Annotated in this window: 57 protein-coding genes, 1 tRNA gene and 1 rRNA gene (1 of these 59 running past the window's edge); 36 read left to right on the plus strand and 23 right to left on the minus strand. The window is 68.7% G+C overall.

Annotated features, from left to right (window positions below):
- A 5S ribosomal RNA gene (gene rrf / locus M8009_RS19305) occupies positions 1–80 on the plus strand; the annotation flags it as partial.
- Positions 81–247: 167 nt separating this feature from the next.
- Positions 248–448 (plus strand): hypothetical protein, encoded by a 201-nt coding sequence (locus tag M8009_RS04045; RefSeq protein WP_250059492.1) that lies wholly within the window; start codon positions 248–250, stop codon positions 446–448.
- 112 nt (positions 449–560) lie between these two features.
- Here M8009_RS04045 and M8009_RS04050 read toward each other — a convergent pair whose 3' ends face one another.
- Complete coding sequence (locus M8009_RS04050; protein WP_250059493.1) at positions 561–1,370, minus strand: Tim44 domain-containing protein; 810 nt, start codon at positions 1,368–1,370, stop codon at positions 561–563.
- 106 nt (positions 1,371–1,476) lie between these two features.
- Here M8009_RS04050 and M8009_RS04055 point away from each other — a divergent pair, with 106 nt between their 5' ends.
- Positions 1,477–2,055, plus strand: coding sequence for an isochorismatase family protein (locus M8009_RS04055; protein WP_250059494.1), 579 nt, complete (start codon positions 1,477–1,479; stop codon positions 2,053–2,055).
- A 4-nt stretch (positions 2,056–2,059) separates the two neighbouring features.
- On the opposite strand, the gene yaaA is transcribed toward M8009_RS04055, so the two are convergent.
- Both yaaA and M8009_RS04065 read right to left on the minus strand, forming a co-directional pair.
- Entirely contained in the window at positions 2,060–2,839 is a 780-nt protein-coding gene (gene yaaA / locus M8009_RS04060) for a peroxide stress protein YaaA (RefSeq protein ID WP_250059495.1), read from the minus strand.
- A gap of 115 nt (positions 2,840–2,954) precedes the next feature.
- A complete protein-coding gene (locus M8009_RS04065) occupies positions 2,955–3,986 on the minus strand; it encodes an NADP(H)-dependent aldo-keto reductase (protein WP_250059496.1) in 1,032 nt (343 codons plus the stop codon).
- Between the two features lie 222 nt (positions 3,987–4,208).
- Here M8009_RS04065 and M8009_RS04070 point away from each other — a divergent pair, with 222 nt between their 5' ends.
- On the plus strand, positions 4,209–4,772 hold the full coding sequence (locus M8009_RS04070; protein WP_250059497.1) for a tetratricopeptide repeat protein: 564 nt from the start codon (positions 4,209–4,211) through the stop codon (positions 4,770–4,772).
- 223 nt (positions 4,773–4,995) lie between these two features.
- Positions 4,996–5,496 carry a hypothetical protein gene (locus M8009_RS04075; protein WP_250059498.1) on the plus strand — a complete coding sequence of 167 codons (501 nt, stop codon included), beginning with the start codon at positions 4,996–4,998 and terminating at the stop codon, positions 5,494–5,496.
- 12 nt (positions 5,497–5,508) lie between these two features.
- Here the strand turns inward: M8009_RS04075 and M8009_RS04080 are convergent, their stop codons facing one another.
- The 7 genes from M8009_RS04080 to M8009_RS04105 form a co-directional block, all read right to left on the minus strand.
- Positions 5,509–6,063 (minus strand): LOG family protein, encoded by a 555-nt coding sequence (locus tag M8009_RS04080; RefSeq protein WP_250059499.1) that lies wholly within the window; start codon positions 6,061–6,063, stop codon positions 5,509–5,511.
- Positions 6,064–6,177: 114 nt separating this feature from the next.
- Positions 6,178–6,300, minus strand: coding sequence for a hypothetical protein (locus tag M8009_RS19045; protein WP_284047718.1), 123 nt, complete (start codon positions 6,298–6,300; stop codon positions 6,178–6,180).
- A 46-nt stretch (positions 6,301–6,346) separates the two neighbouring features.
- Complete coding sequence (locus tag M8009_RS04085) at positions 6,347–6,868, minus strand: DUF501 domain-containing protein (RefSeq protein ID WP_250059500.1); 522 nt, start codon at positions 6,866–6,868, stop codon at positions 6,347–6,349.
- The gene (locus M8009_RS04090; RefSeq protein WP_250059501.1) at positions 6,840–7,166 is read right to left on the minus strand and encodes a hypothetical protein; all 327 of its coding nucleotides are present in this window, start codon (positions 7,164–7,166) and stop codon (positions 6,840–6,842) included. The genes M8009_RS04085 and M8009_RS04090 overlap by 29 nt, the downstream gene beginning before the upstream one ends.
- A gap of 69 nt (positions 7,167–7,235) precedes the next feature.
- Complete coding sequence (gene ybaK / locus M8009_RS04095) at positions 7,236–7,706, minus strand: Cys-tRNA(Pro) deacylase (protein ID WP_250059502.1); 471 nt, start codon at positions 7,704–7,706, stop codon at positions 7,236–7,238.
- Complete coding sequence (locus M8009_RS04100) at positions 7,703–8,110, minus strand: acyl-CoA thioesterase (protein WP_250059503.1); 408 nt, start codon at positions 8,108–8,110, stop codon at positions 7,703–7,705. The genes ybaK and M8009_RS04100 overlap by 4 nt, the downstream gene beginning before the upstream one ends.
- A 61-nt stretch (positions 8,111–8,171) precedes the next feature.
- Positions 8,172–8,996 carry a hypothetical protein gene (locus M8009_RS04105; protein ID WP_250059504.1) on the minus strand — a complete coding sequence of 275 codons (825 nt, stop codon included), beginning with the start codon at positions 8,994–8,996 and terminating at the stop codon, positions 8,172–8,174.
- Positions 8,997–9,045: 49 nt separating this feature from the next.
- On the opposite strand from M8009_RS04105, the gene M8009_RS04110 reads away from it, so the two are divergent.
- The gene (locus M8009_RS04110) at positions 9,046–9,387 is read left to right on the plus strand and encodes a hypothetical protein (protein WP_250059505.1); all 342 of its coding nucleotides are present in this window, start codon (positions 9,046–9,048) and stop codon (positions 9,385–9,387) included.
- 7 nt (positions 9,388–9,394) lie between these two features.
- On the opposite strand, the gene M8009_RS04115 is transcribed toward M8009_RS04110, so the two are convergent.
- On the minus strand, positions 9,395–9,826 hold the full coding sequence (locus M8009_RS04115) for a hypothetical protein (protein ID WP_250060041.1): 432 nt from the start codon (positions 9,824–9,826) through the stop codon (positions 9,395–9,397).
- Between the two features lie 43 nt (positions 9,827–9,869).
- Between M8009_RS04115 and M8009_RS04120 the strand changes: the two genes are divergently transcribed.
- Positions 9,870–11,048 (plus strand): MalY/PatB family protein, encoded by a 1,179-nt coding sequence (locus tag M8009_RS04120; RefSeq protein WP_250059506.1) that lies wholly within the window; start codon positions 9,870–9,872, stop codon positions 11,046–11,048.
- 56 nt (positions 11,049–11,104) lie between these two features.
- Here the strand turns inward: M8009_RS04120 and M8009_RS04125 are convergent, their stop codons facing one another.
- Positions 11,105–12,043, minus strand: a complete 939-nt coding sequence (locus tag M8009_RS04125; RefSeq protein WP_250059507.1) for a tetratricopeptide repeat protein — start codon at positions 12,041–12,043, stop codon at positions 11,105–11,107.
- A gap of 77 nt (positions 12,044–12,120) precedes the next feature.
- On the opposite strand from M8009_RS04125, the gene M8009_RS04130 reads away from it, so the two are divergent.
- On the plus strand, positions 12,121–12,930 hold the full coding sequence (locus tag M8009_RS04130) for a DUF3750 domain-containing protein (RefSeq protein WP_347709826.1): 810 nt from the start codon (positions 12,121–12,123) through the stop codon (positions 12,928–12,930).
- Between the two features lie 64 nt (positions 12,931–12,994).
- Here the strand turns inward: M8009_RS04130 and M8009_RS04135 are convergent.
- A tRNA-Met gene (locus M8009_RS04135) sits at positions 12,995–13,071 on the minus strand.
- A gap of 190 nt (positions 13,072–13,261) precedes the next feature.
- Here M8009_RS04135 and phbB point away from each other — a divergent pair.
- Positions 13,262–14,008, plus strand: coding sequence for an acetoacetyl-CoA reductase (phbB, locus tag M8009_RS04140; RefSeq protein ID WP_250059508.1), 747 nt, complete (start codon positions 13,262–13,264; stop codon positions 14,006–14,008).
- Between the two features lie 104 nt (positions 14,009–14,112).
- Here phbB and M8009_RS04145 read toward each other — a convergent pair whose 3' ends face one another.
- Positions 14,113–16,899: a DUF349 domain-containing protein gene (locus M8009_RS04145; RefSeq protein ID WP_250059509.1), complete on the minus strand. Its 2,787-nt coding sequence runs from the start codon at positions 16,897–16,899 to the stop codon at positions 14,113–14,115.
- Positions 16,900–17,156: 257 nt separating this feature from the next.
- Here M8009_RS04145 and minC point away from each other — a divergent pair, with 257 nt between their 5' ends.
- The 4 genes from minC to sbcB all read left to right on the plus strand — a co-directional run bounded on the left by minC (position 17,157) and on the right by sbcB (position 20,689).
- On the plus strand, positions 17,157–17,936 hold the full coding sequence (gene minC, locus M8009_RS04150; RefSeq protein WP_250059510.1) for a septum site-determining protein MinC: 780 nt from the start codon (positions 17,157–17,159) through the stop codon (positions 17,934–17,936).
- Positions 17,937–17,998: 62 nt separating this feature from the next.
- Positions 17,999–18,817: a septum site-determining protein MinD gene (minD, locus tag M8009_RS04155; RefSeq protein WP_151443506.1), complete on the plus strand. Its 819-nt coding sequence runs from the start codon at positions 17,999–18,001 to the stop codon at positions 18,815–18,817.
- On the plus strand, positions 18,814–19,065 hold the full coding sequence (gene minE / locus M8009_RS04160) for a cell division topological specificity factor MinE (RefSeq protein ID WP_071944062.1): 252 nt from the start codon (positions 18,814–18,816) through the stop codon (positions 19,063–19,065). The genes minD and minE overlap by 4 nt, the downstream gene beginning before the upstream one ends.
- Before the next feature lie 133 nt (positions 19,066–19,198).
- On the plus strand, positions 19,199–20,689 hold the full coding sequence (sbcB, locus tag M8009_RS04165; RefSeq protein WP_250059511.1) for an exodeoxyribonuclease I: 1,491 nt from the start codon (positions 19,199–19,201) through the stop codon (positions 20,687–20,689).
- Positions 20,690–20,770: 81 nt separating this feature from the next.
- Here the strand turns inward: sbcB and M8009_RS04170 are convergent, their stop codons facing one another.
- On the minus strand, positions 20,771–23,626 hold the full coding sequence (locus M8009_RS04170) for an insulinase family protein (RefSeq protein WP_430886886.1): 2,856 nt from the start codon (positions 23,624–23,626) through the stop codon (positions 20,771–20,773).
- Positions 23,626–24,312 (minus strand): SOS response-associated peptidase, encoded by a 687-nt coding sequence (locus M8009_RS04175; RefSeq protein ID WP_250059512.1) that lies wholly within the window; start codon positions 24,310–24,312, stop codon positions 23,626–23,628. The genes M8009_RS04170 and M8009_RS04175 overlap by 1 nt, the downstream gene beginning before the upstream one ends.
- A gap of 189 nt (positions 24,313–24,501) precedes the next feature.
- Here M8009_RS04175 and M8009_RS04180 point away from each other — a divergent pair, with 189 nt between their 5' ends.
- Together M8009_RS04180 and M8009_RS04185 are read left to right on the plus strand one after the other, a co-directional pair.
- Complete coding sequence (locus M8009_RS04180; RefSeq protein WP_250059513.1) at positions 24,502–25,119, plus strand: TetR/AcrR family transcriptional regulator; 618 nt, start codon at positions 24,502–24,504, stop codon at positions 25,117–25,119.
- Positions 25,119–25,829 carry a 1-acyl-sn-glycerol-3-phosphate acyltransferase gene (locus M8009_RS04185; RefSeq protein WP_250059514.1) on the plus strand — a complete coding sequence of 237 codons (711 nt, stop codon included), beginning with the start codon at positions 25,119–25,121 and terminating at the stop codon, positions 25,827–25,829. Before M8009_RS04180 ends, M8009_RS04185 begins: the two co-directional genes overlap by 1 nt.
- A gap of 2 nt (positions 25,830–25,831) precedes the next feature.
- Here M8009_RS04185 and M8009_RS04190 read toward each other — a convergent pair whose 3' ends face one another.
- Entirely contained in the window at positions 25,832–27,115 is a 1,284-nt protein-coding gene (locus M8009_RS04190; RefSeq protein ID WP_250059515.1) for an HlyC/CorC family transporter, read from the minus strand.
- Positions 27,116–27,191: 76 nt separating this feature from the next.
- Positions 27,192–27,992 carry a cytochrome C assembly family protein gene (locus M8009_RS04195; protein WP_250059516.1) on the minus strand — a complete coding sequence of 267 codons (801 nt, stop codon included), beginning with the start codon at positions 27,990–27,992 and terminating at the stop codon, positions 27,192–27,194.
- Between the two features lie 226 nt (positions 27,993–28,218).
- Here M8009_RS04195 and ffh point away from each other — a divergent pair, with 226 nt between their 5' ends.
- The 11 genes from ffh (at position 28,219) to M8009_RS04250 (ending at position 39,240) form a co-directional block, all read left to right on the plus strand.
- Positions 28,219–29,628, plus strand: coding sequence for a signal recognition particle protein (ffh, locus tag M8009_RS04200; protein WP_250059517.1), 1,410 nt, complete (start codon positions 28,219–28,221; stop codon positions 29,626–29,628).
- 228 nt (positions 29,629–29,856) lie between these two features.
- Positions 29,857–30,105, plus strand: a complete 249-nt coding sequence (gene rpsP, locus M8009_RS04205) for a 30S ribosomal protein S16 (RefSeq protein ID WP_151443516.1) — start codon at positions 29,857–29,859, stop codon at positions 30,103–30,105.
- A 40-nt stretch (positions 30,106–30,145) separates the two neighbouring features.
- A complete protein-coding gene (gene rimM, locus M8009_RS04210; RefSeq protein WP_250059518.1) occupies positions 30,146–30,694 on the plus strand; it encodes a ribosome maturation factor RimM in 549 nt (182 codons plus the stop codon).
- 68 nt (positions 30,695–30,762) lie between these two features.
- Positions 30,763–31,524 (plus strand): tRNA (guanosine(37)-N1)-methyltransferase TrmD, encoded by a 762-nt coding sequence (gene trmD, locus M8009_RS04215; RefSeq protein ID WP_250060044.1) that lies wholly within the window; start codon positions 30,763–30,765, stop codon positions 31,522–31,524.
- 160 nt (positions 31,525–31,684) lie between these two features.
- The gene (gene rplS, locus M8009_RS04220) at positions 31,685–32,041 is read left to right on the plus strand and encodes a 50S ribosomal protein L19 (RefSeq protein ID WP_250059519.1); all 357 of its coding nucleotides are present in this window, start codon (positions 31,685–31,687) and stop codon (positions 32,039–32,041) included.
- A 117-nt stretch (positions 32,042–32,158) separates the two neighbouring features.
- Entirely contained in the window at positions 32,159–33,061 is a 903-nt protein-coding gene (gene xerD, locus M8009_RS04225) for a site-specific tyrosine recombinase XerD (protein WP_250059520.1), read from the plus strand.
- Between the two features lie 3 nt (positions 33,062–33,064).
- Complete coding sequence (locus M8009_RS04230; protein ID WP_250059521.1) at positions 33,065–33,805, plus strand: DsbC family protein; 741 nt, start codon at positions 33,065–33,067, stop codon at positions 33,803–33,805.
- Positions 33,806–33,893: 88 nt separating this feature from the next.
- Positions 33,894–35,210: a homoserine dehydrogenase gene (locus M8009_RS04235; RefSeq protein ID WP_250059522.1), complete on the plus strand. Its 1,317-nt coding sequence runs from the start codon at positions 33,894–33,896 to the stop codon at positions 35,208–35,210.
- Between the two features lie 3 nt (positions 35,211–35,213).
- On the plus strand, positions 35,214–36,602 hold the full coding sequence (gene thrC, locus M8009_RS04240) for a threonine synthase (protein WP_250059523.1): 1,389 nt from the start codon (positions 35,214–35,216) through the stop codon (positions 36,600–36,602).
- Positions 36,603–36,845: 243 nt separating this feature from the next.
- Positions 36,846–38,609 carry a single-stranded-DNA-specific exonuclease RecJ gene (locus tag M8009_RS04245; RefSeq protein WP_430886894.1) on the plus strand — a complete coding sequence of 588 codons (1,764 nt, stop codon included), beginning with the start codon at positions 36,846–36,848 and terminating at the stop codon, positions 38,607–38,609.
- Positions 38,610–38,622: 13 nt separating this feature from the next.
- Entirely contained in the window at positions 38,623–39,240 is a 618-nt protein-coding gene (locus M8009_RS04250) for a YitT family protein (RefSeq protein WP_250059525.1), read from the plus strand.
- Between the two features lie 174 nt (positions 39,241–39,414).
- On the opposite strand, the gene M8009_RS04255 is transcribed toward M8009_RS04250, so the two are convergent.
- Positions 39,415–39,837 (minus strand): VOC family protein, encoded by a 423-nt coding sequence (locus M8009_RS04255; RefSeq protein ID WP_250059526.1) that lies wholly within the window; start codon positions 39,835–39,837, stop codon positions 39,415–39,417.
- A 253-nt stretch (positions 39,838–40,090) separates the two neighbouring features.
- On the opposite strand from M8009_RS04255, the gene M8009_RS04260 reads away from it, so the two are divergent.
- On the plus strand, positions 40,091–41,236 hold the full coding sequence (locus M8009_RS04260; protein ID WP_250059527.1) for an RNA-guided endonuclease InsQ/TnpB family protein: 1,146 nt from the start codon (positions 40,091–40,093) through the stop codon (positions 41,234–41,236).
- 34 nt (positions 41,237–41,270) lie between these two features.
- On the opposite strand, the gene M8009_RS04265 is transcribed toward M8009_RS04260, so the two are convergent.
- A complete protein-coding gene (locus tag M8009_RS04265) occupies positions 41,271–44,057 on the minus strand; it encodes a heavy metal translocating P-type ATPase (RefSeq protein ID WP_347709827.1) in 2,787 nt (928 codons plus the stop codon).
- The gene (locus M8009_RS04270) at positions 44,054–44,497 is read right to left on the minus strand and encodes a MerR family transcriptional regulator (RefSeq protein WP_133637537.1); all 444 of its coding nucleotides are present in this window, start codon (positions 44,495–44,497) and stop codon (positions 44,054–44,056) included. The genes M8009_RS04265 and M8009_RS04270 overlap by 4 nt, the downstream gene beginning before the upstream one ends.
- A 279-nt stretch (positions 44,498–44,776) precedes the next feature.
- On the opposite strand from M8009_RS04270, the gene M8009_RS04275 reads away from it, so the two are divergent.
- The 8 genes from M8009_RS04275 to rimI all read left to right on the plus strand — a co-directional run bounded on the left by M8009_RS04275 (position 44,777) and on the right by rimI (position 52,693).
- Positions 44,777–46,165, plus strand: a complete 1,389-nt coding sequence (locus M8009_RS04275; protein ID WP_250059528.1) for an OmpP1/FadL family transporter — start codon at positions 44,777–44,779, stop codon at positions 46,163–46,165.
- A gap of 198 nt (positions 46,166–46,363) precedes the next feature.
- A protein-coding gene (gene prfB, locus M8009_RS04280; protein ID WP_430886887.1) for a peptide chain release factor 2 occupies positions 46,364–47,462 on the plus strand; the annotation gives its coding sequence in 2 pieces (ribosomal slippage) (positions 46,364–46,438 and positions 46,440–47,462; 1,098 coding nt in all).
- Positions 47,463–47,559: 97 nt separating this feature from the next.
- Positions 47,560–49,110, plus strand: coding sequence for a lysine--tRNA ligase (lysS, locus tag M8009_RS04285; protein WP_250059529.1), 1,551 nt, complete (start codon positions 47,560–47,562; stop codon positions 49,108–49,110).
- A 75-nt stretch (positions 49,111–49,185) separates the two neighbouring features.
- On the plus strand, positions 49,186–49,572 hold the full coding sequence (locus tag M8009_RS04290; RefSeq protein WP_250059530.1) for a hypothetical protein: 387 nt from the start codon (positions 49,186–49,188) through the stop codon (positions 49,570–49,572).
- Positions 49,573–49,651: 79 nt separating this feature from the next.
- Positions 49,652–51,076 (plus strand): MFS transporter, encoded by a 1,425-nt coding sequence (locus M8009_RS04295; protein ID WP_250059531.1) that lies wholly within the window; start codon positions 49,652–49,654, stop codon positions 51,074–51,076.
- 45 nt (positions 51,077–51,121) lie between these two features.
- Positions 51,122–51,433, plus strand: coding sequence for a BolA family protein (locus M8009_RS04300; RefSeq protein ID WP_250059532.1), 312 nt, complete (start codon positions 51,122–51,124; stop codon positions 51,431–51,433).
- Entirely contained in the window at positions 51,430–52,245 is an 816-nt protein-coding gene (locus tag M8009_RS04305) for a hypothetical protein (RefSeq protein WP_250059533.1), read from the plus strand. Before M8009_RS04300 ends, M8009_RS04305 begins: the two co-directional genes overlap by 4 nt.
- Positions 52,232–52,693 carry a ribosomal protein S18-alanine N-acetyltransferase gene (gene rimI / locus M8009_RS04310; protein WP_250059534.1) on the plus strand — a complete coding sequence of 154 codons (462 nt, stop codon included), beginning with the start codon at positions 52,232–52,234 and terminating at the stop codon, positions 52,691–52,693. Before M8009_RS04305 ends, rimI begins: the two co-directional genes overlap by 14 nt.
- Positions 52,694–52,700: 7 nt before the next feature.
- Here the strand turns inward: rimI and M8009_RS04315 are convergent, their stop codons facing one another.
- Both M8009_RS04315 and rsmD read right to left on the minus strand, forming a co-directional pair.
- On the minus strand, positions 52,701–52,892 hold the full coding sequence (locus M8009_RS04315; RefSeq protein ID WP_250059535.1) for a cell division protein ZapB: 192 nt from the start codon (positions 52,890–52,892) through the stop codon (positions 52,701–52,703).
- A gap of 78 nt (positions 52,893–52,970) precedes the next feature.
- Positions 52,971–53,630, minus strand: coding sequence for a 16S rRNA (guanine(966)-N(2))-methyltransferase RsmD (gene rsmD, locus M8009_RS04320; protein WP_250059536.1), 660 nt, complete (start codon positions 53,628–53,630; stop codon positions 52,971–52,973).
- Between the two features lie 91 nt (positions 53,631–53,721).
- Here rsmD and ftsY point away from each other — a divergent pair, with 91 nt between their 5' ends.
- Positions 53,722–54,305 carry the beginning of a signal recognition particle-docking protein FtsY gene (ftsY, locus tag M8009_RS04325; RefSeq protein WP_250059537.1) on the plus strand. The gene runs 676 nt beyond the window's last position, so 584 of the gene's 1,260 nt are visible here — the first part of the coding sequence; it begins with the start codon at positions 53,722–53,724; the stop codon falls past the right edge of the window.

Consider the following 54,305-nt stretch of genomic DNA (forward strand, 5'->3'; position numbering starts at 1 on the left):
ATGCCGAACTCAGCAGTGAAACCGCTCAGCGCCGATGGTAGTGTGGGGCCTCCCCATGCGAGAGTAGGTCATCGTCAGGCACCTATTCAGAAAAAACCCCGAGTTCACCAGAGCTCGGGGTTTTTTCATGGGCGGCACATCACGCCGTTACATGATGTTGCAACCCGGAGTGGAAAGGCCGTCTGCCAGCGACTAGGGTTTACGCTGCACGCCGCAATGGATCTGGACGTCTCAGAAGGAGATGAGCATGAAGAACGCCATGATACGCAAGCTGGGCCTGGCCCTGTTGATCGCCATGCTGGGTGCCGGCCTCGCGGCCTGCGAGGAAGAGCAGGGTCCGGCCGAGGAGGCAGGCGAGAATATCGATGAGTCCATGGAAGAGATGGGCGAAGGCATGGAGGAGATGGGCGAGGAGATGGAAGAGACAGCCGAGGATGCCCAGAACTGACTGCTTTCCATCACCGGCAGCAGAGACCGATGGCAGGAACATCAAGAGGCCGGGCACCATGCCCGGCCTCTTGCGTATCGGCCTGCCACTCCCTGGGCCTCGGTTCAGGGCATCAGGCGCCCGGGTTCTGCTCGATCCCCTGCAGGTACCAGGGCGCGCCGTCGCTCAGCTGGCGGGTCAGGTGCCAGGTCTCGTTGAACTCGTTCTCCTCCCCGTTCTCGGCGATGATGCCGTGGAAGATCACCGTGGCCTCTGCTGTCTGGTCCATCTCACGGATGCCGCCGAGCTCGGCAAACAGCCGCACGATCTCGGTGCGGTTGTTCGCCGGCTGGCGGTCACGCTCCTCACGCAGCAGGTTGTAGAGCTCCGGGGTCACGTACTCCTGGATACCGGCGAAGTCGTTGTTGTCCCAGGCGCGCTGCAGGGTCATGAAGTGCTCCTTGGCGCCGCCGAGGAAACGCTCCCGGTCGAACCACTCGGGCTCCGGGGCGAAAGCGGCCCCGCTGGCCAGCGGGGCCTGCTCGGCCTGGAAGTGCTGGGGCCCGGTGGTGGCATCCGGCTGGCCGGGGCCAGCGGCCACGGCCGGCCGGCGCCGGGCGAACAGTTTGAAGAGCAGGAAGGCCGCGCCGGCGACCAGCAGGAGGTCCATCAGGCGCAGCTCGTCGAAGGCGCCACCGAAGAAGAGCGCGGCGAGCAGGCCACCCGCGAGCAGGCCACCAAGCATGCCTCCCATCCGCGAGCCGGGGCGCGCCTGGGTGGCGCGATTGCCGGCGGCCTGGTTCTGGGTGGCCGCAGGTTGCTGCACGGTGCGGGACTGGCTGCCAAAGGTCTTGCCGCCACCCAGGCGGCGCGCATCGGCATGGTCCACGGCCAGGCCGAAGCCCAGCACGCCAACCACGAGCATGACGAGAAGGTGACGCATCGGGGTGTTCTCCATCGGGGAAGGGGATGAGAAGGGGTCGGAAGCCTCCATTCTAGCGGCTATGCTGGTCGGCCACGACAACTAACCACTCAAGAGGGGGCCGCCGATGCGCCTGACGCGAGAGAAGAGCCTGCTGCTGATCGTCGACCTGCAGGCCGGCCTGCTGCCGGTCATCGAACATGGTGACCAGGCGGTGACCGAGGCCGCCTGGCTGGGCGGCATGGCCGGCGAGCTGGAGGTGCCGGTATGGGTCACCGAACAGTATCCCGAAGGGCTGGGGGGCAGCGAGCCGCGGCTGCTGGAGGCGTTGCCGGCGCATCGCCTGTGGCACAAGGTCCACTTCGATGCCCACGCCGAGCCGGCCTTCGCCGAGGCCATGGCCGCCGGTGATCGTCAACAGGTGGTGCTGTGCGGCACCGAGGCGCATATCTGCGTGATGCAGACCGGCCTCGGCCTGCTCGAGGCGGGGTACGAGGTCTATTGGCTGGTGGAGGCCTGCGCCAGCCGGCGGGCCGCCGAGGCGCGACTGGCCAAGGAACGGATGGTGCAGGCCGGGGCGGTGCCGGTGAGCGCCGACATGGTCGCCTACGAGTGGCTGCACCGCTGCGACGACGAGCGCTTCAAGCAGGCCCATCGCCGCTTTCTCCGGGGGCGCTCGGCACGCCCTTTGGTGTTTACCGGCTAGGCCCTCAGGCGGCCCCCTCGGCGCGGGTGAAGACCAGGGTGTCGCCCTCCGAGAGCGTGGCGTCGTAAGCGTAGCCCGCCACGTCGAACTTCTTGAGGCCCTCGGGGTCGTCCAGGCGCTCGCGGATCATCCAGGCCGCCATCAGGCCGCGGGCCTTCTTGGCGTAGAAGCTGATGATCTTGAGCTTGCCGTTCTTCTCGTCCTTGAACACTGGCGTGATCACCCGCGCCTGGAGCGCCTTCGTGTCGACCGCCTTGAAGTATTCGTTGGAGGCGAGGTTGACCAGCACCGGGCTGCCGCTTTGCGCCACGGCGCGGTCGAGCTCGGCGGTCAGCGTCTCCCGCCAGAAGGCATAGAGGTCCTTGCCCGCGGGGTTCTCGAGCCGGGTGCCCATCTCCAGGCGGTAGGGCTGGATCAGGTCCAGGGGGCGCAGCAGGCCGTAGAGGCCGGAGAGGATGCGCAGGTGCTCCTGGGCGAAGGCGTTGTCGTCGTCGCTGAAGGTATCGGCCTCGAGCCCCACGTAGACGTCGCCCTGGAAGGCCTGGGCGGCGGGCTTGGCGTTCTCGGGCGTGAACGGGGTGTGCCACTCGGCGAAGCGGGCGGCATTGAGCCCGGCCAGCTTGTCGCTGATGCCCATCAGCTCGCTGAGCCGCTGGGGGGAGTAGTCGCGCAGGACCTCGATCAGCTCACGGCTGTGGTCGAGGTGGTCCGGCTGGGTGTGCAGGGTCGTGGTGGCCGGGGTCTCGAAGTCCAGCGTCTTGGCGGGCGAGATCACGCTCAGCATGGAGGCGCTCCTGTGCCAGAAGGGGGTGGCCTGGTGGCCGTTCAGGACAGTATACCAAGCGGCCCGGGGGCGAGGGGCTATCGGGGTGATAGCCCCTCGCGCCGGCACCGTCGGGTCAGGGCGCGGGGTTGGGGATACGCTGGTGAACGGCCTCGATGGCCTCCAGCACCTCGTCGTCGAGCCGCAGGGACTCGCTAAGCAGATTGCTCTCCAGCTGCTCCATGGTGGTGGCGCCGATGATGTTGCTGGTCAGGAAGGGCCGCGAGTTGACGTAGGCCAGGGCCATTCGGGCCGGATCCAGGTCGTGGTCGCGGGCGATCTGCACGTAGGCGGCGGTCGCCTCCTCGGCCAGTGGGTTGGTGTAGCGCTGGAAGCGCTCGAACAGGGTCAGCCGGGCCCCGGCGGGGCGGGCGCCATCCAGGTACTTGCCGGAGAGCATGCCGAAGGCCAGCGGCGAGTAGGCGAGCAGCCCCACCCGCTCGCGGTGGGCGATCTCGGCCAGCCCCACCTCGAAGGTGCGGTTGAGCAGGCTGTAGGGGTTCTGGATGCTCGCCACCCGGGGCAGGCCCAGGGTGTCGGCCAGGTGCAGGGCACGCATCACGCCCCAGGGGGTATCGTTGGAGAGCCCGATGGCGCGTACCTTGCCGGCATCCACCAGCTCCTTGAGTGCCGACAGCGTCTCCTCCAGCGGGGTGCTGTCCTCCTCGTCGTCGTGCTCGTAACCGAGCCTGCCGAAGAAGTTGGCCTTCCGGTCGGGCCAGTGCAGCTGATAGAGGTCCACGTAGTCGGTCTGCAGCCGGGCGAGGCTGTCGTCGATGGCCTGGTGGAGGTGCTCGCGGGTCAGCCGCGGGCCGCCGCGGACATGCTCGAGGCCGGGACCGCTGGCCTTGGTGGCGATGATCACGTCATCGCGGCTGCCGCGGCGCTTCAGCCAGCTACCGATATAGGACTCGGTGCGTCCCTGGGTCTCGGCCACTGGGGGCACCGGATACATCTCGGCGGTGTCGATGAAGTCGATGCCGAAGGCCACGGCACGGTCGAGCTGCTCGTGGGCCTCGGCTTCGCTGTTCTGCTCGCCGAAGGTCATGGTGCCGAGGCACAGGCGGCTGACCTCGATGCCGGTATCGCCTAGCGGTCGCGTCTGCATTCGTCACTCCTGGCAGGACTGCTGAAGGGGTTGACCCGGTAGGGTAGCGGGGCCCGGACGGGGCGGCAAATCCCGGGGTTGAGTCACTGCCGGGGCGCGCGTATGCTTGCTTCCCCGTTGCCCCGGCGGAGTCCGCAGGGCCACCTTTTTACGCAGGAAGCGATACCGGCCACAGGATGTGGCCGGTATCACTTCCGCACCATTGGACGCAGGGTTGTTGCCATGCCAGAGGCATCCTCACTGTTCACCCGGCTCGAGTACCGGCTTGCACAGCAGCTGTTCCATACTCGCTGGCTGCCCCGCTCGCCGCGTACCCAGCGCCTGACCATGCACCTCTTTCAGCGCTGTGCCGATGCCGGGCATCCGGCGGCGCTGTCGCAGTATGGTCATATGCTCTTCCACCGCGGCGTCAGTCCCCAGGACAAGGCCCGCGGGGCGCGCTATGTGCTCGAGGCGGCCCATGCCGGAGATGCCAAGGCCCAGTATCAGGCCGGACAGATCCGCGAGCATGGCTGCGCCCAGTATCCGCGTCGCGACGACCATGCCGTGACCTGGTATGCGCGCGCGGGCGAGGCGGGTCATCCCCTGGCAGCGGCCCGCCTGGCACATGCCTACCGCAACGGCGAGCTGGGGCTGCCGGAGGATACTGAGAAGGCCGCGCACTGGCAGGCCCTGGCCGATCGCCTGGCCGGGTTCGCCGGTTCGCTGGGCTCTGCTGGTTCTCTGGACTCTGGTTCGCTGGACTCTGGTTCGCTGGACAGGGCCGAAGGCGAGACGCGACACTAGACACTAGGAGCCTGTCGGGCTTGACCAATCGTCGTAGCGAGAGATTCGGGTTTCGAGACAAGTTCATCGATCTGTTGAGGCGAATAGCGTGCTCTTTAACGAAACAGATCGAATGAAATTGGCCGAAAAACCGGATTTCGCAGTAGATTAGCGTTAAGTCCGACAGGCTCCTAGACTTCGTCTCCATTGCCATCGGCCATCTCGACCAAGGACTCTCCCGCCCGTGACGCTACCCACAGTGCTGGATATCGAGGCGTCCGGCTTCGGGCGCGGCAGCTACCCCATCGAGGTCGGCCTGGTCCGCGCTGATGGCAGTACCTGTTCCTTCCTCATCCAGCCGCTGGCCGAGTGGACGCACTGGGACCCCAAGGCCGAGCTGCTGCACGGCATCAGCCGCGGTCGGCTGCAGCGCGAGGGCTACCCGGTGCGCCAGGTGGCCCGCTGGCTCAATGACGAGCTGGGGGAGATCGGCATCGCCTACAGCGACAGCTGGGGCTACGATAATACCTGGCTGTCGCTGCTCTTCCATCATGCGGGCATGCTGCCGGCCTTCCGCCTCGAGGCGCTGCGCATCCTGCTCAGCGAGGAGCAGCAGGCGCTGTGGAGCCGCACCAAGGAAGCCATCATCCGCGAGCAGGGCATCCACCGGCACCGGGCCGGCGAGGATGCGCGCCTGCTGCAGCTCACCTACCTGCGCACCCTCGAACTCGCCGCCGGCGCCTGACGCCGTGACGGGTCATCCGGCCGTGGCCAGCCGGGCCTCCAGCGCATCCAGCAGCTCGTCGGGCTCGGTGGCATCGACCAGCTCGGCCCGGGTGCGGCCATTGAGGAAGCCGTGCTCGACGGTATTGTCGAGGAAGGCCAGCAGCGGGGCATAGAAGCCGGCGGTGTCGAGCACGCCGATGGGCTTGTCGTGCAGGCCCAGGTAGTGCCAGGTCCAGGCCTCGAAGAACTCCTCCAGGGTGCCGATGCCGCCGGGCAGCACGATGAAGGCATCGGCATGGGCCGCCATGCTCGCCTTGCGGTCGTGCATGTTGCGTACCCGCACGAGTTCGGTCAGGCCATGGTGGGCCTGTTCGCGCTCGACCAGGTGGTCGGGCATCACCCCGATGGCCTCGCCGCCGGCCGCCATCACGGCATCGGCCAGCTCTCCCATCAGGCCGACCCGGGCGCCGCCGTAGACCAGGCCATGGCCGCGCTGGGCCAGCTCGGTGCCCAGTTGGCGCGCGGCCTCGAGGAATTGCGGGTCCTGGCCCTCCCGGGACCCCAGATAGACGCAGAATCTCGACATGCTCTCCTCCTTGGCAAGGCCATCATCCTAGCGGCCGCCGAGGGGACTCGAAAGCCTGCAAACGCCAGGGGCGCCGAAAAGGCGCCCCTGGTGGTGTGATGGTAGCCGGCCGGTTCAGCGAGAGCCTGCGGCATCGCGCTGCATGGCCTGGCGCAGCAGCCTCACGCCCACGCCGCCGATGACGAGCATGCTGGCGATCAGCGCGAGACTGGCAATCACATGGGTATCCAGGTACATCCGGGGGTCTCCTCGGTAGGGGGTCAGGGTAGGGGTGTTGTCGTGGTCAGGGCAGGCAGTCGGCCACCCCGTAGTGCGCATCGAGCCACTGGCCGATGACGTTCTCGCCGCAGAGGTGGTGGGCATACTGGGTGTGCAGGCAGCGCACCTGGTCGCGGTTGGCGATGCCGCCGATACCGCGCTCGGTAAGCACTCCCTCGTAGCCCAGGCGGGCGACCTCGGCCTTCTGGGCCTCGCTCATGCAGGCCCAGCGGGCCGCCACGTAGGCGTCGTGGCTGCGGTGGTAGGCGGCCAGGAAGTCGGGGTCCTGCTGCAGGCGGGTCTCCAGCTGCTTGATCACCCCGGCGGCCTCGATGCGCGAGATCTCGACCTTGAGCCGCTCTGAGCAAAGCCAGTAGAGGGTCGGGAAGGGCTTGCCGTCGACGATGGGCGCCATGCGCAGCACCAGCGGGGTGCCCTCGCCGTCGGTGGCGGCCAGGGCCTCGATGCCGCGAGGCGCGCGGCCGAGCTGTTCGGCGATGATGGCCAGCTGCCGGGCGTCAGGAGTCTGATCGGTGCGGATCACCATCGTCGTTGTCCCGTAAGAACTTGTTCGAATGCCCCACGGCGAGGAAGAAGGCGCGGTTGAGCTGCTCGGGGGTGGGGACATAGCGCCATTCCCGCTCGCAGTACTCACCGGCCCGTGCCATCAGCACCTCGTAGAGGCGATTGAACGGCGCATCATAATCGTAAGGGTCGGCGCCAAACAAGCGGATGTGGGGATAGTCGGCGAAGCGCGCGATGAAGTAGCGCTCCAGCTCGGCCTCGACGGCACGATGCCGGGGCGTGTCGTCCGGGTCCAGCCAGAGGGTGTAGCGGATGGCCATGTGCGGCTCCCGTCGGTGAGGTGGCGACCCTGTTGTGACAGCGCCGGCCAGGATTCGGCTCGGGGCGGTTCAGCGTCGGGCCAGGGCGGTTAGGCGGGCCCCGGTCAGGCGCGCCAGGTCGTCCGGGGCCAGGCAGATCTCCAGCCCGCGGCGCCCGCCGCTGACATGGAGGGTCGCGAGGCGCTCGGCGCCGGCATCGAGGAAGGCGGGCAGGCGCTTCTTCTGCCCCAGCGGGCTGATGCCGCCGACCACGTAGCCGGTGGCGCGCTCGGCCTCGGCGGGGTCGGCCAGGCGGGCCTTGCGACTTCCGGCCGCGCGGGCCAGGGCCTTGAGATCGAGCTGGGCGGCGACCGGTACCATGGCCATCACCAGGCGGCCGTCGTCGAGCCGGGCGAGCAGGGTCTTGAACACCGCATCGGGCGAGAGGCCCAGTGCCTGGGCGGCTTCCTCGCCGTAGGCGGGGCTGCGCGGGTCATGGTCGTACTCGGCCAGGCTGAACGCGACCCCGGCCTTCTCGAGAACCTTCACCGCTGGGGTCATGCGTCCGCCGGCTCCGCCTGGAGGTGGGCCTCAAGGGCCTCGCGCAGCTCGCCCTCGATGGGGATGGCCTTCTTGGCCTCGTGGTCGAAGTGCACCATCACGGCGTGGCCGAGGTTGGTCAGCTGGCCGTCCTGGCGCGCCTCCTGGCTCACCGTGAAGGAGCTGTTGCCGAGCCGCGAGACATAGGTGCGGATCTCGATCTCGCGGCCGTACTGCAGCTCGGCCCGGTAGTCGACCTCCATGCGCGCCATGATCAGCCGCCACTTGCGCGGGTCCAGGTCCGGCGTGAAGAGTCGGAAGAGGTCGTTGCGGGCTAGCTCGAACCAGGCCGGCAGCCGGGTGTTGTTGACGTGGCCCAGGGCATCGGTGTCGTAGAAGGCGGGCTCGATGGTGCGGGTGAACATCTGGGGTTTCCTTGTTGTGGTCTCTGCAGGGAGGACAGCTTTGCCCCGAGCAAGCGCTCGGTCAAGCCCTCGCGCGTGGGCTCGCGGCCAGGCGCGCGGCCCGCCAGGCCAGCAGGCGGGTCCAGGCCAGCAGCCAGGCGGTAGCCACGGCGAAGCCGATGAGGGTGCCGAGCACCAGCCCCAGGCTGTCGTAGGTCAGCGAGACGCACAGGGCGTACCACAGCAGGGCGCCGAGCCCGGCCGGGTAGTGCTTGATCACCGTGGCCACCGGGGCGGCACCGTGGGTCAGGTGCAGGATCACCAGGAAGGGGTACATGGTCACCGGGAAGGCGGCCATGACCCCGGCCCAGGCGGCCGGCATCACGTGGGCGAGGCCGGTGATCAGGAAGATGATCCCGGCGGCCAGGGCGGCGCGCAGGCCCAACGCCGCCCAGCTGAAGCCGCCGCGGGCGCCGGTGGCGGTTTCCGGTACCCGACGGTAGAGCCGGATGAAGAGGATGATCGCGGCCAGGGTGGTCAGGGTGCCGGTCAGGCGGGTGAACTCCACCTGGGTCAGCAGCAGGCTCACCGCCAGCCAGGCGGCAAGGCCTCCTGCCGTTCCTGCGAGCACGCCGGGCAGGCCGTTACGGCGTGCGCAGAGCAGGTAGCCGCCGCCCAGCGCCAGGGTGGCGGTGAAGCCGGCCAGCGTATGCACGGCACTCTGGGAGGCGAAGGCCGGGGAGATCTCCAGGCCGATGAAGAACAGCGCGATGGCGGTGCCAAGCGGGTAGCCCGCGAGCAGGCCGGCCACGCGGGTGCTGATCCGCTCGGCGATCATCGAGAGGCCGAGCACCACGCCGATCGATACCAGCAGCTTGGCCAGCTGCCAGCTCAGGGGAACTTCCATACTGTTTTCCTTCTCCCTTCGGGTGTGTCCTGGACTCTTGGAGGCCCGCATGGCCGACCATGATCTGTCGCCCCCACCACGTCCCGAGGCCTGCGAGCTATGTGGGCGCGCCGCGCCGTTGACCCGCCATCACCTCATCCCGCGGTCGCTGCATGGCAAGGCCCGCTATCGGCGTCGCTTCGATCGGGTAGAGCGGCTTACCGCCATCCTCTGGGTCTGCCACGCCTGCCACAAACACCTGCATGCCGTGCTCAGCGAACGTGAGCTGGCCGAGCATTATCGCAGCCGGGGGGCGTTGATGGCGCATCCCCAGATCCAGACCTTCGTCGCATGGCTCTCCACCAAGCCCGCCGGCTTCCGGCCCAAGAAGCGGGCGGCGCGGCGACGCTAGCCTGCCATCAGACAAGGCGCAGCCCCTTGAGGTCGGTCCAGGCGGCCCTCAAAGCAGCGGCCAGCGGTTCACGAAGGTGCTCGGGCAGCGCCTGCTCGGCGGCGGCGAGGTCCGCGAAGTCGCGGTTGCGCAGCCAGCAGTAGGCCCAGGCGCAGGCCTCGTCGTCACTGGCCGGCAGCGGTCGCGCGGGCATCTGCACCAGCAGGAAGGTGGCGGTGCGTGCCGCCCAGAGGGGCGGCTCCTCGCCGTCGGAGCGGCTCCAGCCGGCGAGGGTGTCGCCATCCGGCGTGCTCTCGGGGAGGCCGATCCGGGTCACCCGGGCGGTCTCGGCGAGCAGCAGTGCCAGGCGGTCGGCATCGCCCTGGCCCAGGGCCAGCCACTGGCCGACCAGGGTGGGCAAGCCGCGGCGTACCTTGGCATAGAAGCCCTCTTGGGGCATGGTCTCGTTCATCTTGCTGGCCTTCTGGGATCGGGAACTGCACATGGAATTTGATTTTGCCACGCCCGTCGAGCGTCGCCACCCGTCGGGCGGTGACTGGCCCTCGCAGAAGTGGCATCGCTACGGCGATGAGGTGCTGCCGCTGTGGGTCGCCGATATGGACTTCGCCTCGCCCCCCGCGGTCATCGAGGCACTGCGGGCCCGGGTGGAGCATGGCGTATTCGGCTATGGCCTGGTGCCCGACTCGCTGCGCGAGACCCTCTGCGCCTGGAGTGCCGAGCACTACGGCTGGGCCATCGAGCCCGACTGGCAGCTGTGGCTGCCGGGGGTGGTGCCGGCGCTGCACATGGCTAGCCTGGCGCTGACCGAGCCCGGCGACGGCGTGCTGACGGTGACGCCCATCTATCCGCCCTTCCTCAGAGTGGCCGAGCGCACCGGGCGGCGGCCCCAGCAGGCGGCGATGCGGGCCCCGGCCGCGCCCGGCGAGCCCTGGCGGCTCGACCTCGCGGCGCTGGAGGCGGCGATTACCGCCGAGACCCGGCTGCTGCTCTGGTGCCAGCCCCACAATCCCACCGGCCGGGTATGGACGCGCGAGGAGCTGGCGGGACTGGCCGCGCTGGTCGAGCGTCACGACCTCTTTGTGGTCTCCGACGAGCTGCACTGCGACCTGCTGCTCGACGAGGGCGCCCGCCATGTGCCGCTGGCGGCCGAGTTTCCCGGGCTGGCCTCGCGCACCCTGACCCTCTGGGCGCCGTCCAAGACCTTCAACCTGGCGGGGCTGACCACCGCCTGCGCGGTGATTCCCGACGCGGGTCTGCGACGTCGCTTCGCCAGGAGCATCAAGGGGCTGACGCCCGATGGCAACGTCCTGGGGCTGGTGGCCGCCGAGGCCGCCCATGCCCATGGCGAGCCCTGGCGGCAGGCGCTGCTGAGTGTCTTGCGTGGCCACCGCCAGGCGCTGGTCGAGCGGGTGGCCGGCTGGCCCGGCGTGGCCATGAGCCCGCCTGAGTCCACCTACCTGGCCTGGCTGGACCTGCGCAAGGCGCAAGCGCTTGAGGGGCTGGAGGGGGCACCGCAGCGGCTGCTGCTCGAGCGGGCCGGCGTGGCGCTCTCCGACGGCGCCGACTTCGGCTGGCCGGGCTTTGCCCGCCTCAACTTCGGCACCACGGCCCCCCAGCTGGAGGCGGCCCTGGCGCGGCTGGATAGCGTACTCGGGGGCTGACATACGCACGGCCGCCCCGGGAGGCGGCCGTGCGAGTCGGCGTTATGGCCGGCGCTTCAGTAGAGTAGGGCGAAGAGCTTGCGGCGGTAGGCGACCGTCAGCGGATGGTCGGCGCCCAGGGCATCGAAGACCTGCAGCAGGGTGCGGCGGGCGGCATCGTCGCCGTAGGCGCGGTCGCGTTTCATCAGCGCCAGCAGGGCATCCAGGCCGGCCTCGTAGTGGCCGTCGGCCACCTGGTGCAGGGCGCGCTTGTAGTGGGCCTCGCTGTCGTCGCGGCCCTCCAGGGCGGCCAGCTCCTCGGCGGAGGGCGCCTGCTCGCCGAACTCGATGCTGGCGCGCACGCCGCGGGCCGGAGCGGCGTCGCGCTCTTCCGGGGGAAGGTTGTCGAGCAGGGTGCGGGCCTGCTCGGCCTGGCCGTCGGCCACCAGGGCGCGGGCCAGCTCCACCTGGTAGGGGGTATGCTGGGGGTACTGCTGCACCAGCTCCTGATAGATCTCCCGGGCGGTGGCGGCATCGCCGGCGGCCAGGGCCTCGGCGGCCTGGTCCTCGGGGCTCGCCGGGGCCTCCTCCGGCGCCGGGAAGTAGCGCCCCAGCCACTCGCGCACCTGCTTCTCGGGCAGGGCACCCTGGAAGTGGTCGACCAGGCCGCCCTGGCTGATCAGCTTGACGTCCGGCACCGAGCGCACGCCGAGCTGGCCGGCGATCTCCTGGTTCTCGTCGATGTTGAGCTTGGCGAGGATGAAGGCGCCCTGATACTCGCGGGCCAGCTTCTCGAGGATCGGCATCAGGTTCTTGCAGGGCTCGCACCAGGGGGCCCAGCAGTCGAGCAGCACGGGTACCTGCATCGAGGTCTCGAGCAGCTGCTGGATGTTGCTGGCGTCGACGTCGATGATCATCTCGGCGTTCTGGCCGCCGGCAGACGGGGCGTCGGCATTCTCGCCGGCAGGGAGGTCGTCGGTGAGCGGTTCACCTGTGCGGGGGTCGACGATGGGCATGATCGCTAGCCTTGCGTGAGGATGAATTTGCCTAACAGATGCGGGTGATCGCCCGCGACTTCAAGGGGAGCCGGCCAGTGGTACGACGAATTCTGCGTGTGACCTCCGGGCTGACGGTGATGCTCGCCCTGCTGCTGGCCGGGCCGCTGTGGATGCTGGCCACCGAGAGCGTGGAAGGCCGTGGCCACTGGTCCACGGCCGATCGTGCCTCGGCCGGCCTGGCCCCGCCCCCTGACAAGGGCTCCGGAGCGGTGGTTCAGCTCTACGCGGCCAGGGCCTGGGGATGGCGTGGCGCCTTCGGGGTGCATACCTGGATCGCCACCCGGGAAGCCGGGGCCGACGCCTGGCGGATGCACCACGTGCTCAGCTGGCGCCGTCCGGCCCTGGAGTCGCGGTCGACCCCCACGCCGGATCGGGCCTGGTTCGGCAGCGAGCCGATGCTGCTGGCCGACTACCGGGGCGAGGCGGCCGCGCGGCTGATTCCCGGGATCGAGGCCGCGGTGGCGGCCTATCCGGCCCCCGCGACCTACCGTGCCTGGCCGGGGCCCAACAGCAACACTTTCACCGCCTGGGTGGTTCGCGAGGTGGAGGGGCTCGAGGCGACGCTGCCGGTGACCGCGGTGGGCAAGGACTACCTGTTCGACGGCGTGCTGGCCGCGGCGCCGGGCGGGCTTGGCGTCACCGCCTCGCTGGGCGGCCTGCTGGGGCTGACCCTGGGGCGCGACGAAGGGCTCGAGCTCAACCTGCTGGGCCTCGCGCTGGGGGTCGACCCGCTCCGCCCGGCGCTCAAGCTGCCGGGCATCGGCCGGCTGGGCATGGCCTCCGCCATCAAGGGGGAGGGGAAGGTAGCGGGGACCGCTGACCCTGAAACGAAAGGGAACCGATGACCGACCGACGGTCATGCGGCATACGAAAAAGCCGACTCCCGTAGGAATCGGCTTTCTCAATATTTGGTAGCGGGGACCGGATTTGAACCGATGACCTTCGGGTTATGAGCCCGACGAGCTACCAGACTGCTCCACCCCGCATCAACGTGAAATGTATTCTACAGGCTATGCGCCTTTGGTCAAGGGTTGATTTCAAACGCTCGTCCCGGCGGCACTCCCTGGTCCATACTTCCTGTGCTGTCATCAAGGTGACAGATCAATGAACAAGACTGGTGATGGCCGGCCTGGCGCCACGCCAGACAAGATGTCATGCATATCAGGGAGGTAGTCAATGACAACACAAGCACCCGTCGCCTGGGTCACCGGTGGTACCGGGGGTATCGGCAGCGCCATCTGCCGCACGCTGGCCTCAGAGGGCTACACGGTGGTTGCGGGATACCACAACCCGGAGAAGGCCAAGGCCTGGCTGGAGACCCAGAAGGCCGAGGGTTTCGACAACATCGACATTGCCGGGATCGACCTGGTCGACTTTGATTCCTGCGTGAAAGGGGTCAAGGAGATCGAGGAGAAGCACGGTCCCGTCAGCGTGCTGGTCAACTGTGCCGGGATCACTCGGGACGGCACCCTGAAGAAGATGACGCCGGAGCAGTGGCACGAGGTCATCGACACCAACCTCAACAGCGTCTTCAACACCTGCCGCAGCGTGATCGAGAGCATGCTCGAGAAGGGCTATGGCCGGATCATCAACATCTCGTCCATCAACGGCCGCAAGGGCCAGTTCGGCCAGGTCAACTATGCCGCGGCCAAGGCGGGCATGCATGGCCTGACCATGTCGCTGGCTCAGGAGACGGCCACCAAGGGCATCACCGTGAATACGGTGTCACCCGGCTACATCGCCACCGACATGATCATGAACATCCCCGAGAAGGTCCGTGAGGCCATCCGCGAGACCATCCCGGTCAAGCGCTACGGGACGCCCGAAGAGATCGGTCGCCTGGTGGCCTTCCTCGCCGACCGGGAGTCGGGCTTCATCACCGGCGCCAACATCGACATCAACGGCGGACAGTTCATGGGCTGATCGCCCGACCGTCGCACGCCCACTGCCGCCGGTGACCCTGGCGGCAGCCACGACAGCGCGAGGCATCTGCCTCGCGCTGTCGCGTCTGTGGGCGGCTAACGTGCTCAGGGCGGTGGCAACTCGGCCAGGCTCTCGAGCATGCGGTCGAGCTCGCCCACCTCGCGCTCCCAGAGCCCCTCGGGCATCGGGCCGGTGGCCAGCAGGTCGGCCAGTATCTGGTGGAGCTCCTCGGCGCGGGAGGTCTGCTGGCCCAGGTTGTCGTTGAGGCGTTCGACCTGGATCGCCAGGCGCAGCGGGTCGTCACGCCGGTTGACGCGACCACCGGCCAGCAGCGACAGGTGGGCCCGCAGGCGTGCCAGTCGCTCCTCCACCGCGTCGTCCGCACCGGCCTGGCGGGCGGCATTGCGGCTCGCGTGGGCGTGGCGCAGTGCACTCGACAGGGCCAGGTCGTCTGGTACGGCGACCTCCTCCACGGGGCCGCCGGCCAGGCGCTGGGCGTCTGCCTGCAGGTGGGCATTGAGCAGGGGGCGGATGGCCTGCCAGCGCTCGGCCTCCTCGGCCAGCGACAGGCGGGCCAGGCGCTCGCGACGGGCCCGCACGATACCCGTCCAGCGACGGCGCATGCCTTCGCTGCGTCGTCCCGAGGGCAGGGGCTCGAGTGCCGTGACCTCGCGTACCGCCTCGTCCAGCACGCTGGCCTCGCGACTGTGCGTCGGGTGCCAGCTGTCGAGCCGGTCGATCAGCGCCTGCATGGCCTCCAGTCGGGCCCGGTTGCGCTGGGCCTGGTCATCCCGGGCGGCCTCCCGGCTGGCGAAGATGTCGTCGCACAGCGAGCGGAACTCACGCCACAGCGCCTGCTCATCGCCCTTGGGAGCGCGTCCCAGGTCGCGCCAGCGGCGCTGCAGTGCCTTGGCCTGGTCGGCCCGCTTGACCGCGGGCATCTCCCGGGTCAGCAGCTCGCGGGTCTGCTCGATCAGGTCACGCTTGGCCTCGGCGATCTCATGGGCGCGCCGGTCGATCAGGGCCTGGAGGTCATGGCGGATGCGCCCGAAGCGTCGGCCGATGGTCTCGGCCTGATCCCGGGGCACCGGGGCGAAGCGGCGCCACTGTTCCCGCGAGCGGTCGCGGATCTCGCGCAGCGCATCGGGGTCGGCTTCGTGGGCGGGCTGCTCGAGCAGCGTCTCGAGCTGCTCGCAGAGCGCCTCGCGGGCCGCCAGGTTGCGCTGGCGCTCGGCCTGCTGGCGCTCCCGCCAGGGGGCCAGGCGCTCGTGGATACGGTCGGAGGCGGCGCGGAAGCGGGCGGACTGCTCGCGGTTGGCGGCGGCATCCCCCAGGGCCTTCCACTCCTTGATCAGCTGGCGATGGCGGCGGTCGAGGGCAGCGTCGCTGGCGCCCTCCTCATCGGCCAGCGCCTCGATGGCGAGGCACAGCTGGTCGCGCTTGGGGCCGGCGACGAAGCCGCGCCAGTCGCGCAGTTCGGCGAGTCGTGCCGCGAGGCGCTTGAGTCGCGCCTGGTGAGGCTGCAGCGGTGCCGGGGGCAGCCGTTCGGCCTGCTGGCGCAGCCGCTGGTGGAGCCGGCTGGCGCCCTTGAAGGCGCCGCTCTCCAGCAGGCGCTCGAGCTGGTCGAGCTCCTCGATGAAGCGCGACAGTCGGGCGTCCAGGTCGCCATCTTCCTGGGGAGGCTCGGCGGCGAGGCGCTGTCGGGCCCGCTGCAGCAGCGGCGCCGGTGCCAGTCCTGGCGGCCAGCCGCAGGCCTCCACCAGGGCCTCGAGGCGTTGGTCATCGCCGTCGGCCAGGGCCTGCTCGATCGCCTCGGCACGCTCGTCCAGGCGTACCCGCGCCTGGACGATGCCTTCGTAGGCGGCAAGCGCCCGGTCGTAGCGGTCACGCAGTGCCTCGTCGGCCAGGTGCTGGTCGGAGAGGGCCTGCCAGCGGCTGGCCAGCAGGCGCTTCTGGGCGCGCAGGCTGGCGATGTCCTGGTCGGTGAGCCGGTCGCCCTGGTGCAGGCCCTCGAGGCTCTCCTCCAGGGCCTCGACCAGGGCCTCCCGGGTCTGGTCGGCACTCTCGCGCTGACGATGGTCGGCATCCCGCGCATGCTCCTGGGCCTCGTGGTCGCCGATGACCTTGCGGCAGCGCAGGCAGGCCTCCTGGTAGCGGCGCTCCTGCCGGGCGTCCGGCAGGTCCTCGAGCTTGGCCCATTCGCGCACCAGGTGGCGGAAGCGGCCGGCATAGAGCGGTTCCCAGGGGCTGCCGGCGTGCTGCTCCAGGGTAGTGAGCAGGGCCTCGCGACGCTCTCGGGCGGCCGCCAGGGAGGCGGCATCGGCCCGTCGCCGATTGAGGCGTTCACGCGCCTTGCGGGCCACCTGACGGTCCCGGCGCGCCTCGTGGGCCAGGCGGGAGAGTCCCGCCTCGCTCTCGACCCGGGCGGCCGCGGCATGACGCACGGCGGCGATGCCGTTGTCGCAGGCCTGGCGGATCAGGTCCTCTTCCGCCTCGAGGCGGGCCAGGGCGGCGAGGCGCAGCTGCTGGTTGTCGCCCTGCAGGGCCAGCTGGTTGAGCAGGTCAGGGTCCTCGAGCCGCTCTACTAGGGCGATGCGCGCCGGCAGGTCATGCTGGCCGCGGCGTCCGGCGAGCAGAGCCACCAGGTGACGTCGCAGCTCCGGGGAGGTGGCGGTGGCGTCCCCCTGACTCAGGGCCAGCAGGCGCTCGGGGTCCTCCAGGCGGGCCAGGGCCGCCTCGCGTACCTCGGGCTCGGCGTCGAGGGCGAGCTGCTCGAGGGCATGGCGCTGGTCTTCGCGGGACGGGTCGAAACGTGCCACGGCCTGGCGGCGGACCTCGGGGTCCGGGTGTTTCCAGCGCGGGGCGAACAGGCGGCGAAGGAGTCCTGGCATGGGGCTTCCTGACAAAGGGAACACTTCCCGGCGGAGCGCGGGAGGGGCATTATTATTGGTGGCAACGGCGCAGGGCCTGGGTCGAGAGTATCTAAGCACGTGCCGAGGCTGCAGAAAAGTCCAGCCGGCGGGGAGGTGTGGCCCCCCGGAGACACTGACAACGGCCCCACCTTGACCGTATGATCGGTTGCAGGGGCGCAGCCACTCGCTTAGCTTTGTGGCTGTACCCCGATCATCACCCGACGTGGAGTTCGGCAATGAGTCTCAAAGTGGACAGGGACAGCATGGCATTCACCTTCAAGGGGGGGATGCTGCCGATGACGGTCATGGAGCTGACCAGCGCCGATCCCGAGCGCATTCGCGAGCAGCTCGCGGGCAAGCTCAGTCAGTCGCCGGCCTTCTTCCAGCATACCCCGGTCGTTCTCAACGTCGAGAAACTCGATGAACCCCATCTGGCCCTGGAGCGCATCTGCGCGGTCTGCCGGGCCCACAAGCTGCTGCCAGTGGCGGTGCGCGGCGGCCCGGATCCGGTCAAGCAGTCGGCCTGGGCCCTGGGACTGGGCTGGTTCCCGCCCCAGGAGGCCTCGCGCCCGCGTGCCCTGGAGAGCGTTGTCGGTGACGGCGACGTCGAGATGGCCGAGCCGCTCGAGCCGGCAGAGCCGGCCGGAGAGGAGGCCGTGACCCCCGACGCGCTACCCGGGACCACGGCGGGCGGTCGCATCTACCGCGGCACGGTGCGCTCCGGGCAACAGGTGACTGCGCCCGAGGGCGACCTGGTGGTGGTGGGGGCGGTCAATGCCGGGGCCGAGGTGCTCGCCGCCGGCAGCGTGCATGTCTACGGTGCCCTGCGCGGGCGTGCCCTGGCCGGGATCCATGGTGATGCCCAGGCCGGCATCTTCTGCCGTGAACTGCATGCCGAGCTGCTTTCGGTGGCCGGCAACTACAAGCGCCTCGAGGACATCGACCCGCGCCTGCTGGGCACCACCGTGCAGGTCCGGCTGAGCGACGACCAGCTCGGCATCACGCCGCTGGCCTGATGCCGGCTGGACCGATCGTACCACCATTCCCTTAATCATCATCACAAGACAGGATGCGACACTTGGCCAAGATCATCGTTGTGACCTCCGGCAAGGGCGGGGTCGGCAAGACAACCAGCGCAGCCGCCATCGCCACAGGGCTGGCGCTGCGTGGCAAGAAGACCGTGGTCATCGACTTCGACGTGGGGCTGCGCAACCTCGACCTGATCATGGGCTGCGAGCGTCGCGTGGTCTACGACCTGGTCAACGTGATCCAGGGCGAGGCGGGGCTGAACCAGGCGCTGATCCGTGACAAGCGGGTCGACAACCTGCATATCTTGCCGGCCTCCCAGACCCGCGACAAGGATGCCCTGACCCTGGAGGGCGTCGAGAAGGTGCTCGATACCCTTAACAAGGACTTCGACTTCATCATCTGCGACTCCCCGGCGGGCATCGAGCGTGGCGCCCAGCTGGCCATGTACTTCGCCGACGCGGCGATCGTGGTCACCAACCCCGAGGTCTCTTCGGTGCGTGACTCCGACCGCATCCTCGGCCTGCTGGCCTCCAAGACCCGGCGCGCCGAACGCGGCGAGGACCCGATCCAGGAGCACCTGCTGATCACCCGCTACAACCCGAGCCGTGTCGACCTGGGGGACATGCTCAACCTGGAGGACATCCGCGAGATCCTGGCCATCGACCTGCTCGGCCTGATCCCGGAGTCGGAGGCGGTGCTGCGGGCGTCCAACCAGGGGGTGCCGGTCACCCACGATGATGACAGCGATGCCGGCCAGGCCTATGCCGACACCGTGGCCCGCCTGCTGGGCGAGGAGGTGCCCCTGCGCTTCCACGAGTACCAGAAGAAGAGCCTGTTGAGCCGCATGTTTGGAGGAGTCCGCCGGTGAAGTTGCTCGATTTCCTGAAGCGAGAGCGCAAGAAGTCCGCGTCGGTCGCCAAGGAGCGGCTGCAGATCATCGTGGCCCATCAGCGCACCCAGCGGGGGCAGCCGGACTACATGCCGCTGCTGGAGAAGGAGCTGCTGGAGGTGATCCGCCGCTACGTGCAGATCGATGATGACGCGGTCAACATCACCCTCGACAGCGAGGACAACTGCTCGGTGCTGGAGCTCAACGTGACGCTGCCCAAGGCCTGAGCGGACAGCCCTGAGCGGTTGCTGCACGGAGAGCCCTGAGCGTTTCCTGGGCGACAGCCCGGCGGCTGAGTCGCCCGCGGGGCTGTGCTAGGCTGGGGCCCGTGAACCCACGCCTTTCGGAGAGCTCCCGCCCATGGCGCAGTCCCCCGCCGCCCCGCAGTCCTTCCTGTGGCACGACTACGAGACCTTCGGTGCCGATCCGCGTCGCGACCGTCCCTCCCAGTTCGCGGCCATCCGCACCGATGCCGACCTCAACGAGATCGGTGAGCCCCTCGAGCTCTTCTGCAAGCCGTCCGATGACTTCCTGCCCCATCCCCAGGCCTGCCTGATCACCGGCATCACGCCCCAGCAGGCCCGCCGTCGCGGCCTGCCCGAGGCCGAGTTCGCCGGCGTGGTCGAGGCGGCCATGAGCGAGCCGGGCACCTGTGTGCTGGGCTACAACAGCCTGCGCTTCGACGACGAGGTGAGCCGCCACCTCTTCTACCGCAACCTGCTCGACCCCTATGCCCGGGAGTGGCAGAACGGCAACTCGCGCTGGGACCTGATCGACGTGGTGCGTGCCTTCCATGCCCTGCGCCCCGAGGGCATCGAGTGGCCGGCGCGTGACGATGGTGCGCCGAGCTTCAAGCTGGAACACCTGACGGCCGCCAACGGCATCGCCCATGCGGGGGCCCACGACGCCCTGGCCGATGTCCGCGCCACCATCGCCCTGGCGAGGCTGCTGCGCGAGCGCAACGGCAAGCTCTTCGACTACCTGCTGGGGCTGCGCGGCAAGCGGGCCGTCGCCCGGCAGCTGGATCTGCCCGGGCGCAAGCCGGTGCTGCATATCTCGCGGCGCTACCCGGCGAGTCGCGGCTGCAGCGCCCTGGTGATGCCGCTGGCCGAGCATCCCTCCAACCCCAACGGGGTGATCGTCTTCGACCTCTCCATGGACCCGGCCCCGCTGCTGGAGCTCACCCCGGAGCAGATCCGCGAGCGGGTCTTCGTCAGCAACGATGACCTGGCGGAGGGGGCCGAACGCATTCCGCTGAAGGTGATCCACCTCAACAAGTGTCCGGTGCTGTTCCCGACCAGCGCCCTCAAGGACGTGGAAGGGCCGCACAAGGGTGAGTACGGCGCGATCGTCGAGCGGCTGGGGCTGGACCTGGCCGCCTGCCGTGCCCACTGGAAGCTGCTGTCGAACCGCCCGGAGGTGGCCTCCCGGGTCGCCGAGGTGTTCGCCTCACCGCCTCCCGAGCCGCCGCAGGACCCGGACCTGATGCTCTATTCCGGGGGCTTCTTCTCGCCGGCGGACCGTCAGCAGATGCAGCGGGTGCGCGAGACTGATCCCTGGGACCTGGTGGGCGCACGCTTCGCCTTCCAGGACCCGCGCCTCGAGGAGATGCTGTTCCGCTACCGGGCCCGCAGCTATCCGGAGACCCTGGAGAGCGAGGAGCAGGCACGCTGGGAGGCCTTCCGCTGGGAGCGCATCAACGATCCGGCTGTCGCCAGCCTGACCCTCAAGGAGTTCGCCCGGGAGATCGAGCGGCTCAATGGCGTGCCGCTGTCCGACCGTGACCGGCAGATCCTCGAGGAGCTGGTGATGCACGTGGAGGCGATCATGCCGCCCCAGGCCTTCGACTGACGGCAGGCGCCCCGCGCACTGCCAACGACAGCGCCCGGCCGATGGCCGGGCGCTGTCGTGTCGGGATGCCGAGTCTGGATGTCAGTCGTCGTGTTCGGGCAGGGGAGGCAGCTGGTGGCTCAGGGCGAGCACGTCGCTGGGCGCATCACCTGGATCGAAGCTCACCCGCGCTACGGCGTTCTCGCGCAGTGCCGGCCAGCCCTCGCGCAGCTCCTCGGCCGTCACGGCCAGGGCCCGCTCGGCGAGCCGGCGATGACGGTCGAAGGCGGTGTCGCCGTAGGCGAGCGCGCGCCACAGGCGGTTGGTGCGCCCGGAGAGGCTGGTGTCGCGCTGCATCAGCTCGTCGTGCACGGCCTGGCGGTAGGGCGCCAGGTCCTCGTCGTCGAGTGCCGCGAGCCGCCCGGTGAAGTCGTCCAGGAAGGCATCGATGCGGGCCTGGATCGCCTCGCTTTCGGTGTCGGGAGACTGCACCAGCAGGCTGATGCCCGGCGCGTCCAGCATCGGCGAGTAGCCCGCGTTAACCACATAGCCGAGCTGCTCCTCGGTGCGCAGGCGCTGGTAGAAGGGGGTCTCCAGCAGCTGGCCCAGCACCGCCAGGCGCGCCTGGCTGGCCAGCGAGCGGTCCGGCCCCTGGAGGTAGCGCAGCACCAGCGACTCCTCTCGGGTCGTGACCGGCGTCAGCGCGGGCAGGTCGTCCGCCTGCAGGGGGACGAGATCCGGGATCTCGTCGTCTGCAAGGGACGGAGAGAGTGCCTCGGCGACCAGCCGGGCCTCGCGCTCGGCGAGCGCGGCGGCGAGGTTGCCCACGGCCATGGCCTCCAGGCGCAGCTCGGCCAGGAAGCGCTCGCGGAAGTCGCGCAGGTCCTCCACGCCGAGCTCGCGGCTCGCCTCGAGCAGGGCATCGGTGGGCCACTGGGGGCGCACCAGGGCCTCGGCCAGGGTGCGGTGAGCCTGCCGGTAAAGGGCATCCTGGGGCGCGTTGCGCCATTCGCGCTGCAGGCGGTAGTGCACCCGGTCGAAGCTCGCCGCGTCGATCTCGCCCTCCTGCAGCTGGGCGAGGACCCGGGTGATCAGCCGGTCCTGGCGGTCCCGCCAGCCGGAGAACGACAGGGTGATGCCCCGGGCGTGGGCATAGGCCTCGAAGCCATGGCCGGCCAGGCGGGCCGGGTAGAGGGTTTCGTTGAGGCTGTCGCCGAGCCAGCCGGCGAGCAGCCGGGAGAGCGCCGCCTCGCGGGCCTCCCGGCTGGCGGCGGGGTGCTGCAGGCTGAAGCGCCACTCCACCTTGGGGGTGTCGAAGCTGGCATCCGCATTGTACCAGAAGCTGAAGCCTGGCTGATCGATGCGCTTCTCGGGGACCTCGTCGTGGAGGTCGAGCAGCGCGAGGTCCTCGGCGATGTAGGGGTTGGGCTCGGGCAGGGCGAGGCCTCCCAGCGACTCGGCCTCGCCTGTCGCCTCGACCTCGCGCCAGGGGGCGTCGAACCAGGGCGAGACCTTCTCGCCCTCGACCTCCGGGCCGCTGTAGAGCCGCAGCATCCTCTCGGGCCGCAGGCCGTCGAGCCAGCGCGTGATCTGGTCGCGATCGAAGCCGTCCATCAGGTAGGGCGCGACGTTGACGTCCTCCAGCGGGTAGCGTGACAGGTTCATGGCCAGCCGCATGGCATCGCCCTGGGGCGAGCCGTGCTGCTGGAAGCGGAACTGCTGCTCGGCCAGGCGCGCCTGTTCCTCGTAGCGCCAGGCCTCCAGGCCGGCGTCGCGGATCTGCTCGATGGTGGCGAACAGACTTTCCTGGATGCGGTCGAGCCGTTCGGCGCCCTCCGGCGTCAGGCTGATGTCCACGGCGAACAGCGCATGGCGGCCGTCGCCGCGGGTCACCCCCGCCGAGAGGCCGTCGGCCCAGCCCGCCTCGCGCAGCACCGCGAGCAGGCTGCCCTCGCCCTCGTGACCGAGCAGGTTAGCCAGGTAGTCGGCCGGCTTGTGGCGGTAGGCCTGCTGGGGGTCGGGCACCGGGAAAAGGAAGCTGACCCGCTGGCTGTCGCGGACCGACTGCATCTCGACGGCGCGGGGCAGGGTCTGCTCCGCCACCAGCGGCGCCTCGATGACCGGGCGGGAGAGGCCGCGGTCGGGCACCTCGGCGAAGCGCGCAGTGACCATGGCCTCCAGCTCATCGAGAGGCTGGGGGGCGACCACCGCCAGGTGCATCACGTTGGCACCGTAGTGGCCCTCGTAGAAGTCGATCACGCGCTCGCGCAGGCTCGGCTCGCCCTCGGGGCGGTCGGCCAGGGTCTCGCGGCTGCCCACCGAGAAGCCGGTGGTAGGGTGCTCGGGGTTGAGCAGCTGGTCGAGGACGTCCTGGGCGCGGCGCCCGTCGTCGCGGATGCGGGTCTGGTACTCGGAGTGCACCACGTTGCGCTCGCTCTCCAGGCGGTCGGCGTTGAACAGCGGGGCAACGAAGAAGCGGCTGAAGCGGTCCAGGGCACCGGCCAGGGCATCGGGCTCGATGTCGAAGAAGTAGTTGGTGTCGTGGGGGGCGGTGAAGGCGTTGTGGCTGCCCCCGTGGCGCGACAGGTAGGCCTGGTAGGCATCCGACTCGGGGTAGGCGTCGGTGCCCAGGAACAGCATGTGCTCGAGGAAGTGGGCCAGGCCAGCCAGGTCCTCCGGGTCCTGGGCGCTGCCCACGTCGACGTTCAGCGAGGCGGCGGCCTGGTCGGCCTCGGGGTCGCTGACCAGCAGCACGCTCAGGCCGTTGTCGAGGATCAGGGCGCGGTAGTCGCGGTCATCGTGGGGGCTGACCCGCGGTGACACGACCTCGTCGACGGCCGCTGCCGGCTCGGGTGCCTCGGCACGGGCGGTCAGGCCCATCATCAGGGTCGCGGCCACGGCAAGCCAGGCGAGCAGGCGGGCCGGTTGGCGCAAGGGGGCAGGCAAGGGCTGTGTCATCATCGCTCCTGTGGGATGGGCTGGCGCAGCATGGGCCCGATGGGATGGGCGCAGGCCGAATCCTGGTTGGCGGGATCGTTCACTCGTCTTGATACCGGAAAGGCGCCCAAGAGTTCCCCGGGAGCGGTCGCGAGCAGCGCGTGGGCCTCGGCCGCCGGAGTCCTGGAGTCGAGCCAGCGCCGGGCATCCTCGGGGTCGATCACCGCCGGCAGCCGGTCGGTGAGCGGGGCAAGCAGCGCCCCGGTGGGCACCGTGATCAGCGCCATGGAATCATTGTACTCGCTCAGGGTGGTATGGAAGCGGCACCAGAGCCCCGCCAGCAGCAACGGGCCCCGGTCGACGCGGGTCACCAGGAAGGGCTGCTTGAAGCGTGGCTGCGGTTTCCACACGTAGATGCCGCTGGCCGGCACCAGGCAGCGGCGGGCCTCGAAGGCCTCGCGGAACATGGGGCGGGTCGTCAGCGCCTCGGCACGCGCACAGTGGGGCGCATGGTCGAGCACCTTTAACCAGGGGGGCGTGAGCCCCCAGAAGGCGTTCACCAGGCGCGGCCGGCCCCCTTCCAGACGCACGATCGACAGGGGGCGACGCGGGGCCAGGTTGGCGCCGGTGATCGGGGTGGTCTCGGCGATGAGCTCGGGAAGCAGGCGCTCGAGCTCGAGGGGGGCGATGTGCAGTCGGCCGGCCATGGGGTCTCCGGGATGGTGGGGCGACAGGGTAACCAAGTCGACTTGACGAGAAAAGCGGCGAACGGGGCGCGATCCTGGCGCCGGCTTGCATCGTCATCCGTGTGGGATATGCTGTCGAAAACAGTGTTCGATGAGAGTATCCTTGTCGCCCGACCCGCGATGCCCGCCACTATCCCTGCGAGGAACCCGATGGCCCGTCCCAGACAGCATGCCCCCGAGGCACTCCATGCCCAGGTCATGGCCGCATGCGATGCCTGGCTGCAGGAGCATCCGGCCCACACGCTGTCGCTGCGTGCCCTCGCCCGGGAGGTCGGCTGTGCACCGAGTACCCTACTCAAGCTCTATGGCAGCTTCGGCAACCTGCTGCAGCACGTCAACATCGAGACCCTGGCGCGCCTGCGCGGGGTGATCGAGCCGCTGCTCGCCGATATCGCGCCCGAGGAACGGCTCAAGGCGCTGGCCCGGGCCTACTGGCAGTTCGCCCGCCAGGATGCCTACCGCTGGCAGCTGCTGTTCGACTACCCCCTGGCCCAGGAGGGGGAGCTGGACCAGCGCCAGAACGAGATGATCGAGGGGCTCTTCCTGCGCGTGGAGGCGACCCTCAGGGAGTACCAGCCGGCGCTGGATGATCCGGAGGCACGGCGGCTGAGCCGGACCCTCTGGGGCAGCGTCCATGGCCTGGTCCAGCTGGGGCTCAACGAGCGCCTCGGATACTGGCAGGGCGAGCCGCTGGAAGTGGGCGAACTGCTCGACCAGCTGCTGGCGACCATCCTGGCGGGTCTCAGGCACGCGCCCGGCGTGACCTGATGCCCTCCTGGCTGTGGGGGGTCACGGGCCTGGCAGTGGTCGCGGGGAGCTGGCGACTGGCCAGTGCGCCCCGGCCCTTCCTGCGCTGGCTGGTCTTCCTCTTGGTCCATCTCGTCTATCGGCTGCGTTTCCGCGGTCGACACCACATTCCCCCGCGAGGCCCCGCCATCGTCGTCTGCAACCACGTCAGCTTCATGGATGCCCTGGTGGTGGGCGGGGCAAGCCCCCGACCGCTGCGCTTCCTGATGGACAAGCCCATCTACGAGTCACCCCGGCTCAACTGGCTGTTCCGCCTGGTGGGGGCCATCCCCGTGGATGCCGACCGTCGCGACCCGGGCAGCGTGCGCCATGCGCTGGTCGAGGTCAGCCGCGCGTTGCGCCAGGGCGAGGTGGTGATGGTGTTTCCCGAGGGTCGCCTGTCCCCGGACGGCGAGGTGCACCCCTTCCGCCGCGGTCTCGAGCTGATCCTGGCCCGGGATGCGGTGCCGGTGGTGCCTGCCGGGCTGGCCGGTCTCTGGGGGTCCTGGACCTCGCACCATGGCGGCAAGGCGCTGACCAAGCCGCCTCGTCGCTTCCGGGCCCGGGTGGCCCTGTTCTTCGGTGAGCCCATGCCGGCCGGCGAGGCGAGCCGGCGCAACATCGAGGCCCGGGTGCGCGCGCTCAAGGCCGAGGCTGCCGGCTGGGCCGACAGCAATACGCCGCGCGGGTAGGCTCAGCCGCGTCGGGCGGGGCGCCGCACCGGCTGCCAGCAGCGCGCCGCGGTGATCAGATTGTCGCGGACCTCGAGGATCTCCATGCGCACGCTGTCGATCTGCAGGCAGGCCGGGCCGTCGGGGAAGGACTCCAGATGCTCGAGGATCACCCCGTTGAGGGTCTTGGGGCCGTCCGTGGGCAGCTGCCAGCCCAGTGCCTTGTTGATGTCGCGGATGTTGGCGGTGCCGTCGATCACGTGGCTGCCATCGTCCTGCAGGTGGATCTCCTGGTCCAGGCCCGCCACGTCGGTGGTGAACTCGCCCACGATCTCCTCGAGGATGTCCTCCAGGGTCACCAGCCCCTCCACGTCGCCGTACTCGTCCACCACGATGCCGATGCGCCGCTTCTGCTTCTGGAAGTTGAGCAGCTGGGTGTGCAGCGGGGTGGACTCGGGGATGAAGTAGGGCTCACGGGCCTCCTGGACGATGGCCGCCTTGGTCACCTCGCCGCGGGACAGGAAGCGTGCCGCGTTGCGCAGGTGAAGCATGCCGATGATGTTGTTGATGTCGCCCTTGTAGACCGGTACCCGGGTGTGCTGGCTGGTGCGGATGCGGGCCAGGATCTCCTCCAGGTCGTCGTCCAGGTCCAGGCCCATCACTTCATGGCGCGGGACCATGATGTCGTTCACGGTGACGTTCTCGAGGTCGAGGATCGACAGCAGCATCGCCTGGTGGCGGCGCGGGATCAGCGTGCCGGCCTCGTGCACTACGGTGCGCAGCTCGTCGCGGGTCAGGTTGTCGCTTTCACCGTCGATGCTCTTCACGCCGAGCAGACGCAGCAGGCCATTGGAGATGGCGTTGACCAGCCACACCAGGGGGTAGAGCAGCTTGAGCAGCGGCTCGAGCACCAGGGAAGCGGGGTAGGCGATGCGCTCGGGCTTGACGGCGGCGTAGGTCTTGGGCGTGACCTCGGCAAAGATCAGGATCACGATGGTCAGCACCAGCGGGGCGATGGCTGGGCCGGTCACCTCGCCGAAGAACTGGATGGCGAGCACCGTGGCGATGGCGGCCGCCAGGTTGTTGACCAGATTGTTGCCGATCAGGATCACGCCGATCAGCCGGTCCGGCCTGGCGAGCAGGCGCATTACCCGCAGGGCGCGCTCCTCACCGCTGTTCGCCTGGTGGCTCAGGCGGTAGCGGTTGATCGACATCATGCCGGTCTCGGAACTGGAGAAGAAGGCGGAAAGACAGACGAGCAGGAACAGCAGGCCGAACAGCAGTCCCAGCGGGAAGTCGTCACTCAAGTCGAAGGATCCTCAAAGGCGTAACAGGCTCGAGTTGTAGGGATTCGGTCATCCGGTGTCAAGGCGCGTGCCGGCGTCAGCTGCGGTTGAGCAGGATCTCCAGCACGAACTTGCTGCCGAAATAGGCCAGCAGCAGTACCGCACAGCCCCCGAGGGTCCAGCGGACCGCTCGCATGCCCCGCCAGCCCAGCCGGTGGTGGCTGAACAGCAGGGTGGCGAAGATCACCCAGGCGGCCAGCGAGAGGATCGACTTGTGGGCCAGGTGCTGGGCGAACATGTTGTCGAGGAACAGGAAACCGCTGACGATCGACAGGGTCAGCAGGACCATGCCGGCCCAGATCAGCTCGAAGAGGATCCGCTCCATGGTGGTCAGCGGCGGCAGCGACTGGACCACGCCGCGGATGTGGTGGTGGCGCAGTGCCTGGTTCTGGATGCCGAGCAGCACCGCCTGGATGGCGGCAATCGCCAGCAGCGCGAAGGCCAGCGCGCTGCTCAGGGCGTGCAGGGCGATCCCCGGGGTCATGCCGGTCGCGCGCTCGGGGCTCGGCAGGCCGACCGCCAGCAGCAGGGTGAGGCCGGCCAGCGGCAGCAGGCCGGTGGCGACATTGAGGACCGGCTTGACGAGGCTGACCACCAGCAGCACCAGCACGGCCAGGCCGCTGGCCAGCACCGCACTGGTGGAGAGGCCGGGCAGCAGGGAGTCGCCGCGGGCCAGCAGGGTGGCGGCCAGGGGCAGGTGGCAGAGCAGCCCGAGCAGGCCCAGGCCACGCACCAGCATGGCGCGGGGTGGCGCCCGCCTGGCCAAGGTCAGCCCCTGCCAGGAGGCGGCCCCGATATAGAAGATGAAGGCCATGACGGCAAGTGAGAGCGGCTGCATCGATCGCTGTCCGTGCGCCTTCGCCAGCGCCTGGTGGTAGGAAATGGAGCCGCTACTATACCGAATCCCTCCGGCCGCGCACAGCGCGGCGGCGTGTCGCGCCGGGGCGCGAATGCCCGCCACGCATGGAGACTGGCGGCCACAGGGCGTATAATTTTCGACCATTGCAGGGAGCCCCCGGTCGGTGCCGGGTCGGCTCTCCGGCCATCGTCAGTGGAGAGGCCCCATGTTCCAGAATCTCAGCGAGCGTCTGTCGCAGACGCTCAAGTCGATCAAGGGTCAGGCGCGCCTGACCGAGGAGAACGTCAAGGACACCCTGCGCGAGGTGCGCCGGGCGCTGCTCGAAGCCGACGTCGCCCTGCCGGTGGTCAAGGCGTTCATCGACCGCGTGCGCGAGCGCGCCGTGGGGCAGGAGGTCTCCCAGAGCCTCTCTCCAGGGCAGCAGTTCGTCAAGATCGTCCAGCAGGAGCTCGAGGCGATCATGGGCGAGGCCAACGAGGGGTTGACCCTCAAGGGTGCCCCGGCCGTGGTGCTAATGGCCGGCCTGCAGGGCGCGGGCAAGACGACCTCGGTGGCCAAGCTGGCGCGCTACCTGCGCGAGCGGGAGAAGAAGAAGGTGCTGGTGGTCTCCGCCGACGTCTATCGCCCGGCGGCCATCGACCAGCTCGAGACCCTGGCCCGCGAGGTCGAGGTCGACTTCTTCCCGTCGCGCTCCGACCAGCAGCCCGTTGACATCGCCGAGGCGGCGATCAAGCACGCCAGGATCCAGTTCCATGACGTGGTGATCGTCGATACCGCCGGTCGCCTGGCCATCGACGAGGCGATGATGGCCGAGATCCAGGCGCTGCATAAGGCTGTGGTGCCCGACGAGACGCTGTTCGTCGTCGACGCCATGACCGGCCAGGACGCGGCCAACACCGCCAAGGCCTTCCACGAGGCGCTGCCGCTGACCGGGGTGATCCTCACCAAGGCCGATGGCGATGCCCGCGGCGGTGCGGCCCTCTCGGTGCGCCACATCACCGGCAAGCCGATCAAGTTCATGGGTGTGGGCGAGAAGGTCGATGCCCTCGAGCCCTTCCATCCGGACCGTGTGGCCTCGCGCATCCTCGGCATGGGCGACGTGCTGTCGCTGATCGAGGAGGCCGAGCGCACCGTCGACAAGAAGAAGGCCGAGCAGCTGGCCAAGAAGGTCAAGAAGGGCCAGGGCTTCGACCTCGAGGACTTCCGCGACCAGCTCCAGCAGCTCAAGAAGATGGGCGGCATGGGCGGCCTGATGGGCAAGCTGCCGGGCATGGGGCAGATGGCCGAGATGGCCCAGGGGCCCGGCCCCGAGAAGGAGCTGGGCAAGCTCGAGGCGCTGATCAACTCCATGACCCCCCAGGAGCGGCGCAAGCCCGAGATCATCAACGGCTCGCGCAAGCGGCGCATCGCCGCCGGTGCCGGCCTTCAGGTGCCGGACCTCAACCGCCTGCTCAAGCAGCACAAGCAGATGCAGAAGATGATGAAGAAGGCGGGCAAGAAGGGCGGCATGCAGAAGATGATGCGCGGCATGTCCGGCATGATGGGCGGCGGCGGCCCGGGCGGGCCCGGTGGCATGGGGGGCATGGGCGGTCCCGGTGGCATGCCGTGGCGCTGAGCCGGCCCGTGGCGGGGCGGCTCCCGCAAAAAGGTTTCCAAGTCGGGCGGTTTTCCGTAGAATGTTGCGTCTTCACTGGCAGGACCGCGATCGGCGCGGTCATCGTCGTGACCGAATGACCCGAAGCCGGGCCGTCGGCCCGCTTCCCGTAGCAGATCGTCGAGGGCCAGCCGGGTATCGGCGCCTCGGCCGAAACATCCGCAACTTCAACCGAAGGATAATCAACGCATGGTTACCATTCGTCTGGCACGTGGTGGCGCCAAGAAGCGTCCCTTCTACCACCTCGCCGTGACCGATTCCCGCAAGTCCCGTGACGGTCGCTTCATCGAGCGTCTGGGTTTCTTCAACCCCGTGGCCCGTGGCCAGGAAGAGCGCCTGCGCATCGATCTGGAACGCATCAGCCACTGGCAGAGCCAGGGTGCCCAGCTCTCCGATCGCGTTGCCGAGCTGGTCAAGGAAGCCCGCAAGCAGGCCTGAAGGGCCTGACTTGCCGGCTGCAACGCTCCAGGGGTCGTCGATGAGCGAACACGCGCAAGCGCAGCCCGCCGACGATCATGTGGTGCTGGGTACGCTGACCAGCCCTTACGGCGTCAAGGGCTGGCTGAAGGTGTATTCGTACACCAGTCCCATGGAGGGCATCCTCGACTACGCAGCCTGGGTGCTGCGACAGGGGACGACGCTGACCCGGGTGAGCGTCCTTCAGGGACGTCGCCAGGGTAAGGGTCTGGTGGCCCGGCTCGAGGGTATCGACAGCCGCGAGACGGCCGAGGCCCTGGCCGGTGCTGAGATCCTGCTGCCCAAGGCGGAGCTGCCCCCCCTCGACGCTGGTGACTACTACTGGTACCAGCTGGAGGGACTCCGAGTGGTAACGCACGAGGGGCAGGCGCTGGGATGGATCGACTACCTGTTCGAGACCGGCGCCAACGACGTCATGGTGGTCAAGGGCGAGGTCGACGAGGGCATCGAGGCCCGCGAGCGATTGCTGCCCTACCTGCCCGGCGAGGTGGTTCTGGACGTGAACCTCGTGGCCGGCGTGATGACCGTCGACTGGGATCCGGAGTTTTGACGGAAGCGGCGTTGACGGAGTCCGGTGTGATGACCTCCGATTCGACGGCATCCGAGCCGGCGGCCGGCATGTGGATCGGGGTGGTCTCGCTGTTTCCCGAGATGTTCGAGGCGATCACTCGCCATGGCGTCACGGGTAGGGCGGTGGACAAGGGGCGCATCGCGCTCGAGTTCTGGAACCCCCGCGACTACGCCACCGACCGGCATCGCACCGTGGATGACCGCCCCTATGGCGGTGGTCCGGGGATGCTGATGAAGGTCGACACCTTGCGCGCGGCCATCCACGCCGCCCGCGAGCGGGCAGAGGTGGCTACCGGGACGCGGGCGAAGGTCATCTACCTCTCGCCCCAGGGGCGCCGCCTGGATCAGCGAGGCGTGCAGGAACTGGCGTCCGGCCCCCCCCTGGTGGTGGTGGCCGGACGCTATGAAGGCATCGATGAGCGGGTGGTGGAAGCCGACATCGATGAGGAGTGGTCGATCGGCGACTATGTGCTCAGCGGCGGCGAGCTGCCGGCCATGGTGCTGATCGATGCTGCGGCAAGGCTGGTGCCCGGGGTGCTGGGCCATCAGGATTCCGCGGTCGAGGACTCCTTCAACGACGGATTGCTGGACTGTCCGCACTACACGCGCCCGGAGACAGTCGATGGACGCGGCGTGCCGGAGGTGCTGCTCAGCGGCCACCATGGTGCCATCAGGCGCTGGCGGCTCAAGCAGTCCCTGGGGCGGACCTGGCTCAGGCGTCCCGACCTGCTGGAAGGCAGGACGTTGAGTGGCGAGCAGCGCGAGCTGCTCGAGGAGTTCATCGAGGACTACGCACTGTCCACGAGGTAGGTCAGGGCGGAGGTGCAGGACGTCATGCCCCCGAGCGGGCCCGGCGGACCTGTGTCACCAACTGCATTCCCGCGCTCTCGAGTTCGATTCGGGCGCCGGGATCACGATTCGCCGGCAACCCAAGCCGACCGGTGGATCAGGTTATCAAGGAGTCAATGTCATGAGCAGCAAGAGCAAGGTGATCCAGGCGCTCGAGAGCGAGCAGATGAGCAAGGAAGTCCCGGCCTTCGCCCCCGGCGATACCGTGGTCGTCCAGGTCAAGGTCAAGGAAGGCACCCGCGAGCGTCTCCAGGCCTTCGAGGGCGTGGTCATCGGCAAGCGCAACCGTGGCCTGAACTCGGCCTTCACCGTGCGCAAGATCTCCCACGGTGTCGGTGTCGAGCGGACCTTCCAGACCTACAGCCCGCTGGTCGACTCCATTGCGGTCAAGCGTCGCGGCGACGTGCGCCAGGCCAAGCTGTACTACCTCCGCGAGCGCAGCGGCAGGTCTGCCCGCATCAAGGAAAAGCTGGCCTGAGGCAGCCGCCTCTGCCGGCCCGTGGTGTCGGGGCCCCTGGCCCCGCACCTCTCGCGAGACCCCGTCACCGCTGCCGCGGGGCGGGGTTTCGTGCTGCTGGGGATCGCCGGGAGCCGTATGCAAACCACCATGGATGCGGGTGCGCTGGTTGACGCCTTCCTCGACGGCCTGTGGCTGGAGCGGGGCGCGAGCGACAATACCCTGGCCGCCTATCGCCACGACCTGAGCGCCTGGCAGGCGTGTCTCGCGCGCGTCGACCAGCGGCTGTTGGCCCCGGCCGGCGGGGTGCTGCCGGCCTGGCTCGACGAGCGACGCGAGGCCGGCTACAGCCTGCGCAGCAACGCCCGGCTGCTCTCCAGCCTGCGCGGCTTCTACCGCTGGGCGTTGGCAGAAGGGCTCGTCGACCACGACCCGCTGGCCGAGGTGCGCCTGCCCCGGGTGCGCCCCTCGCTCCCCGATACCCTTGAGGAGGCCGAGGTGGAGCGCCTGCTCGCGGCCCCGGATCTCGCCACCGACCTGGGGCTGCGGGACCGGGCGATGCTCGAGGTCCTCTACGGGGCCGGGTTGCGGGTCAGCGAACTGGTCGGGCTGACCACCGATGCGGTCAACCTGCGCCAGGGCGTGGTTCGGGTACGGGGCAAGGGCGACAAGGACCGCCTGGTGCCGCTGGGCGAGGAGGCCGTGGCGTGGCTGTCGCGTTACCTGCGCGGTGCCCGGGGTGCGCTGATGGTCGATATCACCCGGCCGGCGCTGTTTCCCGGCCGCGGCGATCGTTGCCTGACGCGCCAGGCCTTCTGGCACCGCATCAAGGCCCATGCGCGTGCCGCGGGCATCGACCGGCCGCTGTCGCCACACACCCTGCGCCACGCCTTCGCCACCCATCTGTTGAATCATGGGGCCAACCTGCGTGTCGTACAGCTGCTGCTCGGTCACAGCGACCTCTCGACCACGCAGATCTACACCCATGTGGCGCAGGTGCGATTGGAAGCCCTGCATGCCGACCATCATCCTCGAGGCTGATTCATGAGACGATCGATCCTTACCCTAGGCGGCGGACTGCTCGCCGCCTCCCTGGCTCTGCTGCCCGTCGCCCAGGCCGACCCGGCCGAGCAACTGGCCGAGACCCTCACGGTCAACGGCCAGTCCATGCCCGTGGAGCGCGTGCGCGAGACGCCGCTGGAGGGCTTCTTCGAGGTCCGGCTGGAGAGCGGCGAGACCTTCTACAGCAACGCCGAGGGCAGCCACTTCCTGGTCGGTGACCTCTACGAGAACGCCGAGGGCGGCCTGGTCAACCTCACCGAGCAGCGGCGCAACGCCGAGCGCAGCGGGCGTCTTGCCGCGGTGCCGGAGAGCGAGCGGGTGGTCTTCCGCAGCACCGGCGAGAGCCGCGCCACCCTGATGGTCTTCACCGACACCACCTGCCCCTACTGCCGGCAACTCCACGAGGAGGTGCCGCGCCTCAACGAGATGGGCATCGAGGTGCATTATCTGGCCTTCCCGCGCAGCGGCCTGGGCTCGCCCGGGGGGCGCGAGCTGCAGCAGGTGTGGTGCGCCGACAATCCGGCCGAGGCCATGTCCGCGGCCAAGCGCGAGGAAGGGCTGTCGGGTGCCGCCGACTGCGACAATCCGGTCGAGGAACAGTATCATCTGGGCATGGAGCTCGGCGTCCAGGGCACGCCGGCCATCGTGCTGCCCGACGGACGCCTGGTGCCCGGCTATGTGCCGGCGGAGCGCCTGGCCGCCATGCTCGGCCTGAACGAGTGATGACCGACGTCGATGAACGTCGGCACGGTGGGCCCGGACGACGGGCCCGATCCACGCTGAGACACACGCCAGAACGAGGGGAATGACATTGAAACCGGTGAGAGTGGGAATCTGTGGCCTGGGGACCGTCGGTGGCGGAACCTTCAACGTGCTGACACGCAATGCCGACGACATCGCCCGGCGGGCGGGGCGTCCGATCGTCATCGAGCAGGTCGCCTTCCGCAGCCTCAATCCCGAGTGTGATACCACCGGCATCCGGACCACCTCCGACGTCTTCGAGGTGGCCACCAACCCCGACATCGACGTGCTGGTCGAGCTGATCGGCGGCTACGACGTGGCCCGCGAACTGGTGCTCACCGCCATCGAGCACGGCAAGCACGTGGTCACCGCCAACAAGGCGCTGATCGCCGTGCACGGCAACGAGATCTTCCGCGCCGCCCACGAGAAGGGCGTGATCGTGGCCTTCGAGGCCGCGGTGGCCGGCGGCATTCCGGTGATCAAGTCGCTGCGCGAGGGCCTGGGGGCCAACCGCATCGAGTGGGTGGCCGGTATCATCAACGGCACCGGCAACTACATCCTGACCCACATGCGCGACGAGGGGCGTGCCTTCGAGGACGTGCTCGCCGAGGCCCAGGCGCTGGGCTATGCCGAGGCCGACCCGACCTTCGACGTCGAGGGCATCGACGCCGCCCACAAGCTGACCATCCTCGCCTCCATCGCCTACGGCGTGCCGCTGCAGTTCGACAAGGCCTACACCGAGGGCATCTCGCGCATCACCGCCGATGACGTGGAGCAGGCGGACAACCTGGGCTACATCATCAAGCACCTGGGTATCTCCAAGCGCACCGAGGCGGGTCTCGAGCTGCGCGTGCACCCGACCCTGATTCCCAAGGAGCGTCTGCTGGCCAGTGTGCATGGCGTCAAGAACGCCATCGCCATCATGGGCGATGCCGTGGGGCCGACCCTCTACTACGGGGCGGGTGCCGGTGCCGAGCCCACCGCCTCCGCGGTGGTCGCCGACCTGTTGGACGTGGCCCGCGACATCGCCACCGACCACCACTACCGGGTGCCCTACCTGGCCTTCAGCGGTATCGGCGAGCAGGAGAGCGACCTGCCGATCATGCCCATGGAGGACATCATCACCGCCTACTACCTGAGGCTGCTGGCGGTGGACCGCCCCGGCGTGCTGGCGCGGGTGGCGACGATCCTCTCCGAGCAGGGCATCTCGATCGAGGCCTTGATCCAGAAGGAGGCCACCGAGGGCGAGCTGGTGCCGATCATCCTGCTGACCCACCGCACCCGCGAGAAGCAGATGAACGAGGCGATCCGCCTGATCGAGTCGCTGGCCGACATCGCCGGCCCGGTGACGCGGATCCGCGTCGAGTCGCTGGACGAGCAGGAGTAAGCCATGCGCTATATCAGTACCCGCGGGCAGGCGCCCGCGCTCTCCTTCGAGGAGGTCGTGCTCACCGGCATGGCCAGCGACGGCGGCCTCTATGTGCCGGAGGAGATCCCGCAGCTCTCCCGCGACGATCTCGCGGGCATGGCGGGGCTCTCCTACGCCGAGATCGCCTTCCGGGTGATGAGGCCCTACGTCAACGGCGAGATCGACGATACGACCTTCCGCGACATCGTCGAGGAGGCTTACGCCACCTTCAGCCACGACGCCGTGGTGCCGCTCAACCAGCTGGATGCCAACCACTTCCTGCTGGAGCTGTTCCATGGCCCGACGCTGGCCTTCAAGGACGTGGCGCTGCAGCTGCTCGGCCGCATCCTCGACCACTTCCTGCAGAAACGCGGCGAGCGGGCCGTCATCATGGGGGCGACCTCCGGCGATACCGGCTCGGCGGCCATCGAGGGGTGCCGCCACTGCGACAACCTCGACATCTTCATCCTCCACCCCTACCAGCGGGTCTCGGAGGTGCAGCGCCGCCAGATGACCACGGTGTTGGCCGACAACGTCTTCAATGTCGCCATCGAGGGCAACTTCGACGACGCCCAGGCGATGGTCAAGGCGAGCTTCGCTGACCAGTCGTTCCTGAACGGTACCCGGCTGGTGGCGGTGAACTCGATCAACTGGGCGCGCATCATGGCCCAGATCGTCTACTACGTGGCCTCGGCCGTGGCGCTGGGGGACCCCCACCGGGCGGTGAGCTTCTGTGTGCCCTCGGCCAACTTCGGCAACGTCTTCGCCGGCTACATGGCCAAGCGCATGGGGCTGCCGGTCAAGCAGTTCATCATCGCCACCAACGCCAACGACATCCTGCACCGCACCTTGGCCGACAATGACTTCTCGAAGCGGGAACTGGTGGCGACCCTGGCGCCCTCCATGGACATCGTGGTGTCGTCCAACTTCGAGCGGTTGCTGTTCGAGGCCTACGAGCGTGACGGGGCCTCGGTAAAGGCCCTGCTCGAGCGCTTCCAGGCCGAGCCCTCGGCGCTGGCCGAGGCGCCGCTGGCCAGGCTGCGCGAGTCCTTCGCCAGCCACAGCGTGGACGATGCCACCATCCTGGAGGTGATCCGCGAGGCGCATCACCGCACCCAGGAGATCCTCGACCCGCACACCGCCACCGGTTACCGTGCCGCCGAACAGGCGCGTGCCGATGCCACGACGCCGGTGATCACCCTGGCCACGGCCCACCCGGCCAAGTTCGCCGAGGCGGTGGTCAAGGCCGGTTTCCCGGGCGTGCCGCTGCCGCCGCACATGGATGACCTGCTGGAGCGCGAGGAGCGCTACACCGTGCTACCCGCGGAGCTTTCCGCCGTGCAGCAGTTCGTTGTCGAGAACCGCCGCTAAAGCTAGAAGCTATAAGCTGGAAGCGAGAGGCAGCGAGGGGCGCCGGGGACAGGCCGAAGAGGAGGTCCTACGCCAGGGATGGCGTCGGTAGCGCCCAGGGAGGGGTTCACAGCGCCTCCTCGCAGGCCTGTCGCCGGATCAGCCCCGAGCGAGCATCTGCCTCCCACCTCTCTTCTTCGTGTCTCTTAATTGCAGGAGCCGGGCTTGGACGCCGTCAGCGACCCCGTCGATCTTCATCAGCGCCTGAGGCCGCAGATCCTGCCGCGGCCCCGCAACGCCGACCTCTACGCCCGCGCCCAGCGCGAGGGGCTCTCCGAACTCCAGGCCCGGGTGCTGGCCGGACGCCTGGCCGGCTACCCGGGGGAGCTGGCACCACTGGTCTCTCCCAGCCTGCGCCACCTGGCCCACCCCGAGAAGCTGGCAGACGCACGGCGTGCGGCCGAGCGCATCGCCCAGGCGGTGGTGGACGGCGAGCATATCGGCATCCTCACCGATTATGACGTGGACGGCATCACCTCACACGTGGTGATCCGGCGCACCCTGGTCGAGCTCTTCGGGGTGCCCGAGGCGCGCCTGCACAGCCTGATCGGCCACCGTATCCATGATGGCTACGGCATCAGCCTGCCGCTGGTGGAGCGCACCCTGGCGCTCGCGCCGCGCCCGAGCCTGGTGATCACCGCCGATTGCGGCAGCAGTGATGAGCCGCGCATCGCCCGGCTCAAGGACGCCGGCATCGAGGTGGTGGTCAGCGACCACCACGCCCTGCCGCTGGAGGGGCCGCCGGCCTCGGCCTACGCCGTGGTCAATCCCACCCGCGACGACTGCGACTATCCTGACCCGACCATCGCCGGCTGCATGGTGGCCTGGCTGGTCATGTCGCTGACCCGCGGCGTGCTGCTCGAGTGGGGGGTACTGCCCGCGGCGACGCCCAAGCTCTCACCCTGGCTCTCCTACGTGGCGCTGGGTACGGTGGCCGACTGCGTCTCCCTGGGCGGAAGCCCCGCCAACCGCGCGGTGGTGACCCACGGCCTGGCGCTGATCAATCGCATGGAAGCCGCCTGCTGGCGTGCCATGGCGGCGCGGCTGGGGGCCGATAGCGTGCCCTTCGATGCCGAGACCCTGGCCTTCCAGATGGGGCCGCGAATCAACGCCCGATCGCGACTCGACGACCCCTATGCGGCGCTGCACTTCATGCTCGCCGAGCAGGATCATGTGGCGAGCCGCTATCTCGAGGTGCTGGATCAGGACAACCAGTCGCGCAAGGCGATCGAGGCCGACATGGCCGAGGAGGCCAAGGCCCTGGCCTTGCCGGCCCTGGCCGCCGACGAGCCCGCCATCGTCGTCTTCCTGGAAGAGGGCCATCCCGGCGTGCAGGGCATCGTCGCCTCGCGGCTGGTGCAGGCCTTCGGCCGGCCGGCGCTGGTGCTGACGCCGGCGGCGGCCCCCGGGATGCTCACCGGCTCCGGACGCTCTATCGAGGGGCTGCATCTGCGCGACGCCCTGCAGCGCACCTTCGAACTGGCGCCCGAGGCGCTGCCGCGCTTCGGCGGCCACCGCGGCGCCGCCGGGGTGGGCGTGCCGCGCGAGCACCTGGCGGCGTTCCGTACGGCCTTCCTGCAGGCGGTGGGCGAGCAGCTGGGGGATACCGAACTCTGCCCGCGGATCTTCACCGACGGCGAGCTGGCGCCCCATCAGCTCTGCCTCGCCACCCTGGACGAGCTCGAGCGGCTGGGGCCCTATGGCCGCGAGTTCGATGCCCCGCTGTTCCAGGGCGAGTTCCTGGTCGAGGCACTGCGCCCGGTGGGTGCCGATGGCAGCCACCTGATGCTGGAGCTCTCCGTCGGGGCCACGAGCCTGAAGGCGATCTGGTTCCGGGCCCTGACCCCTGGCGAGATGCCGGCCTTCGGCGTCGGCGATCGCCTGCGCTGCGCCTTCAAGCTCAACCGCAACCGCTGGCGGGGGCGCGAGAGTCTGCAGCTGATGGTCGAGCACGCCGAGCCACTATAAGAAGGAAAGCGAGATGGATCCCCAGGAACTGCCCACCGACCCCCATCGCCCCCATGAGGACGTGATGGCGATGCTGGTCGGCACGCTCTTCGTCGCCCTCGGCGTCAGCTTCTATACCCAGGCGATGCTGCTCACCGGCAGCACCGCGGGCCTGGCCTTCCTGCTGCAATATGCCACCGGCTGGCGCTTCGGGATCTGGTTCTTCCTGATCAACCTGCCGTTCTACTGGCTGGCGGTGCGTCGCATGGGCTGGTCGTTCACGCTGCGTACCTTCGTGGCCATCGGCCTGGTCTCGGTGTTCTCGGAACTCACCGCCGGCTGGATCCGCATCGAGTGGCTGCAGCCGCTCTACGCCGCCCTGATGGGTGGCAGCCTGATCGGCATCGGCATGCTGGTGCTGTTCCGCCACCGCACGAGCCTCGGCGGCATCAACATCCTGGCGCTCTTCCTGCAGGACCGCTATGGCTGGCGGGCGGGCTACGTCCAGCTGGGCATCGATGCGCTCATCATGCTGGTTGCCCTGCTGGTGTTGCCGATGGAGCGGGTGGGCCTCTCGGTGCTGGGCGCCGTGGCGCTCAACCTGATCATCGCGCTGAACCACAAGCCCGGTCGCTATATGGGCGTCAGCTAGGAGCCTGTCGGACTTAACGCTAATCTACTGCGAAATCCGGTTTTTCGGCCAATTTCATTCGATCTGTTTCGTTAAAGAGCACGCTATTCGCCTCAACAGATCGATGAACTTGTCTCGAAACCCGAATCTCTCGCTACGATTGGTCAAGCCCGACAGGCTCCTAGGCGTGGTGGCTCAATAGTTGGGCCAGACCCCGGGAGTGGCCAGTTCCAGCAGGTGGCCATCGGGGTCTCGGAAATAGATGCTCTCCCCGCCCCGCGGCCAGTGGGTCCGCCCCTCGATGGCAATGCCGTGGTCCTCGAGCTGGCCTTCCCAGGCCGCGAGCTCACGGGCGGCGATGGCGAAGGCGAGGTGCACCCGGCCGCTGCCGTCGTGGGGCGGAATGGTGCCCATCTCGTCCGGCAGCACCACCGTCTCCAGCGTCTCGCCATGCAGGAAGAGCAGCAGCACCGACGAGCCCGCGCCGGCGTCGTAGGCGGTGAAGCGATGGTCGGCGTTGAAGGGGGCGAGCCCCATTACGCCCTCGAAGAAGGTCCGTGCCCGGGTCATGTCCTCGACGTAGAGCGCGGTCTCCAGCACACCGTTCAACCTGGGCATGGCCACCTCCGCTTCCGGCAATTCCCCTTCAGTCTAGCAATGGTCAGCGCCGGCTCCCCCAGAACCACCAGGCGATCAGGGCGATCAGGGCCAGGCCGGCGAGATTGACGATCCAGCTCATCAGTTTTGCGCGAGATACCCCGTACTTTTAGTGCGGGGAGGGATAGCGCGTCGTCCGCCAGGACGACCCTTCTCTCGCTGCCTCCTTCTCAGGTGGTTGCTATCTATGCATGTTTATTTATACAGTGTAGGAATGACGAAACGCGCCTACCGATACCGCTTCTACCCGACCCCTGAACAGGAACACCTCCTGGCCAGGACCTTCGGGTGTGTGCGTTTCGTCTACAACGCGGTGCTTCGCTATCGCACCGATGCCTTCCGCGAACGCCGAGAGAAGATCGGCTACGTGGCGGCGAACGCGGAGCTGTCGCGGATGAAGAAAGCTGAAGAAACCGCCTTCCTCAATGAGGTCAGCTCGGTCCCGCTTCAGCAGTGCCTTCGCCACCAGCAGACGGCCTTCAAGAACTTCTTCGAGGGACGAGCCCGTTACCCGACCTTCAAGAGCAAGCGACACCGCCAATCGGCGGAATTCACGCGCTCGGCGTTCACTTACCGCGACGGGAAGCTGTTTCTGGCCAAGTGCAAGGCGCCGCTGCCGGTACGCTGGAGCCGTGAGCTGCCCAGCGAACCGACCACTGTGACCGTGTCGAAGGACTCGGCGGGGCGCTACTTCGTTAGCTGCCTGTGCGAGTTCAAACCCGCGGCGCTGCCCGTCACCCCGAAGAGGGTGGGCATCGACCTCGGCCTGAAAGACCTGTTCGTCACCAGCGACGGGCATCGAATCGGCAATCCCCGCCATACGGCGAAATACGCGACCCGTCTTGCCAAAGCACAGCGTCGGCTGAGCAAGAAGACGCTCGGCTCGAAGAACCGTGCCAAGGCCCGGAAGAAAGTCGCTCGTCTTCACGCCAAAATCTCCGATTGCCGGATGGACCGCTTGCACAAGCTGTCCCGCCAGATCGTCAACGAGAACCAAGTGATCTGCGTCGAGTCCCTCAAGGTGAAGAACATGCTGCGCCACCCTCGGCTGGCCAAGTCGATCAGCGATGCCGGCTGGGGGGAGTTTGTCCGCCAGCTGGAGTACAAGGCCGCCTGGGCAGGCCGGCAGCTCTCGGCCATCGACCCATGGTATCCCTCCAGCAAACGTTGCTCCGGCTGTGGGCATGTGATGCCCGAGATGCTGTTGCAGATTCGCACCTGGACATGCCCGGAGTGCGCAGCCGAACACGACCGTGATGTGAACGCTGCGATCAACATCAAAGCCGCCGGGCTGGCGGTGTTAGCCCTTGGAGAGAATGTAAGCGGCATGGAGCCCGTCTCCGTGTCCAGTTCTCGGTGAATTGGGAATCCTCTCCCTTCAGGGAGAGGAGCAGTCAACACTTGGCCTCCTTCTGCTGGTGGCTGCCGTTGACGCCGTCCCCGGTCTCGCTGGAAGGGCGGAACAGGCGCAGCCGGTTGGCGTTGCTCACCACGGTGATCGAGGAGAGCGACATGGCGGCCCCGGCGATCATCGGCGAGAGCAGGGTGCCAGTGACGGGGTAGAGCACCCCGGCAGCGATGGGAATGCCCAGCACGTTGTAGCCGAAGGCGCCCACCAGGTTCTGCTTGATGTTGCGCAGGGTGGCCCGGCTGATCTCGATGGCGGCGGCCACGCCGTGCAGCGAGCCACGCACCAGGGTGATGCCGGCGCTCTCGATGGCCACGTCGGTGCCCTGGCCGATGGCGAAGCCCACGTCGGCGCGGGCCAGGGCCGGGGCGTCGTTGATGCCGTCACCCACCATGCCCACGACCTCGCCCTCGGCCTGAAGGCGCTCGATCTCGGCATGCTTGTCCTCGGGCAGCAGGCCGGCACGGTAGTCGTCGATACCGACCTCCCGGGCGATGGCGGCGGCGGTGTGGGCGTTGTCGCCGGTGAGCATCACCACCTTGAGGCCATCGGCCTGCAGGCGCTTCACGGCGGCGATGGTGTCATGGCGCAAGGGGTCGCTGATGCCGAACAGCGCGGCCAGTCGGCCATCCACCGCCAGGTAGACCACGGTGCGCGCCTTCTCCTCCAACTCGCCGGCCTTCTCCCTGCCGCTTGCCAGGTCGATGCCGGCTTCCTCCAGCAGCCGGGCATTGCCCAGCAGCAACGCCCTGCCGTCGGGGGTCTCGGCCTTGACCCCGCCGCCGGTGACGGTGTCGAAGTCCCGTATCTCGCCGGGGTCGGCCTGCCGTGCTTCCGCGTGCGCCATCAGGGCGGCGGCGAGCGGATGCTCGGAGCCGCGCTCCAGGGCCGCCACCAGGCCCAGCACCTGCCGTTCATCGCCCTCGAGCACCTCCGACTCCGTCACCTCGGGCCTGCCCTCGGTCAGGGTGCCGGTCTTGTCCACCACCAGGGTGGTGAGCTTGCTGGCGGTCTGCAGGGCATCGCCACTGCGTACCAGCACGCCGTGCTCGGCCGCCTTGCCCACCCCGATCATGGTGGAGATCGGCGTGGCCAGGCCCAGGGCGCAGGGGCAGGCGATGATCAGCACCGTGGTGGCGGTGACCAGCATATGGATCACCCGTGGCTCGGCACCGACGTTGAACCAGGCCAGCGCGGTGATCACGGCGATGATCATCACCGAGGGCACGAAGACGCTCGATACCTGGTCGGCCAACTGGCCGATGGGTGGCCGGGAGTTCTGGGCGCTGGCCACCTGTTCGGTGATCTGGCCCAGGCGGGTGTCGGCACCGACGCGCGTAGCACGATAGACCAGCGAGCCCTTGCCGTTGACCGTGCCGGCGCTCACCTCGTCGCTCTCGCCCTTGGCCACCGGCAGGGGCTCGCCGGTGAGCATGGACTCGTCGATATGGCTCTGCCCCTCGGTTACCTCGCCATCCACCGGCAGACGCTCGCCGGGGCGTACGCGGATCTGGTCGCCCTCGCGCACCTCGTCGATCTCGACTTCGCGCTCCTCGCCGTCGCGGATCACCCGCGCGGTGCGGCTCTGCAGGTCGAGCAGCCGCTTGAGGGCATCGCTGGTGCGGCCCCGTGCCCGCAGCTCCAGGGCATTGCCCAGCAGCACCAGGCCGATGACCATCGCCGAGGCCTCGAAGTAGATGCCCCGGGCCACCTCGGGCAGCCAGGGCCCGGCGGCCACCACCGCCATGGAGTAGAGCCAGGCAGTGCCCGTGCCCATGGCAATCAGGGTGTCCATGTTGGCCTGGTGGTGACGGAAGTTCTTCCAGGCATTGACGAAGAAGTGGCGCCCCGGGAACACCATCACCGCCAGCGTCAACGCTCCGATCACCAGCCAGTAGAGCCGTCCGGCGCCCACGGGATGAGGGTGGAAGACGAACATGCTGGCCATCAGCGGCACGGCCAGGGCCAGCGACCAGGCGCTGCCCTTCAGGCGCCGGCGATACTCCCGCTCGTCGCGCTCGGCGCGCGCCTGCTCGGCCTCACGCATGTCAACGATGGGCTCGGCGCCGTAGCCCACGTCCTCCACGGCCTGGACCAGGGCATCCGGGTCGGCTTTCCCACGTACCTGAGCGGTGTGGGTGCCGAAGTTGACCTCTGCGCTGACCACGCCGGGCGTGCGCTCCAGGGCCTGCTGGACGCTCTTCACGCAGCTGGCGCAGGTCATGCCGCTGATCGACAACCGCCGGGTGGTGGCCCGTGCGTCGCGTTCTTCCGCCTCTGGGGCCTTGTCCTGCTCGGGCGCCGTCTCGGCGGATAGGCGCTCGGGCTCGGGCGCCGCCTCGGCCTCTGCGTCGTCAGCGTCCGTGGACAGAGTGGCCGGGTAGCCGGCCTGTTCCAGCAGCCGGTCCAGGGTGATGCCCTCCAGGGCAGTCTCCACCTCCAGGCGCTTCTCGTCCGGGAAGCCGGTCACCTCGGCCTCCGGGTCCTCGGCCTGGATCGCCTTGCGCATCCTACCGACACAGCCCTGGCAGCTCATCCCCGGCACGTTGCGCTCGTGACGTTGCCGGCCGGCGGCCGGGTAGCCTGCTTCGGTCAGCGCCTGGTCCAGATCCTCATCGGCCAGGGCGGTGGTGACCTCGAGGCGCTTCTCGGAGGGGGTGCCGGTGACCTCGGCCTGCGCGTCCCGGGCCTGTATGGCCCGGCGCATGGTGGCCACGCAGCCCTGGCAGTTCATGCCGGGGACCTGGCGTTCCAGGGTCTGTCTGGCGTTCATCGGGTCTCCTCGCCGGTCTCGTGGCCGGCAGTGAGCGGTTCGGGAAAGCTCTCGATCAGGCGGCAGAGGCTGTGGCCGTCGGGGGTGCCGTCGGGCATCTCCTCCCAGGCGGCCAGGGCCTGCTCCATGCGCGAGGCCAGAGATTGCAGCTCGCGGATCCGTTCACGGATCTGTGGCAGCCGGCTGGCCAGCAGGTCGCGCACCATGGGGCAGGGCGAGTCGCCATGGTCGGCATGGTCGAGGATGTCGCGGATCTCGGCCACGCCGAAGCCCAGGGTGCGGGCCCGCTGGATGAAGCGCAGCCGGTCCAGGTCGCCCTGCCCGAACAGCTGGTAGCCGTTCTCTGGATGGCGCTCGGGATGCAGCAGCCCCTCGCGGGTGTAGTGGCGCACGGTCTCGGCGGTGACGCCGGCCAGGCGTGCCAGTTCGCTGACCTTCATGTCGGGGTCTCTCGGGGATGTCATGCGGCAAGTGTAAAACCCTTGGGTTACCCATAGGTCAAGGGCCGATGGAGCCGTGTCGAGCGCGGAGAGCATGGGTTACCTAAGTCGATGAAAGTTCGAGGAATGAAACGATCGTGCGACCAAAGTATTAGCGTTTTTCGTTTTCAAACGACCGTTTGTGCTTGATCCCGGGTGGAGGATTCGCAAACACTGCGGGTACGCCAGAACGTTCAACGACAAGTACCCAGCATTATTACCCGAAAGGATATCGAGCCCATGCACAACAAGTTCAACAAGCTCTCCCTCGCCGTGGCCATCGCCTCCACGGCATTGATCACCAGCCAGGTGTCCGCCTCCGGCTTCCAGGTCCGCGAGCAGAGCGCGAAGACGCTGGCCAACGCCCTCTCCAACGCCACCGCCGGTGCCGAGGACGTCAGCTTCATGGCCTACAACCCGGCCGCCATCGGCAATATCGATGGCAACCAGGTCGCCGGCGGGGTGGCCTATATCGATGCCAATTTCGAGCTTCAGGATGCAGAAGCCTACCCTACCGGAGCATCCCCCCTTCTCAGCTACGATAGAGGTGGCTCGCGGAAAGGGGGCGAGTCCGCCGCAGTGCCAAGCTTTGCGGCCAAGACGCAGCTTAATGAGCAGTTCGACCTGGGTCTGGCCATCTATGCGCCCTATGGGCTCTCCACCAAGTACGATGAGGACTGGATCGGCCGCTACCACGCAGTGGAGACCGAGCTGACCACCATCGACTTCCAGCCGACCCTCAACTACCGGGCCACCGAGCGCCTTAACCTGGCGGTGGGCCTGCGGGCTCAATATGCGGATGCGACGCTTTCTAATTCCTTGGACCTGGCCTCCCTCGGAGCAAGAACTGCACAGGAACGAGGGGATTTAGCCACCGCGCAAGCTTTGGCCTCTCAGGCCGGGCGTGCCGATGGCTTTGCTGAGGTGACCGGCGACGACTGGGGCTATGGCTATACGCTGGGCGCACTCTTTCAGGTCACCGAAAGGATGCGGCTCGGCGCGAGTTATCGCTCCGAGATCGACCTGATGCTTGATGGCGAGGTCGACTATAGTTCGGATAACGCCACCGGTCAGCAGGTGCTAGAAGGTGCACAGTCTCAGGGACGCCTGCGCGATGGCGGGGGTACTGCCGATCTGACCACCCCAGCCAACCTGAACCTGGGCATCTACCACCAGCTGACCGATCGGCTGGCGCTGATGGCCAATGCCGAGTGGACCGAGTGGAGCAGCTTCGACGAGCTGGTGGTCGAGTTCGAGGATGGCACGGACAGCTCGACGACCGAGAACTGGGACGATACCTGGGCCTTCTCGGTGGGGGCCAACTACGCACTGACTCCGCAGTGGATGCTGCGTGCCGGCCTGGGCGTGGACGAGAGCCCGGTGCCGAGCGCCGAGTACCGCACCCCGCGGGTGCCGGATGCCGATCGCCAGTGGGCCACGTTCGGCGCCACCTGGATGCCCAGTCCGGAGCTCGGCATCACCGCCGGTTACATGCATGTCTTCGCCGATGATGGCGATATCGACCAGCAGGCGACCGCCACCAACGAAAATGCCTCTCGCGGTAACCTCTCCGGGACCTACGAGGTCTCGGCGGATGTCTTCGCCCTCTCGGTGGACTATCGCTTCTGACCATCGAGCCCGTGCCTGACCTCGAGACCCGGCTTCGGCCGGGTCTTGTCGTTGCAGGCCTGCCACCTCGGGCGTTCATGGTGGATGCGAGGGGAGGCCTGTTTCGCTACAATAGCTGCCTTTTCCGTGCCGTCGGGGCCCTGGCGTCGAGCCCGCGCCGCGGCGGCCATCGTTCCATCACAGACTCGGATGAGCCCCATGCTGGAAACCAACCCGATTCATCACCTCATCAAGGACCTGTCTGAGCGGACAGACGTCCTGAGGGGGTATCTTTGACTATGCCGAAAAGAAGGATCGGCTAGAGGAAGTCACTCGCGAGCTCGAGGACCCGGACGTCTGGAGCGACCCGGACAATGCCCAGAAGCTCGGCAAGGAGCGGGCGACGCTGGAGGCGATCGTGGCCACCATCGACGATCTCGAGCAGGGGCTCGGTGACAGCCGCGACCTGCTCGAGCTCGCCGAAATGGAGGAGGACGAGGGCACCGTCGCCGAGGTCCAGAAGGAGCTCGAGGGGCTGCAGGCCAGCCTCGAGAAGCTCGAGTTCCGGCGCATGTTCTCCGGTGAGATGGACGAGAACAATGCCTACCTCGACATCCAGGCGGGTTCCGGCGGCACCGAGGCCCAGGACTGGGCCAACATGCTGCTGCGCATGTACCTGCGTTGGGCCGAGCATCACGGCTTCAAGGCCGAGATCATCGAGGTCTCCGCCGGCGAGGTGGCGGGCATCAAGTCGGCCACCGTGCATATCCAGGGGGAGTATGCCTTCGGCTGGCTGCGCACCGAGACCGGCGTGCATCGCCTGGTGCGCAAGAGTCCCTTCGACTCCGGCGGCCGCCGCCATACCTCCTTCGCCTCGGTGTTCCTGTCCCCCGAGATCGATGACAGCTTCGAGGTCGAGATCAATCCCTCGGACCTGCGCACCGACACCTACCGCTCCAGCGGCGCCGGCGGCCAGCACGTCAACACCACCGACTCGGCCGTGCGCATCACCCACGAGCCCACCGGTATCGTGGTGGCCTGCCAGAGCCAGCGAAGCCAGCATGCCAACCGCGACTTCGCCATGAAGCAGCTCAAGGCGAAGCTGTGGGAACTCGAGATGCAGAAGCGCACCGCCGCCAAGCAGGAGGCCGAGGACTCCAAGGCCGATATCGGCTGGGGCAGCCAGATCCGTTCCTACGTGCTGGATGACCAGCGCATCAAGGACCTGCGCACCGGCGTGCAGTCGAGCAACTGCGACAAGGTGCTGGACGGCGATATAGACCAGTATATCGTCGCCAGCCTCAAGCAGGGTCTCTAGCCCTGCCGCTCATGGCGGGGCCATGGGCCCCGTCGTGGCGGTGCCCCTCCCTCGCCGCCGTTTTCCGCCTCAGCCCAACTTGATGACAGGTAGCCCTATGGCCAACGAGAGCCCCTCACCGGATAGCCCGCAGAACGACGAGAACCGCCTGATCGCCGAGCGTCGTGCCAAGCTGGCGGCGCGCCGCGAGCGTGCCGCCGAGACCGGCGAGAGCGCCTTCCCCAACGACTTTCGCCGCGACAGCCTGGCGGCCGAGTTGAACGACGAGCTCGGCGGCCACGAGAAGGCCGACCTGGAGGCCCTGGATCGCCGTGCCGCCGTGTCCGGGCGGATCATGCGCAAGCGTGGCCCCTTCATCGTCATCCAGGACCCGTCCGGGACGATCCAGCTCTATGTCGACAAGAAGGGGCTGCCGGCCGAGGTGCTGGAGGACGTCAAGGGCTGGGACATCGGCGACATCGTGGCGGCCCGCGGGCCGGTGCACAAGTCGGGCAAGGGCGACCTCTACGTGATGGTGGTGGAGGCGAAGCTGCTCACCAAGAGCCTGCGCCCGCTGCCCGACAAGTTCCACGGCCTCACCGACATGGAGGCGCGCTACCGCCAGCGCTATGTCGACCTGATCATGAACCCCGATTCGCGCAAGGTGTTCGAGACCCGCGCCGGGGTGATCAGCGCCATGCGACGCTTCTTCGAGCAGCGCGGCTTCATGGAGGTGGAGACCCCCATGCTGCAGCCGATTCCCGGCGGCGCCACCGCACGTCCCTTCGTCACCCACCACAATGCGCTGGACATCGACATGTACCTGCGCATCGCGCCGGAGCTCTACCTCAAGCGGCTGGTGGTGGGCGGCTTCGAGCGGGTCTTCGAGATCAACCGCAACTTCCGCAATGAGGGGCTCTCCACGCGCCACAACCCCGAATTCACCATGATCGAGTTCTATCAGGCCCATGCGGACCACAACGACCTGATGGACCTCACCGAGGAGATGCTGCGCAGCGTGACCCGCAAGGTGCTGGGCACCACCACGGTGGTGAATACCGTGCGCAGCGGCGAAGGCGAGGTGCTCGAGACCTTCGAGTACGACTTCGGCCAGCCGCTGCGGCGGATCACCGTGTTCGATGCCATCCTCGAGTTCAACCCGGAGATCCATGCCGAGGCCCTGGCCGACGAGTCCGCCGCGCGCCAGATCGCCGAGCGCCTGGACATCGACGTCAAGGACGGCTGGGGGCTGGGCAAGGTCCAGATCGAGATCTTCGAGAAGACCGTGGAGCATCGCCTCAATCAGCCCACCTTCATCACCGAGTACCCCACCGAGGTGAGCCCGCTAGCGCGTCGCAAGGACGCCAATCCCTTCGTCACCGAGCGCTTCGAGTTCTTCGTCGGTGGCCGCGAGATCGCCAACGGCTTCTCGGAGCTCAACGACGCTGAGGACCAGGCCGAACGCTTCCGCGCCCAGGCCGCCGAGAAGGAAGCCGGTGACCTGGAGGCAATGTACTACGACGCCGATTACGTGCGGGCGCTGGAGGTTGGTCTGCCGCCCACCGCCGGCGAGGGCATCGGGATCGACCGGCTGGTGATGCTGTTCACCGACAGCGCCTCCATCCGCGACGTGCTGCTCTTTCCGGCGATGCGTCCCGAGGTGGAGTGATCGGGGCCGGAAGTGTTGGTAAGGGGCGGCTCGAGCACCCATAATGGTCGTCGTTTCGATGTCGAGGAGACCGTGATGAAACTGCTCAACCGCTCCGCCCTGAGCGTCAGGCCGACCCGGCATTTCGTGGACTGGATCAATGCGCTGGAACCCACGATGGAGGGCGATGACCTGACCCTTGCCGACGTCGAACGCGAAAGCACCGTCTATCTGATCCCGGAGATGGACGCGCCCGAGGCCCTGGAGGCCTTCGTGCGCGAGCGCTACCTCGAGATCCTGGAGACCGAGCTGCGCGCCTGGGAAGAGGATGAGCGCCAGTGGCCGGAGGCCCTTGACTGGGCGCTCTTCCAGCGCTTCCTGCAGGTCGAGCACAGCTACCTGGCCATCGACCTCGACAACGAGGCGGCGCTGGAGATCTCCGAGGTAGATGATGCCCTCCTCCTGGAGACGGACCAGGACTGACCCTCCTGCCCGACTGCGATCATGGGAAACCGGCTTCGGCCGGTTTCCGCGTTATGGACCCCGCGGTATTGGAAACAGGATGAGCCGACTCTTCGATTCACGCCCCGGCGATGACGGCCTGCCGGGCCCCGAACGTCGCCTGGCGGTACTGGCGCTGATCCTGGGTACCCTGATGGCGGTGGTGGACACCACCATGGTCAATATCGCGCTGCCCTCCATGGCGACCGACCTCGGGGTCTCCGCCTCCCGGGTGGTGTGGGTCACCAACCTCTTCCAGGTCGTCTGTGCCGCCTTCCTGCTGGTCTTTGCCGCCCTCAGCGAACTGGTCAGCCGCCGGCGGCTCTATGCCGCCGGGGTGGCGCTGTTCACCCTGGCGGCCCTGGGCAGCGCGCTGGCGCCGAACCTGGAGACCCTGCTGCTGTTCCGGGCCCTGCAGGGCCTCGGGGCCGCGGCGACGCTGTCCATCGGCCCGTCGCTCTACCGCTCGATCTTTCCCTCGCGTCTGCTTGGCAGCGCCCTGGGGCTCTCCGCCCTGGTGGTGGCCGGTGGCTACGCCGCCGGGCCGACCCTCGGCGGACTGGTGCTCTCCGTGGCCAACTGGCCCTGGCTGTTCGCCCTGCACGTGCCGCTGGGGCTCTGCGCCTTCTGGCTGGCCTGGCGGGCGCTGCCCCGGGAGGCGGGGCGGCGCGACGGCTTCGACTGGCGCGGTGCGCTCTGTTCGGTAGCCATGCTGGCCGGGCTCTTCCTCGGCCTGGACGGCCTCGGCCACGGGGCGCCTGCCTGGCAGGTGCTCGCCTGGTTGGCCCTGAGCCTGCTCAGTGCCGTGCTCTTCCTGCAGCGCCAGCGCCGGGCCCGCCACCCGCTGCTGCCGCTCTCGCTGTTTGCCGAGCGACGCTTCACGCTGGCGGTCTCGGCCTCGGGGCTCGCCTTCGTCGGCCAGGGCCTGGCCTTCGTGGCGCTCTCCTTCCTCTACCAGCAGGAGATGGGGTTCACGCCGCTGGAGACCGCCTGGATGTTCACGCCCTGGCCGCTGGCGATCATGCTGGTGGGCCCCCTGGCCGGGCAACTGGCCGACCGGGTCAACCCCAGCCTGCTCTCCAGTAGCGGCCTGGTGCTGCTGCTGCTGGGCCTGGCCGCCCTGGCCGGGCTCGATGCCGAGGCCGGCGTGGTGGACAGCCTGTGGCGCACGGCGCTCTGCGGGCTGGGCTTCGGGCTCTTCCAGCCGCCCAACAACCGCGAGATGATGGCCAGCGTGCCCCGCGAGCGCAGTGCCCGGGCCTCCGGCGTGATGAGCACGACCCGCACGGTGGGCCAATCGCTGGGCGTTGCCCTGGTGGGGGCCTTCCTGGCCGCCGGGGCGCCGGTCCAGGCGACCCTCTGGGCAGGGGCGGGAGCCTGCGTGCTGTCGCTCGCGGCGAGTCTGGGGCGGGTGTCGCTGGCCGGCCGGGCCCAGCGCGAGGCGCGGCGTGGCGAGCCGCTGCGGGCGTCGTCGGACCCGGACTGAAGGCGTACAATGGGCCCATCACTCACACAGCATCGGAACCTCGACATGAGCACCCAGGCCACCATCGAAGACAAGCTCAGGGCCCTCGAGCCCGCCTTCCTGGCCGTGGAGAACGAGAGCCACCGGCATAACGTGCCGCCGAACTCCGAGACCCACTTCAAGGTCACCCTGGTCGCCTCGCGCTTCGAGGGGCTGATGCCGGTCAAGCGGCACCAGCAGGTCTATGCGTTGCTCGCCGATGAGCTCGCCGGCCCCGTCCACGCCCTGGCGCTCCATCTCTTCACGCCCCAGGAGTGGGAAGCCAGCGGCCGCTCCCGCCCCGAATCCCCCGACTGCCGGGGCGGCAGCCAGTCGTGACCCCGGAGGCGCAGCGCCTGCAGTACCTGGAGGCCATGGGCCTGACGGCCTGGGTCTCCCGCTATCGCCTGCCCAATGCCCTGGCCACGCCGGCCTGTGAGTGGGAGGTCGCCGCGCCGGTGGTCGAGGGGCGCCGCGCCCCGGGGGAGCGGCTGCATGCGCTGCTCGACGAGGCCGCCGAGGCGCAGACCGCCGCCCCGCGACCGGCCCCCGCCGAGCCCGAACCGCGTCAGCGTCCCGCGGCCGGCAAGGCTCGCGCGCTGCTCGGTGACCTGGTGCCCCCCGACGAGCAGGAGGCCACGCTCGAGGCGCAGCGCCCGGGTCCCGAGCGTCACAGCGGAGAGGCGCTGCGCTTCACCCTGCAGGTGGCCTGCCTGGATGGCCGCTGGCTGGTGCTGCTGCCCGGGGAGGCGCCGCCCGGCAGCGTGGAACTGCGCCTGCTGCGCCACCTGCTGCAGGCCGCCGGCGTGGTGCCCGAACAGATGCCGGCCTTCGAGGCCTTCCGCTGGCCCCAGGTGGAAGGGTTGCCGGTGGAGGCGCCGCTGGAGGAGGCTCGCGAGGGCCTCCAGGCCTTCCTGGCCGGCCGGCAGCGCCGAGGCTGGGCACCGGAACGGCTGCTGGTGTTCGGCGAGGATGCGACCCTCGCCGAGTTGCTGACTCTCGCCGACGGCCACTGTCCGCTGCTGGCGCTGCCGGCCTGGCAGGGACCTGCGCTTGGCGAGCTGGCCGGCAGTGCCGAGGCCAAGCGCGCCCTCTGGCCGCGGATGGCCGGCTGGCGGGATGCCTGGCAGGCGGGCCGTGAGCCCGACTGAGGCGGTGCGGCGGCTGGCCCCCGACGACCTGGCGATGCTGTCGGCCCTGGAGCAGGCCGCCAGCCCCGCCCCCTGGAGTCCGGGCCAGCTGCGGGCCGCGCTGGCCGACCCCGATACCCGGGTGTTCGGCATCGAGCAGGAGGCATGCCTTGTCGGCCATGCGCTAGTGGTGCGGCTGCCCTTCGAGGCGGAGCTTCAGGCGATCCTGGTAGATCGGGAGGCGCGCCGCCAGGGGATGGCGGGGCGGTTGCTGGCGGCGGTGATCGAACAGGCGCGTGCCTGGAACAGCGAGCGTCTGCTGCTCGAGGTGAGGGCGGGCAACGAGACCGCCCTGGCACTCTATCGGCGTGCGGGGTTCGGCGAGGACGGCAGGCGGCATGGCTACTATCCGGCACGCGTTGCCGGCCGGCGGGAGGACGCGCTGCTGATGTCGCTCCCGCTGGCCTGAGGCCGCCTCAGCTGCTGGTGGTCTCGACCTCGTCGAACTTGCCCAGCAGGGCGGAGAGGCGGCGCTCCCACTCCTCGCGCTCCTGCTTCAGGCGGGCGTTTTCCTCGCGCAGCTCCTCGGCTTCCATCCTCATCAACTCCAGGGCCTCGACGGCGCTGGTGACCTTCTGTTCGAGCTGGTTGAAGAGTTCGATACTCATCCTGTTCTCCTGACATCCTGCGGGTGGGGCGTGCCCGTTGGCTTCCTTCAGCGCGCAGCGTAACGCCGCGCCCGGGGCTCAGCAAGCGTCGCCGTCGGGCGACCCCGAGCCAGGCGGGTGCCGGCGGTAGAGCCGCCCTGTGCTGTCACCGGCACGCACCTCGCGGTGCAGTTGCCAGCTGGCGGGCACCTCGGGGGCGAGCGCCGATTCGGTTTCCACGTAGACGAGCGCGTCCTCGGCGAGCCAGCCGGCCTCCAGGGCGTGGCAGCAGGCCCCGGCGAGCCCCTGGCGGAAGGGCGGGTCCAAGAATACCAGGGAGAAGGGGGTGGGGTCGCCGGAGAGGAAGGCCAGGGCATCGGCGGTGACCAGGCGCCCCCGCTCGTCGGCCCCCAGGGTCGCTAGGTTGTCGGCCAGCTGGCGCGCCACGCGAGCGTCGCGCTCGACGAACAGCGCCTGCCGGGCACCCCGCGAGAGGGCTTCCAGGCCGAGTGCCCCGGTGCCGGCGAAGAGGTCGAGGACCCGTGCTCCGGGCGTGGCGGCGTAGAGCCAGTTGAACAGGGTCTCGCGCACCCGGTCGGGGGTGGGGCGCAGCCCCGGCTGGTCGAGTACCGGCAGCTGACGGCGCCGGTACTCGCCGCCGATCAGGCGCAGCCGTCCGGCGTTCCGACGGCCGGGGCCCTTGGCCGGGGTGGCGGCCGGTCGGCGGGGCTTTCGAGAGGGGGAGCGGCGTCGAGTCATGGGGGCGGATTGTAACCGCCGGCTTGTCCACAGTCATGGTGCGCGATGGTAGGATGAGGCGATTCGTTCATCCGTGAGGCGTGATCCCCCCATGTTCGGTATTTTCAAGCGCAAGAAGAAGCAGGAAGGGCAGCAGACGACACCGGAACAGGAGGCCGAGCGCCGGTCGGACGAGCAGGCGGCAGACGACGACATCGAGGCCACGTCGCCGGCGGAGGAGGCCGCCGACGAGGTCGATGAGGTGGCCCCTGTCGGCCAGCCGGCGCAGGCGCCCGAACCCGAGCCCGAGCCCGAGCCCGAGCCCGAGCCCGAGCCCGAACCCGAACCCGAACCCGAACCCGAACCCGAACCCGAACCCGAGCCCGAGCCGCCCAGGGCGGCCCTGCAGGAGAAGCCGGTCGCCGAGAAGAAGGGCTGGTTCGCCCGCATGCGTGCAGGGCTTGGCAAGACGCGCGCCAACCTCACCGACGGCCTGGCCGACCTCTTCATGGGCCGCAAGCAGATCGACGGCGACCTCATGGAGGAGCTCGAGACCCAGCTGCTGATGGCGGACGTGGGCATCGAGGCCACCACCGAGATCATCGACCGGCTCACCGCCCGGGTCTCGCGCAAGGAGCTCAATGAGCCCCAGGCGCTCTATCGGGCCCTGCAGGAGGAGCTCGCGGCGATGCTCGA

This window comes from Halomonas gemina (genome assembly GCF_023554995.1).
GTDB classification, from domain to species: domain Bacteria; phylum Pseudomonadota; class Gammaproteobacteria; order Pseudomonadales; family Halomonadaceae; genus Halomonas; species Halomonas gemina.

What these genes read in the sequence shown, in the direction of transcription:
- phbB (WP_250059508.1), top strand. Translation starts at nt 13,262, where the DNA reads ATGACAACACAAGCACCCGTCGCCTGGGTCACCGGTGGTACCGGGGGT.
- M8009_RS04080 (WP_250059499.1), bottom strand. Translation starts at nt 6,063, where the DNA reads ATGTCGAGATTCTGCGTCTATCTGGGGTCCCGGGAGGGCCAGGACCCG.
- M8009_RS04105 (WP_250059504.1), bottom strand. Translation starts at nt 8,996, where the DNA reads ATGGAAGTTCCCCTGAGCTGGCAGCTGGCCAAGCTGCTGGTATCGATC.
- rpsP (WP_151443516.1), top strand. Translation starts at nt 29,857, where the DNA reads ATGGTTACCATTCGTCTGGCACGTGGTGGCGCCAAGAAGCGTCCCTTC.
- ffh (WP_250059517.1), top strand. Translation starts at nt 28,219, where the DNA reads ATGTTCCAGAATCTCAGCGAGCGTCTGTCGCAGACGCTCAAGTCGATC.
- trmD (WP_250060044.1), top strand. Translation starts at nt 30,763, where the DNA reads ATGTGGATCGGGGTGGTCTCGCTGTTTCCCGAGATGTTCGAGGCGATC.
- M8009_RS04085 (WP_250059500.1), bottom strand. Translation starts at nt 6,868, where the DNA reads ATGGTGATCCGCACCGATCAGACTCCTGACGCCCGGCAGCTGGCCATC.
- M8009_RS19045 (WP_284047718.1), bottom strand. Translation starts at nt 6,300, where the DNA reads ATGTACCTGGATACCCATGTGATTGCCAGTCTCGCGCTGATCGCCAGC.
- M8009_RS04275 (WP_250059528.1), top strand. Translation starts at nt 44,777, where the DNA reads ATGCACAACAAGTTCAACAAGCTCTCCCTCGCCGTGGCCATCGCCTCC.
- M8009_RS04180 (WP_250059513.1), top strand. Translation starts at nt 24,502, where the DNA reads ATGGCCCGTCCCAGACAGCATGCCCCCGAGGCACTCCATGCCCAGGTC.
- M8009_RS04070 (WP_250059497.1), top strand. Translation starts at nt 4,209, where the DNA reads ATGCCAGAGGCATCCTCACTGTTCACCCGGCTCGAGTACCGGCTTGCA.
- M8009_RS04290 (WP_250059530.1), top strand. Translation starts at nt 49,186, where the DNA reads ATGAAACTGCTCAACCGCTCCGCCCTGAGCGTCAGGCCGACCCGGCAT.
- minC (WP_250059510.1), top strand. Translation starts at nt 17,157, where the DNA reads ATGAGTCTCAAAGTGGACAGGGACAGCATGGCATTCACCTTCAAGGGG.
- M8009_RS04170 (WP_430886886.1), bottom strand. Translation starts at nt 23,626, where the DNA reads ATGACACAGCCCTTGCCTGCCCCCTTGCGCCAACCGGCCCGCCTGCTC.
- M8009_RS04145 (WP_250059509.1), bottom strand. Translation starts at nt 16,899, where the DNA reads ATGCCAGGACTCCTTCGCCGCCTGTTCGCCCCGCGCTGGAAACACCCG.
- M8009_RS04300 (WP_250059532.1), top strand. Translation starts at nt 51,122, where the DNA reads ATGAGCACCCAGGCCACCATCGAAGACAAGCTCAGGGCCCTCGAGCCC.
- yaaA (WP_250059495.1), bottom strand. Translation starts at nt 2,839, where the DNA reads ATGCTGAGCGTGATCTCGCCCGCCAAGACGCTGGACTTCGAGACCCCG.
- M8009_RS04125 (WP_250059507.1), bottom strand. Translation starts at nt 12,043, where the DNA reads ATGCCCATCGTCGACCCCCGCACAGGTGAACCGCTCACCGACGACCTC.
- rimM (WP_250059518.1), top strand. Translation starts at nt 30,146, where the DNA reads ATGAGCGAACACGCGCAAGCGCAGCCCGCCGACGATCATGTGGTGCTG.
- M8009_RS04260 (WP_250059527.1), top strand. Translation starts at nt 40,091, where the DNA reads ATGACGAAACGCGCCTACCGATACCGCTTCTACCCGACCCCTGAACAG.
- M8009_RS04100 (WP_250059503.1), bottom strand. Translation starts at nt 8,110, where the DNA reads ATGTTCACCCGCACCATCGAGCCCGCCTTCTACGACACCGATGCCCTG.
- lysS (WP_250059529.1), top strand. Translation starts at nt 47,560, where the DNA reads ATGGCCAACGAGAGCCCCTCACCGGATAGCCCGCAGAACGACGAGAAC.
- M8009_RS04045 (WP_250059492.1), top strand. Translation starts at nt 248, where the DNA reads ATGAAGAACGCCATGATACGCAAGCTGGGCCTGGCCCTGTTGATCGCC.
- ybaK (WP_250059502.1), bottom strand. Translation starts at nt 7,706, where the DNA reads ATGACCCCAGCGGTGAAGGTTCTCGAGAAGGCCGGGGTCGCGTTCAGC.
- M8009_RS04115 (WP_250060041.1), bottom strand. Translation starts at nt 9,826, where the DNA reads ATGCCCCAAGAGGGCTTCTATGCCAAGGTACGCCGCGGCTTGCCCACC.
- M8009_RS04265 (WP_347709827.1), bottom strand. Translation starts at nt 44,057, where the DNA reads ATGAACGCCAGACAGACCCTGGAACGCCAGGTCCCCGGCATGAACTGC.
- M8009_RS04315 (WP_250059535.1), bottom strand. Translation starts at nt 52,892, where the DNA reads ATGAGTATCGAACTCTTCAACCAGCTCGAACAGAAGGTCACCAGCGCC.
- M8009_RS04195 (WP_250059516.1), bottom strand. Translation starts at nt 27,992, where the DNA reads ATGCAGCCGCTCTCACTTGCCGTCATGGCCTTCATCTTCTATATCGGG.
- sbcB (WP_250059511.1), top strand. Translation starts at nt 19,199, where the DNA reads ATGGCGCAGTCCCCCGCCGCCCCGCAGTCCTTCCTGTGGCACGACTAC.
- M8009_RS04110 (WP_250059505.1), top strand. Translation starts at nt 9,046, where the DNA reads ATGGCCGACCATGATCTGTCGCCCCCACCACGTCCCGAGGCCTGCGAG.
- rsmD (WP_250059536.1), bottom strand. Translation starts at nt 53,630, where the DNA reads ATGACTCGACGCCGCTCCCCCTCTCGAAAGCCCCGCCGACCGGCCGCC.
- M8009_RS04065 (WP_250059496.1), bottom strand. Translation starts at nt 3,986, where the DNA reads ATGCAGACGCGACCGCTAGGCGATACCGGCATCGAGGTCAGCCGCCTG.
- M8009_RS04230 (WP_250059521.1), top strand. Translation starts at nt 33,065, where the DNA reads ATGAGACGATCGATCCTTACCCTAGGCGGCGGACTGCTCGCCGCCTCC.
- thrC (WP_250059523.1), top strand. Translation starts at nt 35,214, where the DNA reads ATGCGCTATATCAGTACCCGCGGGCAGGCGCCCGCGCTCTCCTTCGAG.
- M8009_RS04185 (WP_250059514.1), top strand. Translation starts at nt 25,119, where the DNA reads ATGCCCTCCTGGCTGTGGGGGGTCACGGGCCTGGCAGTGGTCGCGGGG.
- M8009_RS04090 (WP_250059501.1), bottom strand. Translation starts at nt 7,166, where the DNA reads ATGGCCATCCGCTACACCCTCTGGCTGGACCCGGACGACACGCCCCGG.
- M8009_RS04055 (WP_250059494.1), top strand. Translation starts at nt 1,477, where the DNA reads ATGCGCCTGACGCGAGAGAAGAGCCTGCTGCTGATCGTCGACCTGCAG.
- M8009_RS04175 (WP_250059512.1), bottom strand. Translation starts at nt 24,312, where the DNA reads ATGGCCGGCCGACTGCACATCGCCCCCCTCGAGCTCGAGCGCCTGCTT.
- M8009_RS04120 (WP_250059506.1), top strand. Translation starts at nt 9,870, where the DNA reads ATGGAATTTGATTTTGCCACGCCCGTCGAGCGTCGCCACCCGTCGGGC.
- M8009_RS04255 (WP_250059526.1), bottom strand. Translation starts at nt 39,837, where the DNA reads ATGCCCAGGTTGAACGGTGTGCTGGAGACCGCGCTCTACGTCGAGGAC.
- M8009_RS04270 (WP_133637537.1), bottom strand. Translation starts at nt 44,497, where the DNA reads ATGAAGGTCAGCGAACTGGCACGCCTGGCCGGCGTCACCGCCGAGACC.
- M8009_RS04295 (WP_250059531.1), top strand. Translation starts at nt 49,652, where the DNA reads ATGAGCCGACTCTTCGATTCACGCCCCGGCGATGACGGCCTGCCGGGC.
- M8009_RS04250 (WP_250059525.1), top strand. Translation starts at nt 38,623, where the DNA reads ATGGATCCCCAGGAACTGCCCACCGACCCCCATCGCCCCCATGAGGAC.
- xerD (WP_250059520.1), top strand. Translation starts at nt 32,159, where the DNA reads ATGCAAACCACCATGGATGCGGGTGCGCTGGTTGACGCCTTCCTCGAC.
- M8009_RS04050 (WP_250059493.1), bottom strand. Translation starts at nt 1,370, where the DNA reads ATGCGTCACCTTCTCGTCATGCTCGTGGTTGGCGTGCTGGGCTTCGGC.
- rplS (WP_250059519.1), top strand. Translation starts at nt 31,685, where the DNA reads ATGAGCAGCAAGAGCAAGGTGATCCAGGCGCTCGAGAGCGAGCAGATG.